Raw genomic sequence first — 57,132 nt, 5'->3', positions numbered from 1 at the left:
CCTGATGAAGGACATCAACGAGCACGGCATCGAGCAGGGCCTGGCAGAAGCCGCCAAGCTGCTGGTCAGCCGCGTTGAAAAAGGTCGCATGACCGCGGCGAAGATGGCTGAAGTGCTCAACGGCATTCGTCCGACGCTGTCCTACGGTGACTTCGGTCACGTGGACCTGGTGGTTGAAGCCGTCGTCGAGAATCCGAAGGTCAAGCAAGCCGTACTGGCTGAAGTCGAAGACAAGGTCAAAGAGGACACCATCCTCGCTTCCAACACCTCGACCATTTCCATCAGCTTGCTGGCCAAGGCTCTTAAGCGTCCGGAAAACTTCGTCGGCATGCACTTCTTCAACCCGGTGCACATGATGCCGCTGGTGGAAGTGATCCGTGGCGAGAAGTCCAGCGAGCAGGCCGTCGCCACCACCGTTGCTTACGCCAAGAAAATGGGCAAGAACCCGATCGTCGTCAATGACTGCCCGGGCTTCCTGGTCAACCGTGTGCTGTTCCCGTACTTCGGTGGTTTCGCCAAGCTGGTCAGCGCCGGTGTGGACTTCGTCCGTATCGACAAGATCATGGAAAAGTTCGGCTGGCCGATGGGCCCTGCCTACCTGATGGACGTCGTCGGCATCGACACGGGCCACCACGGCCGTGACGTGATGGCTGAAGGCTTCCCGGATCGGATGAAGGACGATCGCCGTTCGGCAATCGACGTTCTCTATGAAGCCAAGCGCCTGGGCCAGAAGAACGGCAAGGGTTTCTACGCCTACGAGGCTGACAAGAAGGGCAAGCAGAAGAAAGTCGCCGATCCGTCGGTGCTGGAAGTGCTCAAGCCGATCGTCTACGAGCAGCGCGAAGTCACTGACGAAGACATCATCAACTGGATGATGATCCCGCTCTGCCTGGAAACCGTGCGTTGCCTGGAAGACGGCATCGTCGAAACCGCCGCCGAAGCCGACATGGGTCTGGTCTACGGTATTGGTTTCCCTCCATTCCGTGGCGGTGCGCTGCGCTACATCGACTCGATCGGTGTTGCACAGTTCGTTGCCCTGGCTGACCAGTACGCTGATTTGGGCGCGCTGTACCACCCGACCGCGAAGCTGCGTGAAATGGCCAAGAACGGCCAGAGCTTCTTCGGTTAAGCGCCCCCAACTAGAGTGAGAGTGAACTTATGAGCTTGAATCCTAGAGACGTCGTGATTGTCGACTTCGGTCGTACTCCGATGGGCCGCTCCAAGGGCGGCATGCACCGCAACACCCGTGCCGAAGACATGTCGGCACACCTGATCAGCAAACTGCTGGAACGCAACGTCAAGGTCGACCCGAACGAAGTCGAAGACGTGATCTGGGGCTGCGTGAACCAGACCCTGGAGCAGGGCTGGAACATCGCCCGCATGGCATCGCTGATGACCCAGATCCCGCACACGTCGGCCGGCCAGACCGTCAGCCGCCTGTGTGGTTCGTCGATGAGCGCGCTGCACACCGCCGCACAAGCGATCATGACCGGCAACGGTGACGTATTCGTGGTCGGTGGCGTCGAGCACATGGGCCACGTGAGCATGATGCACGGTGTCGACCCGAACCCGCACATGTCGCTGTACGCGGCGAAAGCCTCGGGCATGATGGGCCTGACCGCGGAAATGCTGGGCAAAATGCACGGCATCACTCGCGAACAGCAGGACGCCTTTGGCGTGCGCTCCCACCAACTCGCTCACAAGGCGACGGTGGAAGGCAAGTTCAAGGACGAGATCATCCCGATGCAGGGCTATGACGAGAACGGTTTCCTGAAACTGTTCGACTACGACGAAACCATTCGTCCGGAAACTACCCTGGAAAGCCTGGCGGCTCTGAAGCCAGCATTCAACCCCAAGGGCGGCACCGTGACAGCCGGTACTTCCTCGCAGATCACTGACGGTGCTTCGTGCATGATCGTGATGTCGGCGCAGCGTGCACAGGACCTGGGCATCCAGCCGTTGGCGGTGATTCGCTCGATGGCGGTAGCAGGTGTGGACCCGGCGATCATGGGCTATGGTCCGGTACCGGCCACGCAAAAAGCCTTGAAACGCGCAGGCCTTGGCATCAACGATATCGACTTCTTCGAGCTCAACGAAGCTTTCGCTGCACAGGCCCTGCCAGTGCTGAAAGATTTGAAAGTGCTCGACAAGATGAACGAGAAGGTTAACCTGCACGGCGGCGCGATCGCCCTGGGTCACCCATTCGGTTGCTCCGGTGCGCGTATCTCCGGCACCCTGCTGAACGTGATGAAGCAAAATGGCGGCACCTTCGGGGTGGCTACCATGTGCATTGGTCTCGGCCAAGGCATCTCCACCGTCTTCGAACGCGTTTAAGCGTTCCGTTGACGGAAGCCGGGGCCAAGTGCCCCGGTTTTTGTTTTTCTGACATTATTTTTATTTTTATTTTGAAAAGATTTGAGTGAGGGCCATTACATGCCGATACAACCTGGGCTCTACCAGCATTACAAGGGTCCGCAATACCGAGTATTCAGTATTGCGCGCCATTCGGAAACGGAAGAAGAAGTGGTCTTTTACCAAGCCCTGTATGGCGATTACGGCTTTTGGGTGCGTCCCTTGAGCATGTTCCTGGAGTCGGTCGAGGTTGACGGCGAGCAGGTGCCACGCTTTGCTTTGGTGCAGGCTGAACCGAGCGTTTTTTCGAAGCCATAAGCTGAGTGCGCGCGAAACCCTGCGCTTGACCTCATCTTGCAGCCACTATATATAGCGGTGCCGCGTCAGGCGCCAACCGCCTTTCACTTCTAGAATTCAGGAATTTTCTGATCCATGGGCAAATCGCTGGTCATTGTGGAATCCCCGGCTAAGGCCAAGACCATCAACAAGTATCTGGGCAACCAATACGTGGTGAAGTCGAGTATCGGCCATATCCGAGACCTGCCCACCAGCGGTTCGGCGAGCGCCAGCAAAGAGCCAGCCGCCAAGCGCGGCAAGGCTGCGGGCGAAGGTCCGGTGCTCACACCGAAGGAAAAGGCGCGCAATCAACTGGTTTCGCGCATGGGGGTCGATCCCGATCATGGCTGGAAAGCCAAGTACGAGATCCTTCCGGGCAAGGAAAAAGTCATTGAAGAGCTGCGTCGGCTCGCCAAGGATGCTGACACCATCTATCTCGCAACCGACTTGGATCGCGAGGGGGAAGCCATTGCGTGGCACCTGCGCGAAGCCATCGGTGGGGACGACAGCCGCTATAAGCGTGTGGTGTTCAACGAAATCACCAAGAAGGCGATCCAGGAAGCCTTCTCCGAGCCGGGCGAACTGGATATCGACCGCGTCAACGCGCAGCAGGCGCGTCGTTTCCTCGATCGCGTGGTGGGTTACATGGTTTCGCCGCTGCTGTGGGCCAAGATCGCCCGTGGCCTGTCCGCCGGTCGTGTGCAATCGGTTGCCGTGAAGCTGGTGGTCGAGCGCGAACGTGAAATCCGCGCGTTCATCCCGGAAGAGTACTGGGAAGTCCACGCCGACCTGGGCACCGCCAAGGGCGCGACTGTGCGCTTCGACGTGGCTCGCGAGAAGGGCGAGGCCTTCAAGCCGTTGAACGAAGCCCAGGCCATGGCCGCGCTGGAAAAGCTCAAGGCTTCCAGCTACAGCATCGTCAAGCGCGAAGACAAGCCGACCAGCAGCAAACCGTCGGCACCGTTCATCACCTCCACCCTGCAACAGGCCGCGAGTAACCGCCTGGGCTTTGGTGTGAAGAAAACCATGATGATGGCCCAGCGTCTGTACGAAGCCGGCTACATCACCTACATGCGTACGGACTCGACCAACCTTTCGGCCGATGCCGTGGCGATGGCGCGTACCTATATTGAAAGCGAGTTCGGCAAGAAGTACCTGCCGGAATCGCCTAACGTCTACAGCAGTAAGGAAGGCGCACAAGAGGCTCACGAAGCGATTCGTCCGTCCGACGCCAACACCACGCCGGCGAAGCTGTCGGGCATGGAGCGTGACGCTGAGCGCCTCTACGAGCTGATCTGGCGTCAGTTCCTCGCCTGCCAGATGCTGCCGGCCCAATATCTGTCGACTACCGTGACCGTCGGTGCTGGCGAGTTCGAGCTGCGTGCCAAAGGACGCATCCTGAAGTTCGACGGCTACACCCGCGTCATGCCGCAAATCGCCAAGCCAGGTGATGATGACGTGTTGCCTGACATGGCTCAGGGCGATGCGATGAAGCTGATCAAGCTTGATCCGACCCAGCACTTCACCAAGCCGCCGGCGCGTTACTCGGAAGCGAGCCTGGTCAAGGAAATGGAAAAACGTGGCATCGGTCGTCCTTCGACCTATGCGGCGATCATTTCGACCATCCAGGATCGCGGCTACGTAGCGTTGCACAATCGCCGTTTCTATTCGGAAAAGATGGGCGATATCGTCACCGAGCGCCTGTCCGAGAGCTTCTCCAACCTCATGGACTACGGCTTCACCGCCGGCATGGAGGAGAATCTCGATGATGTGGCCCAGGGCGAACGCGACTGGAAAAACGTGCTGGACGAATTTTACGGGGACTTCAAGAAGAAGCTCGAAGTCGCCGAAAGTGCAGAAAACGGCATGCGTGCCAACCAGCCGGTGATGACCGATATCCCGTGCACCACCTGTGGCCGTCCGATGCAGATCCGTACTGCCTCGACCGGGGTGTTCCTTGGCTGCTCGGGCTACAGCCTGCCGCCGAAGGAGCGCTGCAAAGCCACCGTCAACCTGGTCCCCGGCGACGAAATCGCCGCGGACGACGAGGGTGAGTCGGAGTCGCTGGTGTTGCGCGGCAAGCATCGCTGCCCGATCTGCAGCACGGCGATGGATGCGTACCTGCTCGATGAGAAGCGCAAGTTGCACATCTGCGGTAACAACCCGGATTGCGCGGGCTATGAAATCGAAGAGGGCAGCTACCGTATCAAGGGCTATGAAGGTCCGAGCCTGGAATGCGACAAGTGCGGTAGCGAGATGCAGCTCAAGACCGGCCGTTTCGGCAAGTTCTTCGGTTGCACCAATCCGACGTGCAAGAACACCCGCAAGCTGCTGAAGAGCGGTGATGCGGCGCCGCCGAAGATGGACCCGGTGAAGATGCCTGAGCTCAAATGCGAAAAGGTCAACGACACCTACATCTTGCGCGACGGTGCTTCCGGCCTGTTCCTCGCGGCGAGCCAATTCCCGAAAAACCGCGAAACCCGTGCTCCGCTGGTCATTGAGATCATTCCGCACAAGGATGAGATCGATCCGAAGTACCACTTCCTCTGCGAAGCGCCGAAGAAGGACCCGGACGGCCTGCCGGCCGTGATCCGCTACAGCCGCAAGACCAAGGAGCAATACGTGCAGACCGAAGTCGACGGCAAACCGACCGGCTGGAAAGCGTTCTACGACGGTGGCAAGTGGACCGTTGAAGACAAGCGACCTGCCGCGAAGTCTTAAGCGAAAGTGAATGAAAAGGCCGCATCCAGCATGCGGCCTTTTTTTGCGCTTGCGGTGGTATCGCCTGATCCCCGACACTGTCTGACCTGCGTTACGCAATTATTTCGTTGTGGAGGCTGCCGTCATGGCCCACGAACTCTATACCCGTACCAACCAGAAGATCTATTTCGCCGGCCTATCGCTGGAGGCCCTTGCCAAGGCGGAAGAGGGGCGGGCGATGAACTCCCTGGCGCTGATCCAGGCCGGGCGTGAGTCGGCACTGTTTCACCTGTATGGAGCGTTGCTGGGGCTTTGTCATGAGATCGCTGGCTTTTATCGCTTGCCGCAGGCAAATGCGCCACGGGCCGAGATGCTGCTGACCCGGGAAGTGCTGGAGACTATTGCCATTCCGGAAATGGCAGAGATGGTCGAGCTGGCGCAAAATCCTGAAACCTGGCTGGCCAGGTTACTGTCGGCGCATGCGGCGCTGTTTCAGCCGCCACGGGCGCCTCACAAACCCAAGGGGGACGTGACCCAACCGTTGATCGTGGCCGTTAACCTGGATGAAGATGACGAGCCTCAGGAACTCAGTCGCGAAGAACTGGAAGCATGGCGGCAAAACCTCAAGGCGTTGGCGCTGCGCTTTCGTGAAGGGTTGAACGAATGCTGACGACTTGAGCTCCGGGGTCAGTTGCAATGAGCTGATCCAGAAGTTGCTGTCAGAAATTTCTCTTCATGGTGGCATTTGGTCAAGATCCTCAGCGAAGCCTGACCGATGCCTATATAATGCCGGCCTTTCGTGGAGTACAGACCTTTATGCCAACGTCCTTTCTAGAAATTGTCGAGTTACCAGACGGCCGAATCGAGCTGCGAAGGGCTGAGGACGAGGGTTCTCTGGTTACTTTGAATTTCTCCGAGGATGCCAAGGCGTTCCTGCAAGGCCAGCACGTGGAGGTCGCCAAGGCGATGTTGAGCGTCGGCGTTCAGATGGCCGGTCGCCTGGTGGAGGGCGAATTCAACACGGATGAGGGTAATCGGGTCCTTCACTGATCCCGTTTGTCGCTTTTTTCGATACACCTACAGATCGGCTTCTCTGTCCTTGGAGAAGCCCTGCGTCAGACGGCGCACCCCTTGTTTAGCCCAGTCGAATATTCAAGCTTTGTGCATCCCCTGTGCGGGCCGCGCTAATCAACTGTTGCCGTGCGGTGGTTCCCAAAGGATTGAGCCAGCTGACGACCGTATGACTGCGCCCCAGGCGCAAGGCCTCACAGGTCAACTGCTGAGCGCTCTGGCTACCGCGCGGTTGCAACAGCAGAATGCGTTCACGATTCAGGCCAGCATCCCGTAGCCAGGTTTGTGTCACGCTGGCGGGTGGGGCGATCAATGTCAGCCACCGTGCATCCTGGTCTTCGCTCAGGTCACGGAGAATCGGTGCCAAAAGGCTCAGGCAGCTCCCGGCCGCGCCACGCAATGATAGCTCGCTGAAGACTTCAGGTTCGGCGCTCCAGGGCGACTCGACCACGTCTTTCAGGATGGGCGCCATCGGCTGCATCATGAATGCCTCGAACAGCGGCAGTTGGGCTTGCTGTGGTGCGTGTGGGAACTGCATAAAGCCTCCTTTAGCGGCGAATGACGCCGACACTCAAGCCTTCGATCACCAGTTCCTGATCTTTCAGGTTGACTTCGATAGGGGCGAATTCAGGGTTCTCGGCAATCAGCCAGACTTTGCTGCCATCGCGCTTGAACCGCTTGACGGTCACTTCGTCTCCGATCCGTGCCACCACGATCTGGCCATTGCGAGCCTCGCGAGTGGTGTGAACAGCCAGCAGGTCGCCATCAAAAATGCCGATGTCCTTCATGCTCATGCCGTGAACCCGCAACAGGTAGTCGGCACGGGGCTGGAAGAAGGCAGGATTGATGTTGCAGGACTCTTCGACGTGCTGTTCGGCGAGGATTGGGGCACCGGCTGCGACTCGGCCAATGATCGGCAAGGTGGATTCGTCGGCCTTGGCTTCGAAGCCGGGGATGCGGATACCACGGGAGGCGCCCGGCGTCATCTCGATGGCGCCTTTGCGGGCCAGCGCCTTGAGGTGCTCTTCCGCTGCGTTGGGCGACTTGAAACCCAACTCTTGGGCGATTTCCGCGCGAGTAGGTGGATAGCCATTGTCTTCAAGGCAGCGTTTGATGAAATTCAGAATCTCTGCTTGGCGTGGCGTCAGCTTTAGCATTTTGATCGCTCTGTCTTTTTATACAGTGACTGGGATTATATACAGTGAAAGCATCTTGGCAATGCCCCTTTTTTGCCGACCGCCAGACGGTCGATCCCAGTGCTGATTAACAGGGCATTAATGTATGGTTAAATAGCTGACCGAGCATTCCCAAAACGAACTGGCAGGCTTGACAACGCAAGGGCTGAAACGTATGTTTCAAACAAGTGTTTGTCAGGCGGAGTAGCCATGGCCCAGTCGGAAACCGTTGAACGCATTCTCGATGCTGCCGAGCAGTTGTTCGCGGAAAAAGGGTTTGCTGAAACCTCGTTGCGTTTGATCACCAGCAAGGCTGGGGTCAACCTCGCGGCTGTGAACTATCACTTCGGTTCGAAAAAGGCGCTGATCCAGGCTGTCTTCTCGCGCTTTCTCGGACCGTTCTGCCTGAGTCTCGATAAAGAGCTGGAGCGCCGCCAGGCCAAGCCGGAAAACAAGCCTTCCCTGGAAGAGCTGCTGGAAATCCTCGTTGAACAAGCACTGGTGGTGCAGCCACGCAGCGGCAACGATCTTTCCATCTTCATGCGTTTGCTCGGCCTGGCGTTCAGTCAGAGCCAGGGTCACCTGCGTCGCTACCTGGAAGACATGTACGGCAAGGTATTCCGCCGCTACATGTTGCTGGTGAACGAGGCCGCACCGCGAATTCCTCCGATTGAACTGTTCTGGCGCGTGCATTTCATGCTCGGGGCCGCAGCTTTCAGCATGTCGGGTATCAAGGCTCTGCGGGCGATTGCCGAAACCGATTTCGGTGTCAATACGTCCATTGAGCAGGTCATGCGCCTCATGGTGCCTTTCCTGGCCGCTGGCATGCGTGCCGAAACCGGCGTGACCGATACGGCCATGGCCACTGCGCAGTTGCGTCCTCGTAGCAAATCGACGCCGGTCGCCGCCAAGGTTTGACCGTACATGGGTGGGCGCGGCAGCTGACATCCGCTAAGCTAGCCGCCCATGCCCACTCCCGTTTTGAATCCACTCCCCATTGATATCGCCGACCTGCCGGGTACCGTCCCCGACAGCGATTGCGTGCGAGCCGGGTTCATCGTTATCAAGGAATCTCTATGACTGCTGGCCTGCAAGGCTCGTTGATGGTGGACGTCGCCGGTACATGGCTGACGGCTGAAGATCGCCAATTATTGCGCCAACCTGAAGTGGGCGGCCTGATCATTTTTGCCCGCAATATCGAGCATCCCCGGCAAGTTCGCGAGCTGAGCGCGGCAATCCGCGCGGTTCGCCCTGATCTGCTGCTGGCCGTGGACCAGGAAGGCGGCCGGGTCCAGCGCTTGCGCCAGGGCTTCGTTCGCCTGCCGGCGATGCGCGCCATCGCCGATAACCCGAATGCCGAATACCTGGCCGAACAGTGCGGCTGGATCATGGCTACCGAAGTGCTGGCCGTCGGCCTGGACCTGAGCTTCGCTCCGGTGCTGGACCTGGATTACCAACGCAGTGCCGTGGTCGGCACCCGGTCGTTCGAAGGCGACCCGCAGCGTGCGGCCTTGCTGGCCGGTGCATTTATTCGCGGAATGAACAGCGCGGGCATGGCCGCCACCGGCAAGCATTTCCCCGGACATGGTTGGGCTGAAGCGGACTCCCACGTCGCCATTCCGAATGACGAGCGCAGCCTCGATGAGATCCGCGCCAACGACCTGGTGCCATTCGCACGGTTGAGTCAGCAACTGGCGGCGGTCATGCCGGCCCATGTGATCTATCCACAGGTCGACTCCCAGCCGGCCGGATTTTCCCGCCGCTGGTTGCAGGACATCCTGCGTGGCGAGCTGCAGTTCGATGGCGTGATCTTCAGCGACGATTTATCGATGGCCGGTGCCCACGTGGTCGGCGATGCCGCGAGCCGCATCGAGGCGGCGCTGACCGCCGGTTGCGACATGGGCCTGGTGTGCAATGATCGCGCAGCCGCAGAACTTGCCCTGAGCGCCGCCCAGCGCCTGAAGGTCAAGCCGTCTGCTCGCATTGCCCGGATGCGTGGCCAGGCCTGCGCCAGCACCGAATATCGTCAGGACCCACGATGGCTGACCGCCATTGGCGCCCTCAAAGACGCTCAACTGATTGAATAAGGATTTTACGTTATGACGGTTTACGCGATCATCGGTGGCACCGGCCTGACCCAATTGGAAGGGCTGAGTATTCGTCAGTCACTGGCCGTCGATACGCCCTATGGTGCGCCATCGGCCGAGGTGCAGATCGGCGAGTATGCCGGTAAGGAAGTGTTGTTCCTCGCCCGTCACGGCCATCCACACCGTTTTCCACCGCATCAGGTGAACTACCGTGCCAATCTCTGGGCGTTGAAACAGGCGGGTGCCGAGGCGATTCTTGCGGTCAACGCCGTCGGTGGCATTCATGCGGCCATGGGCACCGGGCATTTCTGTGTGCCGCATCAACTGATCGACTACACCAGCGGTCGCCAGCACACCTATTTTGCCGATGACCTGGAGCAGGTCACGCACATTGACTTCAGCTATCCGTACAGCGAGCCGCTGCGCCAGCAACTGATCGCGGCGCTGGCGGCCGAGGGTGTCGCGTACAGCAGCCATGGCGTTTATGCCTGCACCCAGGGGCCACGCCTGGAAACGGTTGCCGAAATCGCGAAGCTGGAACGTGACGGTTGCGACATCGTCGGCATGACCGGCATGCCGGAAGCGGCACTGGCTCGTGAGCTGGAACTGGATTATGCCTGCCTGGCATTGGTAGTGAATCCGGCGGCAGGCAAGTCGACGGCAGTGATCACCATGGCCGAGATCGAACAGGCGCTGCATGACGGGATGGGTAAGGTGAAGTCGACGTTGGCGCGGGTGCTCAGGGGTTGATTAGGGCTTGATACCGGGTTGACCCTATCGCGACGGTTCGACGCCTCGACAAGCTCGCTCCTACAGGTGCAATGTCGGCCTCTGTAGGAGCGGGCTTGCACGCGATAGCGATGTAACAGGCACCACAAACCTCAGCGTTTATCCAACTTGTCCGGTAACGGCGCAAACAACGCTTCGATATCATCGCTCTGCAACTTCCAGTCCCCGGCTTTGCGCCCATCCAGCACGCCCGCAGCGAGGTCGGATTTTTCCTTTTGCAGGTGCTGGATTTTTTCCTCGACCGTGCCGCGTGCAATCATCTTGTAGACGAACACCGGTTTTTCCTGGCCAATCCGGTAGGCACGGTCGGTCGCCTGGTTCTCTGTCGCCGGGTTCCACCATGGGTCGTAGTGAATCACGGTGTCCGCTTCCGTCAGGTTCAAGCCAACGCCGCCTGCCTTCAGGCTGATCAGGAATATCTGACGCTTGCCGCTCTGGAAGTCCTTCACGGGGGCGCGGCGGTCGCGGGTCTGGCCAGTCAGCAGCGCATAGTCGATACCGCGTTTCTCCAGCTCGGCCTCGATCAATGTCAGCATCGAGGTGAACTGCGAAAACAACAGGATTCGCCGACCTTCCTCGAACAATTCCTCGAGCATTTCCATCAGGCTGTCGAGCTTGCCTGAGGTGCTGCCGCGAGCGGGCAGGGTGGCGTCGTTGACCAGGCGCAGGTCGCAGCACACTTGGCGCAACTTCAGCAGTGCCTCGAGGATGATGATCTGGCTGCGTGCCACGCCTTTACGGGTGATTTCGTCGCGCACCTTCTTGTCCATGGCCAGGCGCATGGTTTCATACACATCGCGTTGGGCTTCGTTGAGCTCGACCCAGTGGATGATTTCCGTCTTCGGCGGCAACTCGGTCGCCACTTGCTCCTTGGTCCTGCGCAGCAGGAACGGCTTGATCCGACCGTTCAGGTGCTGGAGTCTGACTTCGCTGGCGCGTTTTTCAATCGGTACGCGGTAATCGCGGTTGAAGCTTTTCACATCACCCAGCCAGCCCGGCAACAGGAAGTGGAACAATGACCACAGTTCGCCCAAGTGATTTTCCAGTGGCGTACCGCTCAGGCACAGGCGTTGGCGTGCATTGAGTTCACGCGCGGCATGCGCGGCCTTGCTGTTCGGGTTCTTGATGTACTGCGCTTCGTCCAGCACCAGTACATGCAGTGGTTGTGCGGCCAAGCGTTCGACGTCCTTGGGCAGCAGGGCATAGGTGGTGAGGATCAGGTCGTAATCGGCCAGATGGTCAAAATGTTTTTTGCGACTGGCGCCGTACAGCGCCAGTACTTTGAGCTGCGGCGTGAAGTGCGCCGCTTCGTCGAGCCAGTTCGGAATCAGGCTGGTGGGCATGACCACCATGCACGGCCGGTCGAGCCGTCCGGCGTTTTTCTCGCTGAGCACATGGGCCAGGGTTTGCAGGGTCTTGCCCAGGCCCATGTCATCCGCGAGGATGCCGCCGACTTCCAATTGCCGCAGCGACTGCATCCAGCTCAAGCCTTCGAGCTGATAAGGGCGCAAGGTCGCGTTCAAGCCTTGGGGTGCAGTCGCGCTGTAGTCGCGGATGTCGCGCAGGCGCTGGGCAAAGGTGCGGATCTGCTCGCCACCTTCCCACTGCAGGGGCATGTCCTCCAGCGGATTGAGACGCGTGGCGTCAGCCTTGCTCAACCGCAGAGTGGTTTCGCCGGGTTCTTGCAGGTAGAACTCGCCGAGGGTCGCCAGCACCGGTTTCAAGCGTCCGAAAGGCAGGGCGACTTGCAGTGGGCCGTATTCCGAGTTCGGGCGATTGGGGATATTCACCAGGATCAATTCGTCATCGCGGCGGCGGGCGAGGCGTTCCGGGTTGAGGATCTCGGTATGGGAGCGCATCAGGTTCAGCAGGATCGGCAGCAGGCTCAGCCGCTCGCCATTGACGATGATGCCCAATTCAAGATCAAACCAGTCGCGTTCCGGTGCCTGTTCGACGGTCGCGTACCAATCGTCCACGGCGGTCAGGTCGAAGCCGAAATCTTCGTCGATCTCCAGCTCCCAGCCTTGGGCGCGAAGCTTGGGTAGCTCATTGAGCGTGAACGTCAGCCAGGCGCTGTCGTTGACCATTTCATACAGCTCACCCGCGCTTTCCGGCAGGGCCTTGCTCTGGCGGGTGGCGATCTTGAAGCCAAGGATTCGCAGTTGTTCCCTGTAGGCTTGTTCCACTTCCGGATGGCGTTTTATCCGTAGCGTCTGTGTTTCCTGGCGAATCAGCACGTCGGCATTTTTCTGCCCGCTGGTGTATTCATCCAGATAGCTGAAGGAAAGCGCGGCACGGTGTTGGATATAGCGTTGCATCCGCCCGTTACGCGGCTCGAAGGCACTGAACTCGATGCTCGCCAGCCACAAGCGCGGAACCGGTTGCACGTTGTCCACCAGCACCTGGGGTGGTGCCTTCGGGCTGCGGTTTTCCAGAACTGCCTGGAGTTTTTCCAGCAGTTCGGCATCTTGTGCGGCGGCGGGGTAGGCCAGGGTTTCCTGGACTTTGAGCAGCACGGCTGCGCAATGCTTGCAGTTGTTGCGTACCGGGCAGGTGCACGTGGCATCGACCATCAGCAGGGTAGCCTTGGCTGACTCGCGCAAGTGAATGGTCTGACGGTAGACGTTACCGCCAGACCCTTCGCAAACTGCCGTAATCGTCGAGTCGCCGGCCTCGACGATTCTCACGCGGTTTTCCAGCGCGTACCGCCGGCCGCGCTCCAGGCTCTGTTCCTTGAATCGGCTGACCCAGGAAGGTGCCAGGGGTTTGCTCAGGGGCGCGGACATAGGAGGTATCAGTCCGGAATTTCTTCAGGAACCGGGCGCGGCGCAGGAGCGGTCAGCGAGGTAATCTTGATCAGCAGGCCAAGGTGGCCAGCGTCGAGGAAATTCAGTTGGCCGTTCTTGGTATGGCTGTCGGTCTTCAGGCGCTCGCTGGCGGTAACCAGGCCGTCCGCGTTGATCTGGTTGACCCAGAAGTCGGCGTCGACGTCGGTAAAACGCCCCTGCTTGATGCTCAATGTGCCCTCGATCGGGAACTGGCCGAATTGTTCCTTACCGTCGCTGATCGCCACCCTGGACACTTCCTCGCCCAGGGTTTGTTGCCAGGCTTTATGGAGCAACACTGTGTAGTCATTGCTGGCGGTGAGCTTTTCCACCTCGCCATTCAGGCTTGGCGTGCGCAGGCTGTCGGGACTGATGCGTTGTGCGCCGGCGTCCCAGTCTTCCGGCGCTGCGCGGCTGACGATGGCCGGCACGGCGTTTTGCCGGACCAGAATCATTTCGACCTGATACAGATCATCGGCATGCGCCATCGGGGCGGCCAGGGTCATCAGCAAGGTCGTGAAGCGAAACAGGCGCATGCGGCGTCCTTCAAGCAGTTTTCGGAATGAGGCACTCAAGCAGTGCCTCTACAGTATTAAAGCGCTCTTCCGGGCGCTCCATCGGCACCATGAACTTGAATATCGTGGCGCCTTCGAATTTGTAGCGTTTGGGTTGGCCCTGAATCAACTTGATCAGTGTCAGCGGATCCACTGGTGTCTGCGCCGCGAACTCGATACGGCCACCTTGCGGTCCGCCGTCGACTTTCTTGATGCCCAGCCCTTCGGCCTGCAACTTCAGCGCCGTGATGCGCATCAGGTTCTTCGTCGGCTCCGGCAGCAGGCCGAAACGATCGATCATTTCGACTTGCAGGTCCTTGAGGCCATCCTCATCGGTGGCAGAGGCAATGCGCTTGTACAGGATCAGCCGCGCATGCACGTCCGGCAAGTAGTCTTCCGGAATCAGGGCCGGAACGCGAAGATTGACCTCGGGGCCACCGCCCAGCGGCTGGTCGAGGTTGGGTTGTTCGCCCTTGCGGATCGACTTCACCGCGCGTTCGAGCATCTCCATGTACAAGGTGAAGCCGACCGCTTGAATCTGTCCGCTTTGACCGTCCCCCAGCAGTTCACCGGCACCGCGGATTTCCAGGTCGTTGGTGGCGAGCACGAAGCCGGCGCCCAGGTCCTGGGTGTTGGCGATCGCCTCCAGGCGCTTTTCCGCATCCGGGGTGATTTGCTGGCGCGGCGGTGTCAGCAGATAGGCGTAGGCCTGGTGGTGACTGCGGCCAACGCGACCACGCAACTGGTGCAACTGCGCCAGGCCGAACTTGTCGGCACGCTCGATGATGATGGTGTTGGCGCTCGGCACGTCGATGCCGGTCTCGATGATGGTCGAGGCGATCAGCACGTTGAAGCGTTTGTGGTAGAAATCGCTCATCACCTGTTCGAGTTCGCGTTCGCGCATCTGCCCGTGGCCGATGCCGATCCGTGCTTCCGGCACCAGTTCGGCGAGGTCGGCGGCGCATTTCTCGATGGTCTTCACATCGTTGTGCAGGTAGTAGACCTGGCCGCCACGCAGCAGCTCACGGAGCAGGGCTTCCTTGACCGTGCTCTTGTTCTGTTCCATCACGAAGGTGCGCACCGACAGGCGCCGCGCCGGCGGGGTAGCGATGATCGACAGGTCGCGCATGCCCGACACCGCCATGTTCAGCGTGCGCGGGATCGGGGTCGCAGTGAGGGTCAGGATGTCGACCTCGCTGCGCAGGGCCTTGAGCTGTTCTTTTTGGCGTACTCCGAAGCGGTGCTCTTCGTCGATGATCACCAGGCCGAGGTTTTTGATCTTCACATCGTCCTGCAGCAGCTTGTGGGTGCCGATGACGATGTCGATCTTGCCCTCGGCCAGGTCCGCGACCGCTGCGCTGACGTCCTTGGCCGACTTGAAACGGCTCATCACTTCAACGGTCACCGGCCAATCGGCGAAACGGTCGCGGAAGCTGTTGTAGTGTTGCTGGGCGAGCAGGGTGGTGGGCACCAGGATCGCCACCTGCTTGCCACTGTGCACGGCAATGAACGCCGCGCGCATCGCCACTTCGGTCTTGCCGAAACCGACGTCGCCGCAGACCAGGCGATCCATCGGTTTGGGCGCGAGCATGTCTTCGCGCACGGCTTCGATGGTGGTTTGCTGGTCGGGCGTTTCCTCGAACGGGAAGCCGGCACTGAACGTGGCGTAGTCGGCTTTCGGGTCGGCGAAAGCGTAGCCTTCTCGGGCGGCGCGGCGTGCATAGATGTCGAGCAGTTCCGCTGCCACGTCGCGCACCTGTTCGGCGGCTTTGCGCTTGGCTTTCTGCCAGGTCTCGGAGCCCAGGCGGTGCAGCGGGGCCAGGGCATCGTCACTGCCGGTGTAGCGCGCGATCAAGTGCAGGTTGGCCACCGGTACGTAGAGCTTGGCGCCCTCGGCGTATTCCAGGGCGAGGAATTCGGCGGCCTGGTTGTCGATCTCCAGCGTGGCCAGGCCCAGGTAGCGGCCGACGCCGTGGTCGATGTGCACCACCGGCGCACCTTCGCGCAGCTCGGTGAGGTTCTTGATCACTGCATCGTTATTGGCGTCGGCGCGTTTCTCCCGGCGCCGGCGCTGCATCACGCGCTGGCCGAACAGCGGACTTTCGGCAATCAGTGCAAGGGCCGGGTCCTCAAGTACCAGGCCTTCGTCGAGTGGCGCAATGGTGATCGCCAGGCGGTCCTTGCCGGCGACGAAGTCCGGCCAGCTGTCGACGGTTTTTGGTCGCAGCTTCAGGCGCTCCAGTAACTCCAGCAGCACTTCGCGACGGCCCGCTGACTCGGCGGTAAACAACACGCGGCCAGGGAACTCGTCGAGAAAACCGGCCAGCGCGGCCAGAGGTTGGGTCGCCTTGGCTTCGATGGCCAGGTCCGGCAGTTGACTCGCCGGGAAGCGTTCGCGGCCGGCGCCGGCTTCCACATCCTGCTGGCTGGCGACTACCCGGGGCCAGTTCTTCAGCCGCGCGAAACAGTCTTCCACCGGCAGGAATAATTCCGCGGGTGGCAATAAAGGACGGGAAGGGTCGACGCGGCGTTCTTCATAGCGATTGCGTACGTCATTCCAGAAATTCTCTGCGGCCTGCTCGATCCCCGGCAGGGAAAACACTTGTGTGTCCTGGGGCAGGTAATCGAACAGGGACGAGGTTTCTTCAAAGAACAACGGCAGGTAGTACTCGATGCCTGCTGGGGTAATCCCGCTGCTCAAGTCCTGGAAAATCGGAGTCCGCCGGAAGTCCACGTCGAAGCGTTCGCGAAAGCGCGCCTTGAACCGGGTCACTGCCTCTTTTTGCAGCGGGAATTCCTTCGCCGGCAGCAGCTTGACCGAATCGACCTTGTCGATGGATCGCTGGTTTTCCGGGTCGAAGGTGCGCAGGGTCTCGATTTCGTCGTCGAACAGGTCGATGCGATACGGTAATTTGCTCCCCATCGGGAACAGGTCGATCAACGAGCCGCGCACCGTGAATTCGCCATGTTCGTACACCGTATCGACGTAGCGGTAGCCGGTGGCTTCGAGCCGGGTGCGCATCTGCTCGACATCGAGCTTCTGGCCGACGTCCAGCACCAGGCTGCTGCCCAGCAGGAATTTGGTCGGTGCCAGGCGATGCAGGGCGGTGGTGATCGGTACGACCAGCACGCCGTGACTCAGCTCCGGCAGCCGGTAGAGCGCGGCGATGCGCTGGGAAATGATGTCCTGATGCGGCGAAAACAGATCGTAGGGCAGGGTTTCCCAGTCCGGAAAATGCAACACGGGCAAATCCGGGGCGAAGAAACCCAGCTCTTGCTCAAGCCGTTCGGCGCTCTGGCTATCGGCGGTCAGCAGCAGGGTAAAGCGCCTGGCAGCGCTGGCAGCCTCGGCGATAGCCAGGCTCAGGGCGGCACCGGGCAAGTTGCCCCAGTGCTGTTTACCTGCCGCGGCAGGGAGATGCGGTAGACGCAGGACGGGCACGGAAGTTTGAGCTCCAGCGTTGCGACAAAGTCGGTAATTGTAGCGGGCAGGGATGCCGCCTGTCAGTTGCAGACTTCGTCTATTACGTACGTTTGGCGAAATGTAGTGGTAAAGACAAAATACAGCGGTTTTTTGTTCAAATTCACTGATTATGTAGTGGCAAAACAAGCGGGTGTTACGGAGGGTTACGGACAAGACGACGGTGTCTACGAAAATGAGGGGCCGCTGAAACCCGCGAGTTTACTGGGCTCCAGCGCTGTCATTTTTTTCGTTCGAGTCATTTGTTACGGATCGCACGACAGGCGCGCATTGCTACGCGGGTTTCTCGGCGGCATAATGTAGCCCCTTTTTTCTGCCCCTACATGTGGAAGGTTCCCGTGACTCAGAAGCCCGACCAGTGTCTTGGTGAATGGATCGACCGTGAAGCACTCGCAGAAGCGATGATTCCGCTTATCGGTCAGCTCTACCGCAATAACAACGTGGTGAGCTCGATCTATGGCCGCAGCCTGATCAACCGTTCAGTCATCGCGATTCTCAAAGCTCACCGCTTTGCTCGTCACCGCCAGTCCGACGACACCGAACTGTCCGTCCACGAAACATTCCCGTTGATCAAGGCGATGAGCGAGCTCAAGCTCGGCGCCGCTTCGGTTGACCTGGGCAAGTTGGCCGCCAAATTCAAAGCCGAAGGCAATGGCCGTACTGCCGAGCAGTTCGTCCGCGAAGAGCTGGCCGATGTAGTAGGCCAGCAGAACGCCTCGGCTCGCAAAGGCACCGACGTTGTCCTCTACGGCTTCGGTCGTATCGGCCGTCTGCTGGCGCGGATCCTGATCGAGAAAACCGGTGGTGGCGACGGCCTGCGCCTGCGCGCCATCGTCGTGCGCAAGGGGGCCGAGAATGACCTGGTCAAGCGTGCCAGCCTCTTGCGCCGCGATTCGGTCCATGGTCCGTTCGATGGCACCATCACCATTGATGAAGCCAACAACACCATCACCGCCAATGGCAACCTGATTCAGGTGATCTACGCCAAGAGCCCGGCCGAAGTCGACTACACCCAGTACGGCATCGAAAACGCCCTGATCGTCGACAACACCGGTGTATGGCGTGACGCCGACGGCCTGGGCCAGCACCTGGCCTGCCCGGGTGCTGCCCGTGTGATCCTCACCGCACCTGGCAAGGGCGCGTTGAAGAACATCGTGCACGGCATCAACCATGGCGAAATCAGCCCAGACGACAAGATCATCTCGGCGGCTTCCTGCACCACCAACGCCATCGTGCCGGTGCTCAAGGCAGTCAACGACAAGTTCGGCATCGTCAACGGCCACGTCGAAACCGTTCACTCGTTCACCAACGACCAGAACCTGATCGACAACTTCCACAAGGGCAGCCGTCGTGGCCGCGCCGCGCCACTGAACATGGTGATCACCGAGACCGGTGCCGCCACCGCAGCCGCCAAGGCGCTGCCAGTGCTCAAGGGCAAGCTGACCGGTAACGCGATCCGTGTTCCTACGCCGAACGTGTCGATGGCCATCCTGAACCTGAACCTGGAAAAGGCCACCACCCGCGACGAAATCAACGAGTACCTGCGCCAGATGGCCATGCACTCGGACCTGCACAAGCAGATCGACTACGTCAGCTCCCAGGAAGTGGTCTCCACCGACTTCGTTGGCTCGCGCCACGCAGGTGTAGTGGACGCTGAAGCGACCATCACCCAGGATAACCGCGTTGTGCTGTACGTCTGGTACGACAACGAATTCGGTTACAGCTGCCAGGTGGTGCGCGTGATGGAAGACATGGCCGGTGTGAACCCGCCTGCATTCCCACGCTAAGCACTCGCTGCACATGAAAACGCCCCGGCCTTGGCCGGGGCGTTTTTGTTTGTGGGAGGGGTGCCTGTACCCTGTAGGAGCGAGCATGTCGAGGCGTCGAACCGTCGCGATGGTGTCATGAGCGCCGCTGGGCATCAGGTAGCCAGCGTTATCGTTGACGACCATCGCGAGCGAGCTCGCTCCTACAGGAGTGGGGGGGTCAGGCTGTGCCGACGGTCGCCATGCGCAACGCATGACGGTTCCCACGGAACAGCACCAATGTGGCAATCAAGCCCAGTACCGCGGCGCCAGTTAGCCAGATCCCCGGCGCCGCTTTGTTATCCAGTACATGAATCAGGTAAGTACAGGCCGCCGGCGTAAAACCGCCGAACGTCGCGGTCGCCAGACTGTAAGCCAGGGAGAAGCCCGTGGTCCGCACGTGCACCGGCATGATTTCCGTCAGTGCCACGACCATCGCGCCGTTGTATGAGCCATACAGGAACGACAACCACAACTCGACAATCAACAAGTGGCTGAAGCTGGGATTCGCCACCAGCCACGACAGCGCCGGGTAGGCGGTGAGAATCGCCAGGATGGTTGCCGCCAGCAGCAGGGGCTTGCGCCCGACCTTGTCGGACACGGCGCCCATCACCGGCAGCCAGAAAAAGTTCGACAGGCCGATGCACACGGTCACCAGCAAGGCGTCCATGTCCGACAGGTGCAGTTCGGCCTTGCCGAAGGTCGGTGTGTAGGCAGTGATCAGGTAGAACGACACCGTGGTCATCACCACCAGGGCCATGCCGGCGATGACAATGCTGAAGTTCTGACCGATCGAGCGGATGACTTCCGCCAGGCTGGGGCGGTGTTTTCGTGCCTGGAATTCCGGTGTTTCCTCCAGTGAGCGACGAATCACGAAAATCACCGGCACGATCATGCAGCCGATCAGAAACGGCACACGCCAACCCCATTCACCCATCTGTTCCGGGCTCAGCCAATGGTTCAGGCCAACGCCGAGCAGACCGGCGAACACCACGGCGGCCTGCTGGCTGGCAGACTGCCAACTCACAAAAAAGCCTTTGCGACCTGGTGTGGAAATCTCGGCAAGGTATACCGACACGCCGCCAAGCTCTACGCCGGCGGAGAAGCCTTGCAGCAGGCGGCCAAACAGAACGATCAGAGGCGCGGCGACGCCCAGGGTGGCATAGCCCGGCACGCAAGCGATCAGCACGGTGCCGGCCGCCATCATGGCCAGGGTGATGATCAGGCCCTGGCGCCGGCCGTGGCGGTCGATGTAGGCACCGAGGAAAATCGCCCCCAAGGGACGCATGAGGAAGCCGGCGCCAAAGGTGGCCAGCGATAGCATCAGGGATGCAAAAGCACTGTCGGCAGGGAAGAAGGTTTTGGCGATGGCCGTGGCGTAGAAGCCGTAGACCATAAAGTCGAACATCTCGAGAAAATTACCGCTGACAACGCGAAAAATCGCTTTGCCTTTGCCCGTATTCGAGGACATGGGAATGCACTCACTCTTGTCTGTCTGATCGGAAATCCCTGATGTAGACGTGTTCCCCCCATCACCTGTGCGGTGAATTCCCTTGGTGGGCGAGTTGTAACAATATGTGTATAAAGATCGTTAGGCAACAACTGGTTAGCTTGCTGCTTAAGCGTTTCAGTCGTCGTCGGATCAAGGTGAGGAGGGCTGGCTTGTCGCATAATGCCGGGCATGGGTGGTGTGTCCGGAATCAAAGCGGGGAGCGCAGCAAGTGTTGAATGGGTGGCAGGGTCTCGGTTTTTTATTGCTTGGCGCGTTGTCGGGCTGCGGCAGCGGCGACTCCATGGAAGGTTTTGGCGGCCCGACCATGGGCAGCACCTATTCAATCAAGTACCTGCGTCATGCCGATCTGCCCAAGCCGGCAGAGGTCCAGGCCGAGGTGGAAAAAATCCTCGCCGAGGTGGACCGGCAAATGTCGACTTATCGCAGCGATTCCGACATCGAGCGTTTCAACGATCGACCGGCCAACACCTGTCAGGCCATGCCCGCGCCCGTGCTGGAGCTGGTTCGGGTGGGTGAGCAGTTGTCTGCGCAAAGCGACGGCTCATTCGATCTGACGGTGGAACCTCTGCTCGATCTTTGGGGCTTCGGCCCCCAGGCTCGCGGTGAAAAGGTCCCGAGCGCCGAGGCGCTGGCTGACGCACGACAGCGTGTGGGTCATCAGCACCTGCGCATCGATGGCGATCAGTTGTGCAAGGATGCGGCCGTCGAAGTCGACTTCAACAGTATCGCAGCGGGATACGCGGTTGACCGTATCGCTGCGAGGCTCGAAGCCATGGGCATCCGCAACTATCTCGCTGAAGCCACGGGCGAACTCAAGGCTTCGGGCAGGAAACTCGACGGCTCGGCGTGGCATGTCGCCCTGGAGGAACCTCGGGACGATCAGCAGGTGGCGCAACGGATCATCGCCGTCGACGGGTTGGGTGTGTCGACGTCTGGCGACTACCGCAACTATTTCGAGCAAGATGGCCGGCGCTATTCCCACACCTTCGATGCTCGCACCGGTGCGCCGGTCTCACACACGCTGGCGTCGGTCACGGTGATTAATCCTTCGGCGTTGTTGGCCGATGGACTGTCGACGCTGCTGCTGATTCTCGGCCCGGAGCGTGGTTGGGACTACGCGGAAAAACATGATATCGGCGCATTTTTTGTGATTCGTGCCGATACAGGTTTCGTCACACGCACCAGTCAGGCTTTTGAACGCCTCATTGGCGCAAAAACCGAGTGATCAACGTACTGAAGACTGGCGTTGTAGTGCAGGCAAAACTAGCCTACGACGCGACCAAGGGTTAATGTGCCCGGCGTTGACGCTTCTATAGACTGTGTCCGGGTTCTGCACTGGCCCCAAATTGTTCCTTCACGCCGCCGACCGGCGTGATTTAGCCGCAGGCGCACAGCGCCGCGGCCTGTTCTGAGGAGTACGCATGGCTGTCTACAACTACGACGTGGTGGTACTGGGTTCCGGCCCGGCGGGAGAAGGCGCGGCAATGAACGCCGCCAAGGCAGGGCGCAAGGTGGCCATGGTCGACAGCCGTCGCCAGGTCGGCGGTAACTGCACCCACTTGGGCACCATCCCGTCCAAGGCCCTGCGTCATTCGGTCCGGCAGATCATGCAGTTCAACACCAACCCGATGTTCCGGGCCATCGGCGAACCGCGCTGGTTCTCCTTCCCGGACGTGTTGAAAAGCGCCGAGAAAGTCATTTCCAAGCAAGTTGCCTCCCGCACCGGCTACTACGCCCGTAACCGTGTCGACGTGTTCTTCGGAACCGGTAGCTTCGCCGACGAGCAAACCATAGAAGTGGTCTGCGCCAACGGCGTAGTGGAAAAACTGGTGGCCAAGCACATCATCATTGCCACTGGCTCGCGCCCGTATCGCCCGGCGGACATCGACTTCCACCACCCGCGTATCTACGATAGCGACACCATCCTCAGCCTCGGTCACACCCCGCGTAAACTCATCGTCTACGGCGCTGGCGTGATCGGTTGCGAATACGCCTCCATCTTCAGCGGTCTGGGCGTGCTGGTTGAACTGGTAGACAACCGTGGCCAGTTGCTGAGCTTCCTCGACTCGGAAATTTCCCAGGCACTGAGCTACCACTTCAGCAACAACAACATCACCGTTCGCCACAACGAAGACTACGACCGTGTCGAAGGCGTGGACAACGGCGTGATCCTGCACCTCAAGTCCGGCAAGAAGATCAAGGCCGACGCCTTGCTCTGGTGCAACGGCCGTACTGGCAACACCGACCAGTTGGGCCTGGAAAACATCGGCGTGAAGGTCAACAGCCGTGGCCAGATCGAAGTTGACGAGGCTTACCGCACCTGTGTGCCGAACATCTACGGCGCAGGCGATGTGATCGGCTGGCCAAGCTTGGCCAGTGCCGCCCACGACCAGGGTCGTTCGGCCGCTGGCAGCATCGTCGAGAACGGCAGCTGGCGTTTCGTCAACGATGTTCCGACCGGCATCTACACCATTCCCGAGATCAGTTCGATCGGCAAGAACGAGCAGGAACTGACCCAGGCCAAGGTACCTTACGAAGTGGGCAAGGCGTTCTTCAAGGGCATGGCACGTGCGCAGATCGCCGGCGAGCCGCAAGGCATGCTCAAGATCCTGTTCCATCGTGAAACCCTGGAAGTGCTGGGTGTTCACTGCTTCGGTTACCAGGCCTCGGAAATCGTCCACATCGGCCAGGCCATCATGAACCAGCCGGGGGAACTGAACACGTTGAAGTACTTCGTCAACACGACGTTCAACTACCCGACCATGGCCGAAGCCTATCGGGTCGCGGCGTACGACGGCCTCAACCGGCTTTTTTGAGCGGCTCCGGCCGGTGGCCTGAGCCGGCCGGGGAGACCGATTTCAGCAATTCTCGAGGGTGGCAGTGGCCAAACCGGGAAAGTCTGTAATCAGGCTGTCAACGCCGAAGTCAGCGAGCCTGCGCATCAGCGCGGGCTCGTTGACGGTCCACACCGACACATGCAGCCCCTGACGCTGCGCCTTCTGCAGGCGTTCCGGCGTACACAGGGTCCAGTTCAGCGCCAGATACTCACAGCCATAGCTCGCCGCGACCTTCAACGGGTCGAGCCAGGCGTATTCGGCCACCAGCCCACGCGACACATCCGGCACCAGGTCCAGCGCGGCTTTGAGCACTTCCCGTGAGCTCGAGGTGATCGTCACCTTGTCGAGCAGGCCGAAACGCTGGGCCATCTCGCGAATCGCCAGCACCGTGGTCGCGGCGCGGGTGCGTGAAGCGCTTTTGACTTCCAGTTGCCAGTGCTCGAAGGCGCATTTTTCGAACAGCTCCTCCAGTGTTGGAATCGGGCAGGGTTTGATCCAGCCCGGGCCGCCCTTGCGTGCGTCGTATGTCACCAGTTCCGCAGCGGTGTGCTCGACCACCTTGCCGCGCCGGTCGGTGGTGCGCTTGAGCGTCGGGTCGTGGATGACCATCAGCTCGTTGTCCATGGACAGGTGCAGGTCGAGTTCGCAGCGGCGCACGCCGTGCTTGAGGCATTCCTGAAAGCTGGTCAGGGTGTTTTCCGGTGCTTCGCCCTTGGCGCCGCGATGGCCGTAGATGAGGGTCACGGTTCTTCCTTAAGTTAAATGCCTGATTCTTGTTCGCGGGCCAGGCGTCGTTCCTGGGCCTGCTTTTGCAAAATGTAGCGGGCGAGCAGTTGGCGCTGGGCATCGGTAGGGCGTTCGAACTCGGTGCCGACATCGAAACCGTCGCCTTTGGGGTCGCAATGTGTGACACGGGCGCGCAGCAACAAGCCAAGGGCCTGCGGCATCAACACCAGTTTGATCGACAGGTGGGCGCCAGTGGCAATGGGGGTCGGATGCTGGAAGTCGATGCCACCCTCGGAGATGATCACCGGTTGTGGCTCGCCGATCTGGCCGAGCACGGTGAGGGCGACCACCTGGCTGAGCAGGTCGATGCGTTTGTTCTGAACCTTGAGGAATGCCGCGAGGTTGCGGTCGCGCTCGCTGATCTGGCGCAACAGGTGCTGCGACTCGAATTCGCTCAGGTGCAGTTCGCTGAGCAGGTTGAAGAGTGGGGAAGCATCCTGCAACACTTCCTGGCCTGCGGCTTCGGGAGCGGACAGGGGCCGAATTTCCAGTGCGATCGTGTCCTCGATACGGTAGTATTCGCGGCGATCTTCTTCATCTAATGTCGACATGGCGAACCCATGGTAGCGGCGGTGGTCTGAGTGTAAAGCTGGTTATCGACCCCCGCCACAAGGACGTTCCTTTTCCCTCCGAACAAGCCCCGACATGTTCAGACCTCTCTTCGTATTCATTGGCACGCGTTACACCCGTGCAAAGCGTCGCAATCACTTTGTGTCGTTCATTTCCCTGACTTCGATGATCGGTCTCGCCCTGGGCGTGATCGTGATGATCGTTGTGCTGTCGGTGATGAACGGCTTCGATCACGAGATGCGTACCCGCGTGCTGGGCATGGTGCCCCACGCGACCATCGAGTCCAGCGAGCCGATCAGCAACTGGCAGGGCCTGGCCGACAAGGTCAGGCAGAACCCGCAGGTGACGGCCGTTGCGCCATTCACCCAGATGCAGGGCCTGCTGACCAACAACGGCAAGGTCTCCAAGGTACTGCTCAATGCCATCGACCCGGCGCTGGAGCGGCAGGTGTCGATCATCGACAAGTTCATGTTGCAGGGCAAACTCGATGACCTCGAGCCCGGCAGTTTCGGCATCGTCATCGGCGACAAGGCGGCCGCCAAGCTTGGCGCGGCCATTGGCGACAAGCTGACCTTCGTCGCGCCAGAAGTCACCGTGACACCGGCGGGGATGTTCCCGCGCATGAAACGCTTTACCGTGGTCGGCATTTTCCATGTGGGCGCCGGCGAGATCGACGGCTATCTGGGCGTCACCAACCTGCAGGACCTGGCGCGGCTGCACCGCTGGAAGCCGGATCAGGTGCAGGGCATCCGCCTCAAGTTCGAAGACCTTTTCCAGGCGCCGCGCACGGCCTGGAGCATTGCCCAGCAGTTGGGTGAGGATCGTTACTACGCCCGCGATTGGACCCGCACCCACGGTAACCTGTACCAGGCGATCCGCATGGAAAAGGCCATGATCGGCCTGTTGCTTCTGCTGATCGTCGCGGTGGCGGCGTTCAACATCATTTCCACGCTGGTGATGGTGGTGAACGACAAGAAGAGCGACATCGCGATTCTGCGCACCCTGGGCGCCACGCCGCGCACGATCATGGGTATCTTCATGGTGCAGGGCACGGTCATCGGCGTAGTCGGCACACTGATTGGCGCCGTGGTCGGGATCTTCGCCGCGTTGAACGTCAGCGCCGCGATCTCGGCACTCGAAGGCCTGATCGGGCACAAATTCCTCAACGCCGACGTGTATTTCATCGATTACCTGCCCTCGCAAGTGCAAAGCCAGGACGTTGTCATGGTCTGCGCCGCCGCGTTGGTCCTGAGTTTCCTCGCCACCCTGTATCCTGCCTGGCGTGCCGCGCGCACCCAGCCTGCGGAGGCGCTACGTTATGAGTGAGTCGGGCATGAGTGAAAAAGCAATCTTGAGCTGCCGCAACCTGGGCAAGTCCTACGAGGAAGGCCCGGAGTCGGTGCAAGTCCTGGCCAACCTGCAACTGGAGCTGCATCCAGGGGAGCGCGTGGCGATCATCGGCAAATCGGGCTCGGGCAAGAGCACCTTGCTCAATCTGCTCGGTGGCCTCGATACGCCAACCCAGGGCAGCGTCTGGCTCGCTGGCGAAGAGCTTTCGGCGCTGAGCGAGAAGAAGCGTGGCCTGCTGCGTAACCGCGCATTGGGCTTCGTGTATCAGTTTCACCATTTGCTGGCCGAATTCACCGCGTTGGAAAACGTCTGCATGCCGCTGCTGATCGGCAAGACCGCGATCCCCGAAGCGCGCCAGCGTGCCAGCGCGCTGCTGGAAAGGGTGGGGCTCGGTCATCGCCTGGAGCACAAGCCGGCCGAACTGTCCGGTGGCGAGCGCCAGCGCGTGGCCATCGCCCGCGCCCTGGTGAACCGGCCTGGTCTGGTGATGCTCGATGAACCCACCGGTAACCTCGACTTGCACACGGCCGAGGGCATCCAGGATCTGATGCTGGAGTTGAGCACGTCGATGCGCACCGCGTTTCTGGTGGTGACCCACGACATGAACCTGGCTCGCCAGATGGATCGTGTCCTGCACTTGCAGGAAGGTCGCCTGACGCCCATCTGATTGACTGAAACCCGAGGCGCCGAGTGTGCCTCGGGTCTTTTATTTTTATACGGTGCTTCCGCGAATGTTCAGACCGTTATCGATCTATATCGGCACACGCTATACCCGCGCCAAGCGCCGCAATCGCTTTGTGTCCTTCATCTCGATGACCTCGATGATCGGCCTCGCCCTCGGCGTGCTGGCGATGATCGTGGTGTTGTCGGTGATGAACGGCTTCCAGCGCGAAATGAGCTCGCGCATCCTCGGCATGGTGCCCCACGCGACCATCGTCGGCGTGAACCCGATCGACGATTGGCAGCCAGTGGCCGCAGCAGCGATGAAGAACCCGCAAGTGACAGCTGCCGTGCCGTTCACCGAACTGGAAGGCATGCTGTCCTACAAAGGCTCGATGCAGCCGATCCAGGTCAGCGGCGTGGATCCGGCGCTGGAAGGCAAGGTGTCGATCGTCGCCCAGCACATTGTGCAGGGGCGTCTCGATGCGCTGAAGCCGGGTGAATTCGGTGTGGTGATTGGTGAAATCACGGCGCGCCGCTTTCGCTTGAATGTCGGCGACAAGATCACCCTGATCGTGCCGGAAGTCAGCACCGCGCCGGGCGGAATCACCCCCCGCATGCAGCGCCTGAACGTGGTCGGCGTCTTCAAGGTCGGTGCCGAGCTCGATGGCTCCATGGCGCTGATCCACGTCGCCGATGCCGCGCAGATGCAGCATTGGCAACCGAACCAGGTGCAGAGTGTGCGCCTGGCGGTGAAGGATCTGTACGCTGCGCCGAAGGTCTCCAGCGATATTGCCGGTGGCCTGGGCACAGCCTACAAGGCTGACGACTGGACCCACACTCAGGGCAGTCTCTTCAGCGCGATGAAGATGGAAAAAACCATGATTGGCCTGCTGTTGCTGATGATTGTCGCTGTAGCGGCCTTCAACATCATCGCCACGCTGATCATGGTGGTGAACGACAAGGGCGCTGACATCGCGATCCTGCGTACCATCGGCGCCACGCCCCGGCAGATCATGGGGATCTTCATGGTCCAGGGCACGGTGATCGGTGTGGTCGGCACCTTGATCGGCGGTGTTCTCGGAGTGATCGCGGCGCTGAACGTCAGTGAGCTGGTGGGCTGGTTCGAGCGGGTCAGCGGGCAGCACATCTTCAGTTCCGACGTGTACTTCGTCAGCAACCTGCCTTCGGAGCTACAGGGCGGGGATGTGGCATTGATCTGCACGGCGGGGCTAGTGCTGAGCTTCCTGGCGACGGTTTATCCGGCGTGGCGTGCGTCGAAGGTTGAGCCGGCGCATGCGCTCCGATATTCGTAAGCGGTTGAGTTATGTGTTGGCCGGGCCAGCCTCATCGCGGGCAAGCCCGCTCCCACAGTGATCGAGTTGAAGCACGCCTCTGTGGGAGCGGGCTTGCTCGCGATGGGGCCAGACATGCTGGCCTCAATCCCCTTTTGGTAATTCAATCAAGAACCGCGTCCACCCATCCGCTGATTCGCAACGAATCTGTCCACCATGAGCCCGAACGATTGACTCGGTAATCGCCAGCCCCAACCCCGCATGTTCGCTGCTCCCTTCCTGGCGTGCCGGGTCTGCCCTGTAGAACCGGTCGAATAAACGGGGCAGTAAAGCCGCTTCAATACCGGCGCCGCTGTTTTCGACGGTCAGGGTTACGCGCTTGATCTGGTCGACGATCCGCACTCGAACCTCACCGTCTGCCGGCGTAAAACGCAGCGCGTTATCCAGCAAATTCGACAGCGCCCGCCGCAACATGCCGCGATCACCCTTGATGCGTGCGTTGCCTTCGCGACTCACCATCACCCCGGCGTCCTCGGCCAGCGGTGCAAAAAACTCCAGTAACACATCGGTTTCTTCAGCCAGCTCCAGCGGTTCACGCCTGGGCATCAGCAAGCCGTGGTCAGCCTTCGCCAGGTACAGCATGTCGTTGACCAGTTGCGCCATCCATTGCAGTTCCTCGAGGTTGCTGTGCAGTGCTTCGCGGTAATCCTCGAGGGCGCGCGGGCGGGTGAGGGTGACCTGAGTGTGGGTCAGTAGGTTCGACAGCGGTGTGCGCAGTTCATGGGCGATGTCGGCGGAGAACGCTGAAAGCCGCTGAAAAGAATCGTCGAGGCGTGCGAGCATGGCGTTGAAGTGGTGGGCCAGTTGCGCGAGTTCCGGCGGCATGTCTTCTGCGGGCAAACGCGCGTTGAGCGATTGCGCGCTAACGCCGCGAGCCACTGCACTCATGCGGCGCAAGGGGCGCAACCCGCTGCGCGCCGCCCAGGCACCGAGCAACGCCGTCGCCAGGGCGGACAGGCCGACGGTGAGCCAGATAAGGCGCTGCATGCGTTGCAGAAAGTGCTGGTGATGGGTGATATCCAGCAGCAGCGTCAGATTGGGAGAATCCTTCTTGTCCACGAACAGGGGCGCATTCAGCACACGATAGTCGCTGCCGTTGTCGTTGAGGGTCGATAACCCTGGCGCCTGCGGGAGCCGTTCGGGTACGTCCGCCGAGCTGTCGTACCAGCGCTGGCCATCCGGACCGGTAATGCGCAGGGATAAATCGGCCTGACGGCTCAACTCTTCCGCCAGCCGGGCTTTGCTTTCACTCGATTGCGGGTCATGCAGCGCCCGTCGAAGGCCGATCAGCTTGGCGTCCAGCAGTTGCTGATCCAGTTCAACGAAATGCGCCTCGCTGGCGCGACTGAACAATACGCCGGCCACCAGCGATACCACGGCGGTGCAGGCTGCGAACAGCAACGCCAGGCGGCTGCTCAAGGACAGGCGGCGCATCAGGCAGGCCGCTCTTCAAGGACGTAACCCATGCCACGCACGGTGTGGATCAGCTTGTTCGGGAACTCGTCATCGATCTTCAGGCGCAAGCGACGGATCGCCACTTCGATGACGTTGGTGTCGCTGTCGAAGTTCATGTCCCAGACCTGGGAGGCGATCAACGACTTGGGCAACACTTCGCCCTGGCGGCGCAGGAGCATTTCCAGCAGGGCGAACTCCTTGGCGGTCAGGTCGATGCGCTGGCCATTGCGTTCGACCCGCCGGCGGATCAGGTCCAGGCGCAGGTCCGCCAGTTGCAGGCTGGTTTCCTGAGGTTGAGCACTGCCTCGGCGCAACAGGCTACGCACTCGTGCCAATAGCTCGGAGAAGGCGAAGGGCTTGACCAGGTAGTCGTCGGCACCGAGTTCGAGGCCGTGGACCCTGTCCTCCACGGCATCTCGCGCTGTCAGAAAAAGTACGGGTGTATCGAGACCTGCGCTGCGCACCGCCTGCAGGATTTGCCAACCATCGCGGCCGGGCAGCATCACATCGAGGATCAGCAATGCGTAGTCACCGCTTAATGCCATCTGCTGACCCGTGTTGCCGTCGGCGACCAGCTCGGTGTTGAACCCGGCCTCGGCCAGGCCCTGGCGCAAATAGAGACCGGTTTTTGCCTGGTCTTCGACGATCAGCAGTTTCATGGACGACTCTGGGTAAAGGATACGAACGCTTTATACCGTGGGCGGTGTCAGCACGGGCCAACCTTACAAAGTTGTAATCTGTCTGTCAGGTTGCGGGCAGCAACGGCAGTTTAGAGTTTTCCTCAGGCTGAACCCTATCTTGTTGGAGTACGACGATGTTTTTACGCAATGTGTTGGCCGCGTGCCTGTTGGCGCTGAGTTCGCCTGTGTGGGCCGCGCCGGGTCACAGCTACGACTTCGGGCAACCGGCACCGGCTGCCAAGGCGACGCGCAGCGTTGAAGTGGTGATGGGCGACATGTCGTTCACGCCCAAGGCCATCGATATCAAAGCGGGTGAGACCGTGCGCTTTGTGTTGGTGAACGAGGGGCAGTTGTTGCACGAATTCAACCTGGGCGATGCGGCGATGCATGCAAAGCACCAGCAGGAAATGCTGAAAATGCAGGAAAACGGCATGTTGACGCCTACGGGTGTGAAGGCAATGGATCACGGCGCCATGACTGCAATGGATCATGGCATGAAGCACGATGACCCCAACAGCGTGCTGGTCGAGCCGGGCAAGACCGCCGAATTGACCTGGACCTTTACCAAGGCAACCAGCCTGGAGTTCGCCTGCAATATTCCAGGCCACTACCAGGCAGGCATGGTCGGCAAATTGACTGTCAGTCAGTAAGCACTCTAAGGCGGGGGCAAAGGCTGATAGAATCCGCTGATTCTTCAGTCAGGTTTCCGCCATGCATCCCGCAGCCGAACACTCGCCGCTGGGCAAATCCAGCGAATACATTGCCACGTACACGCCGTCCCTGCTGTTTCCGATCCCGCGCACCGCGAAATGGGCCGAGCTGGGGCTGACAGCCGAGACTTTGCCGTACAAGGGCGTGGACTTCTGGAACTGCTTTGAGTTGTCGTGGCTGCTGCCGTCGGGCAAGCCGGTGGTGGCCATCGGTGAGTTCAGTATTCCTGCGGACTCCCCGAACATCATCGAATCCAAGTCGTTCAAGTTGTACCTCAATTCCCTGAATCAGACGCCATTCGCCGATACCGCCAGCCTCGAATCGACGCTGGTCAAGGACCTGTCGGCAGCGGCGGGCAAGCCGGTGGGCGTGCGGGTCCGCAGCTTGCGTGAAGTCGAGGCCGAAGGTGTCGTGGCGCTGCCGGGCGTGTGCATTGACGACCTGGATATCAGCGTCAGTAACTACGAGCATCCGCGCCCAGAGCTGCTGCGTTGCGATGAATCGCGGGTTGTCGAGGAAAGCATTCACAGTCACCTGCTCAAATCCAATTGCCCGGTAACCAGCCAGCCCGACTGGGGCAGCGTGGTGGTTGAATACCGTGGTGCGGCGCTGGATCATGCCAGCCTGCTGGAATACATCGTCAGCTTCCGCCAGCATTCGGACTTCCACGAGCAGTGCGTGGAGCGGATCTTCCTCGACCTGCAACGCTTGTTGAAACCTGCGAAATTGACGGTGTATGCGCGTTATGTGCGCCGTGGCGGGTTGGATATCAATCCGTATCGCAGCACTGAAAGCGTTCAATTGCCGAACCATCGATTGGTCCGTCAGTGACCCGTTGATGGTGGGAGCTAGCCTGCTCCCACCATCACGTTCAGTGGATTGGGATTAATCAGATCCCCATATTGCCCAGCGCCTGTGCGATGTTGCGCAGGGTGCCAGCCAGGGTCGGGTGTTCGAGCTCGAAGCGTTCCACCGCCAGATTGACGCCGTCGGCGAGGCTGGTGTCGGGGGTTTTGGTTTCCAGTTCGAGCTTCAGCTCGATTTGTTGCATCAGTTCGTGCAGGTTCTCGCGCTCGGACTCGGACAGTGGAGGATTCTGTTCCAATTGCTCGCGCAGGGCATTGAGCTGTTCTTGCAGTTCGCGGGCAGGCATGGCGTTCTTCCTTATGTCGATAGGCACTTGCATAGACCGCAGCGGCTCGCCAAAGGTCTATGGCTGACCTTTAGATTAATCCACTCGTGCGCAACCTGCATGATCTCGATCAGGGCTTTTCGCCTTTGCAGCGACGCAGGCTGATGTCTGCCAGGCAGGTGTCGAGTTCGCCAAGGTGATCGATTACCGAGTGCACCCCCAGACCGAACAGTTGCACCGTAGCCTTGCCGCGCAGGCGTTCACGTTCCTTCTGGCTCAAGGCATGCCAATCCTTGGGTGCCATCCCGCACAACGAGCCGCAGGACGCCAGGCCAATCGTCCACAACCCGGCGTTCAGGCCGGCCTGCAAGAGTCGTGGTTCGCCGCTGACCAGTACGCAGCCATCCAGTCGCTCGACATTCAATGCCATCAATGCTTGCCAGCAGGCATCCGGCGCCGGCCACGGCCTTATTGTTGCGAGGTGTTGCGATGGTCTGATCCATTCCGGCAGCGCAGTCGCCAGGGATTGGCTGAGGGCAGGGGAGAGTTCGTCGAGCCAGGCGCAGGGTATCTGCTGGCGCTGCAAGCTGAGCAGGCTGTCAAGTGCGCCTGGAGTCATCTCGGCTTGGTCGGCACAATGCACGCCTTGCTGGCGCGTGCGAGCGCCGAAATCCACCAGGCAACCGCTGAGGCCGAACAGGATGGCAGTCAGGTTCGGTGCAGCAAGGGGCAAGGCTTCGGCGTGCGGCATGTCAACGTCCCTGAAATAACGAAAAGACTATGGGACATCGATGACAGTTGAGTGACATTGCTGTGAATGGCTCGCAGTCGTGCGCGAATCACTGTAAGTCATCGCCTACGAGGCTGCATAAATAACTGTTTCCGTCTTATACTTGCCAGCTTGATGCCCGGGCCAAGAGGCCTGCGCCCCGTACAAACCCAAGGAGTTTTTTATGCGCTGGAGCAATCATCTAGCTCAGCTTTGTGTGTGCGCCAGCGCGTTGCTGGTTCCGTTCGTTGCCCAGGCAGCCACGGAAGACGATCCTTGGGAAAGCGTCAATCGTCCGATTTTCGAATTCAACGACTTCATCGATACCTACGGGCTCAAGCCTCTGGCTCAAGGCTACCAGGCCGTGACCCCGCAGTTCCTCGAAGACGGCATCCACAACATGTATCGCAACGTCGGTGATGTCACCAACCTTGCCAACAACATCCTGCAAGCCAAGCCGGCCGCTGCTGGCGTCGACACGGCGCGCCTGATCTTCAACACCACCTTTGGCCTGCTGGGTTTCTTCGATGTGGGCACCAAGATGGGCCTGAATCGCAGCGACGAAGACTTTGGCCAGACGCTGGGTTACTGGGGGGTCGGAAGCGGCCCATACGTCATGCTGCCGCTGCTGGGTCCAAGCACCGTGCGCGACGCGCCTTCCAAACTCGTCGACAGCTATACCGGCCCTTACCGCTACATCAACGACGTACCGGTGCGAAACTCGATCTTCGCCCTGAATATCGTGGATACACGCGCCAGCCTGCTGTCGAGCGAGAAGCTGATCAGTGGCGACAAGTACACCTTCATTCGTAATGCCTACCTGCAAAACCGCGAGTTCAAAGTGAAGGACGGCCAGGTCGAAGACGATTTCTGATACCGGCCGTAAAAACGACAAAGGCGGCCGACTGGCCGCCTTTGTCCGTTCTGGAATCCGTTATTTCATCTTCAGTATTGTAAGCCCGAGTTTCTGGCCGCCGCCGTCCTGTTCTTTCACCCACACCACTTCGGTATCGGCTTCAAGGCCCCTGAGCGCGGCGTGATCGGATTCGATTCGCACGCTGAGGCGGTCGCCAACCGCAAATGAACGAGGCGCCTCGACTTGCATGCCACTGCTGGAAAGGTCGATGCAGACGGCTGCAACCTCATCTCCCTGATGGATCAACGCGACATCGGCATCGACCCGCATACGGATGAAATCCCGCTTTTCGCTGTAGTCCCGATCGGTTCGACTCATGGGCTTGGTCCTTCCATTGGGTTACGGTTTTGCCTGTTCTTATAACTCCCGGTGATTTGACAAGTAAAGACGTCAAGCGACCATCGGCGCAAGCTTGAAACGCCCCGCGGATGGGAGTACCGTCTGCGCCTTAGAAGGGCACCTCTGGTGTGCCAGCGAGTAGGGTCCATGCCCGAAAGCGGTGCGGCAGAGAGGCTAGAAAGCGAATCCAGTAGTGTGAGCCGGGACATTTCCCTGCCTGCTACGCCAACCTAATTCTGGCGCCGTTTGCCCACATGCCAAAAACCAGTGCCACGCTGCTGATAATCGATGATGACGAAGTAGTGCGCGCGAGCCTCGCCGCCTATTTGGAAGACAGTGGTTTCAGCGTCTTGCAGGCCAGCAACGGCCAGCAGGGTCTACAGGTATTCGAGCAAGACAAGCCCGACTTGGTCATCTGCGATCTGCGCATGCCGCAGATGGGCGGTCTCGAACTCATCCGCCAGGTCACCGAGCGCTCGCCACAAACCCCGGTCATCGTGGTGTCCGGCGCTGGCGTGATGAACGATGCGGTCGAGGCGCTGCGCCTGGGCGCGGCGGATTACCTGATCAAGCCTCTCGAAGATCTGGCCGTGCTCGAGCATTCCGTGCGTCGGGCCCTGGATCGCGCACGGCTGCTGCTGGAAAACCAGCGCTATCGCGAGAAGCTGGAAAAGGCCAACCGCGAACTCGAAGCCAGCCTGAACCTGCTCCAGGAAGACCAGAATGCCGGTCGCCAGGTGCAGATGAACATGCTGCCGGTCAGTCCCTGGACCACCGACGAGTTTAAGTTCGCCCACCAGATCATCCCGTCGCTGTACCTGTCGGGTGATTTCGTCGACTACTTCCGGGTCGATGAGCGTCGGGTCGCGTTCTACCTGGCGGACGTTTCCGGGCATGGCGCTTCTTCAGCCTTCGTCACCGTGCTGCTGAAGTTCATGACTACGCGCTTGCTGTTCGAGTCCAAGCGCAACGGCACATTGCCGGAGTTCAAGCCTTCCGAGGTCCTTGGCCATATCAACCGGGGCCTGATCAGTTGTAAGCTGGGTAAACACGTCACGATGGTCGGTGGTGTCATCGACGAGGAGACAGGTTTGTTGACCTATAGCATCGGCGGTCATTTGCCGTTGCCTGTGTTGTACACGCCAGAGAGTGTCCGTTATCTGGAAGGGCGTGGGCTGCCGGTGGGGCTCTTCAACGAGGCCACCTACGAAGACCACGTGCTGGAGCTGCCGTCGACGTTCAGCCTGACGCTGATGTCTGATGGCATTCTGGACCTTTTGCCAGAACCTACACTCAAAGAGAAAGAAGCGGCCTTGCCCCAACGGGTCAAGACAGCGGGCGGCACCCTGGATGGGCTGCGGCAGGTTTTTGGATTGGCCACGCTAGGGGAGATGCCGGATGATATCGCCCTGTTGGTGTTGAGCAGGAATCTTCAATGAGTACCGGTAGAATCCAGTTCGCCGAGCAGGACGGCACCTTCGTCCTGAAGTTCGTCGGTGAAGTTCGCCTGACCCTGTGTTCGGCGTTGGATGCGACTATTGAGCGGATCTTCACGGCGTTGAACTTCAACGCGATCGTGATCGACCTGACCGAAACCCGCAGCATCGACAGCACCACCCTTGGCCTGCTGGCCAAGCTGTCGATCCTGTCGCGGCAGAAGGTCGGCCTGCTGCCGACCGTTGTCACCACCCACGAAGACATCACCCGGCTGTTGCAGTCCATGGGCTTCGAGCAGGTGTTCAACATCGTCGACAAACCCGTGCCATGCCCGGAGTGCCTGGACGATCTGCCCGATCAGGATCAATCCGAAGAAGTGGTGCGGATCAAGGTGCTCGAAGCGCACAAGATCCTCATGGGGCTCAACGATTCCAATCGCGAAGCGTTCCATGACCTGGTGAACGCGCTGGAGCGGCGCTGATCCAGGACCTCTGTTGGAGCGATGGTGGCCCCGACACAGCGGGGTTTCAGACATCCCGCGTAATCGTTGGCCTCCATCGCGAGCAAGCTCGCTCCTACAGGGATGGCGCCAGCCGATCCACCTCATGACCCAACGGCCGCAAAAAGGGCGAACCCACCAGGGTTCGCCCTTTTTGCATGGCTACAGATCAGCTCACAGCTTGGCCTGCAACAGCGCCTCGAGCTTCTCCTGATCCCGGGCGAACTGACGAATACCTTCGGCCAGTTTCTCGGTTGCCATTGCGTCCTCGTTGGACAACCAGCGGAATTGCGCTTCGTTGAGGCTCAGGCGCGCTTCGCCGGCATTGCCCGGCACCAGTTTGCGTTCCAGCTTGCCGGTGTCCGCCGCCAGCTTGTCGATCAGGTCGGGGCTGATGGTCAGGCGGTCACAGCCGGCCAATTGCTCGATCTGGTTCAGGTTACGGAAGCTGGCACCCATGACCACGGTCTTGTAGTCATTGGCCTTGTAGTAGTTGTAGATGCGCGTCACCGACTGTACGCCCGGATCATCGGTGCCTGTGTAGTCGTTTCCGTTGGCTTTCTTGTACCAGTCGTAGATTCGGCCCACGAATGGCGAAATCAGGAACACACCCGCATCGGCACACGCCGCCGCCTGGGCGAACGAGAACAGCAGGGTCAGGTTGGTCTGAATGCCTTCTTTTTCCAGAATCTCGGCAGCGCGAATGCCTTCCCAGGTGGACGCGATCTTGATCAGTACGCGATCACGGCCAATGCCGGCCTTGTCGTACAGCTCGATCAGGCGGTGCGCACGCTTGAGCATGGCGTCCGTGTCGAACGACAGGCGCGCATCCACTTCGGTGGAGATGCGTCCAGGGATGACTTTCAGAATTTGCTGACCCACCGCAACGCCAAAGCGGTCGCTGGCCAGGCCTACATCACCTTTGCAGTCGCTGACACATTCATTCAGCAGATCGGCATAGCCGGCAATGGCTGCGGCCTTGAGCAGCAGCGAGGGGTTGGTAGTTGCGTCCACCGGCTTGACGCGGGTGATTGCATCCAGGTCGCCGGTATCGGCAACCACGGTGGTCATCTGTTTGAGTTGTTCCAGCTTGGAAGTCATGAGCGTGCTCTGTCCTATGGGTCCAATGACATTACCCGAGCGCTGACAGCCACTCAAGGGTGTATGTACGTATCGAAGGCCCCGGCGGCAACAACCTGAAAAACGGCTGTTTGAATGGCGGGGCGCGGTGTCGATAAATACGATGACAAAACCGCGTACAGGTTCAATGCGAGCGACGGCGAGCGTGATCGTGCCTACCGTCCTTCCAGCAACTGCGCCGCCTGATCGAGCAACGCCAGGGGCTCTTTCGTCTTGTGGATATCCACCGACAGCAACTGGCGGAACTTGCGTGCACCCGGAAAACCGGTGCCCAACCCCAGCACATGGCGGGTGATGTGGTGCATTGACCCGCCCGCATCAAGGTGCGCCGCAATATAAGGTCGCAACTGCGCCAGCGCCTCGGCCCGGCTGATGATCGGTGCCGTGCTGCCGAACAGTTGCTGATCCACTTCGGCCAACAGATAAGGATTGTGATACGCCTCGCGGCCCAGCATCACACCGTCGAACGTCTGCAAATGCTCGCGACAGTCTTCCAGCGTCTTTATCCCGCCGTTGAGAATGATCTCCAGCTCCGGAAAATCCGCTTTAAGGCGCGCCGCCACGTCATAACGCAACGGTGGAATGTCCCGGTTCTCCTTGGGCGACAACCCTTCCAGAATCGCAATCCGCGCATGCACGGTAAAACTCGTGCACCCGGCCTCGCGAACCGTGCCGACAAAATCACACAACTGCTCGTAACTGTCGCGCCCATTGATGCCGATGCGATGCTTGACCGTCACCGGAATCGACACCGCATCACGCATGGCCTTCACGCAATCGGCCACCAATTGCGGATGCCCCATCAACACCGCGCCAATCATATTGTTCTGCACCCGATCACTGGGGCAACCGACATTCAGGTTCACTTCGTCGTAACCATGCTCCTGCGCCATGCGCGCACAGGCCGCCAGGTCCAACGGCACACTACCGCCCAGTTGCAGGGCAAGCGGATGCTCGGCTTCGTCATGGCGCAGGAAGCGCTCGTGATCACCGTTGAGCAGGGCACCGGTGGTGACCATTTCGGTGTAGAGCAGGGCGTTTTTGGAGAGCAGGCGCAGGAAGTAGCGGCAGTGTCTGTCTGTCCAGTCCATCATCGGGGCAACGGAGAACTTTCGAGACAGCGCAGAGCTTGGGTTTACTGCCCTGGGATCAATATTTTTTACCATTTTGCCCAACGTGTTTTTAGCGAAATCTTGAGTGTTTGGGGCGTTTTCTGAGTTTCAGTGGCGCGATGTACCACTTCGAGACTCACGCGTACCATTGCCGATATGGCGACTATCAAGGTGAGAACACTGGCTGATGGGACCGTGAGGTATGCCGCTTAGATCCGCATCAAGCGCGACGGAGTGCAAGTTTACCAAGAGAGTCGGACCTTCGCCCGAAAACAGCTCGCCAAGGCTTGAGAGGACGCGCCCATGCGCATGCACATTTGAAATGCCGGCGCGCATCGAAATTCTCCAATGGCGCGATGGCTCGCTGGCGGAGAAACGATCTCCAAATGGCAGGCGACTTTTCTAGCCGAGGCTGGTCAGGAGTCTACACCAGCCCGTGTCAGATAAGGCTCAAGGTTGCGGTAAAAGGGTGATCCTGAGGGTGACCAGCTACTCTGAGTGGGCGGTATTGACCACTACGGCGGGAAGCTTCGGCGGCCGCTTTATCGGAGTTTTACCGGTGCTCAGAACATGTAGGAATGCGCCCTGAATAGCTCGATGGAGTTGGACGCAGAAAACCGGCATGCTCGTCGAGCTGCCAGCTTAAGACGTAACTAGATGTATTAATCACGCCCGTGCCATAGAAATCTGATTACATTACCGATATTGCCTGCCTAATGGTTTGCCCATGCTTCAACAGGTAATGCTCCGGAAATACCTCCAAACAGGACGATATGAGTATATTCAACAAAAAAACGAAGAAAGTAGCGCTGATATGTGTGGGACCGTTGGGATGTTATGTCGCCTATCAGATCTTGTTTATCGGGCGATATCTGGACATTGAAAAATACCCGTTGCTCACATCTGCTTACTTTAATGGGGCGGCGATCGTAGACATGATTTGTGCATCGCTCGTGGCTGTGCTAGGGGTGGTTGTGGGGCGACGGTTTGGCGCCTGTGATGAGTTTTCCCCAACCCGCAAACCTCTATCGACGCTGACTCTTATGCTGATTTTGATTGGCATAATCAGTCTAATGGCTCTCAATATTTATAGCGTTCTAGGTACGCTCTCTCCGGCTAATATTCTTCTGGAGTACCATACCTACAATTTCAAGGCTACCGATGGCGGAGCGTGGATGATTCTTGCGATGTATGCCGCTTTGTTCCTTCAGTTAATGGACATGTATTTCGGCGGTGTCACGAAGAGGAACGGTGTGTTCCTCATGTTGAGTATCCTCATAGTGTCCTTTAGCGGTGGGCGTGGGATCTTGATCCTTTTCGTACTCATGTTCATCGTAATGCTGATGTACCAACGCATTGGCCTCGTGAAGTTCTTGATGGCGTCGGGTCTCGCAATTGCATCAGTAGGTACGTCGTTCTTCCTCATTACCGATATGCGCGCGCCGACTGATTATGCCGAGGTCGCCTCACATGAAGCGCCGGTCCCTGGAGGCGCAGCGAATGCTGGGGCTGAGGCTGAGGCTGAGGCTGAAAATATGAATGAGGCTCGGGTTGCCCCCACAGACAGCTACGAGGATCTGAATTACAACGCTGCATTCATTTCAGAAGACGTTTTGCTCGCGATTAAAAATCACGATATCGAGCCCCGTGCATATGCAGCCGAAGACGCACTGGTGGCTTTCGTCCCACGCAGGCTAATGCCAAACAAGCCTATATCTACAGCTGAAACGAGGGCAATCTATCCCGATGTAGCAAAACGCGGTACGAACATCACATTCCCGCTCAAGGCCAATTTGCTCATGCATCTTGGTCACTGGGCGTTCTACGCGGATTGGATCGTCGTTGCGATCTGTCAGACTCTTATGTTCATTGGCATCTCGCGGCGCACCAGAACCCCAAGCATCTCCTCGTTCACTTTACTGTTCAGCGGGATCGCCTTCACGCTCATCGCCAGAGGTGGAATATTTAATGCCCGCCTGCTCGTGATCGTGCTCTGCATTTTCGCAGGGTATGTCGGCTATTGCCGCCTGTTAAGTATTCAAAATGGCTGGTTTTTTCGTGGGGGCAGATCAATGTCGCGGCCGATCTAGTATTTCCCGTCAGACCAGTCAGGCGACTCCGCCAGGGGGTTGACAAGTGCTGAGGTTGAGTGAGCGCCGAGCGTTATGCAATGCTCAATGCTGGCTTGTCCCGCAAGCTCTAAACGTGGAAGCCGACTCGTCCGTTGTCTGAAGGGTTGGGAGTAAAAGGAAAAATCAGTAGAATTGGTGTTTAGACTGTGGAGCGGAAATGAAAATACTTGCAATCATTCCCGCGAGGGGCGGCTCCAAGCGTCTAGTTGGAAAGAATATTAAGATTTTGGGTGGGCGTCCGTTGATCGCCTGGACAATTGAAGCAGCGCTGCAAAGTGGCGTTGTGACCGATGTGATAATCTCGACAGATGATATGGCGACTGCGGCCATCGCCAGAGAGTTTGGCGGCAATGTACTTAATATCAGGCCAGCCCATTTGGCGACTGACACTGCTAGCAGCTTCGATGTAGTAACGCACGTGCTCAATGAGTACGAATTCGCTAACGGATCTGTAGATGGTGTGATGCTATTGCAACCCACCTCGCCATTTCGTACGGCAGAATCCATCCAGCGCGCTGTGCTGCAGTTCCGCAAGGATACATCTAGGTCAATAGTCAGTGTCGCGTCGGCGAGTTCTCATCCTGCTTGGTGTTTCAAGCTGGAAGGCGACACGATGACGCCTTTTCTCGGATGGGATAACTTATCCAAGCGCTCTCAGGATCTAGAGCCTGCATACACTTTGACTGGTTCAATTTACCTGCTCTCGCCGAAACTTCTTAGAGAACAGAAAGGATTTTTAGGTCTCAACACTATTCCACTAGTGATAACTAGTAACACAGAGTCGCTGGATATTGATACTCCTGAGGATTGGAGTGTTGCTGAACGTGTTCTGGAGCAGATAGCGATAGACAAAGCTAAATGAAGTGTTGAGTTAAGAAAGATTTTTACTTGATATGCGCTAAGGGTTCTTGATAGGCAGGCAGGAGCCGGGATTACCCGAGTCTCATTGAAAGTGGCCATTGATGTCCAAGGCATCAATGGCCGTCTGGGACTATTTTGCCTCTTGCACCGCAATCCACTGCCCCAACACCTTCTGATACTTCCCCGTCACCTTCGCCAGGTGCAGCCACTGATCGACGTACAGTTTCCACGTCATGTCATCGCGTGGCAGCAAGTACGCTTTCTCGCCGTACTGCATGAACTGCGTCGGGTTCACCGCGCACAAACCGGGCTTGAGTTTCTGCTGGTACAGCGCTTCCGAGGCATCGGTGATCATCACGTCGGCCTTTTTATCCAGCAACTGCTGGAAGATGGTGACGTTGTCGTGCAGGGCCAGTTGGGCTTTGGGCAGGAACGCGTGGACGAAGGCTTCGTTGGTGCCGCCGGCGGGTTCCACCAGGCGCACCGCTGGCTGGTTGATTTGCTCGACGGTCTGGTAGAGCGCCTGGTCTTCGCAGCGCACCAAGGGGATTTTGCCGTCGATGTCCAGGGTGGTGCTGAAGAACGCCTTTTTCTGGCGCTCCAGCGTCACCGAGATGCCGCCCATGGCGATGTCGCATTTACCCGCCAGCAGGTCGGGCATCAGGGTTTTCCAGGTGGTCTGTACCCATTGCGGCTTGACGCCCAGGCTGTCGGCCAGTGATTGGGCCATGGCAATGTCGATGCCTTCGAATTCGCCGCTTTCGGTCTTGAAGGTGTAGGGCTTGTAGTCGCCCGTGGTGCAGACCCGCAGTTGCCCTTGCTCAATGACGTTGTCCAGGTGCGAAGGCTCTGCTTGGGCACCCAACGACAGGGCGAGCAGGCTGCCGATGACTGACACACGTGTTGTTGTTCTCATTGTTATCCGGCTTCCGTGAGGGAGGTGGGGGCCTGATTGTGCCGCAAATAGAGCGGCGAGCCGCAAACCATCGCGAAAGATACCGTGTCTGATTCGATACAAACTCGTTCTTGAATAATAATGAGAAGCCTTATCAATAGCTCTTGTCTAAAGATTACTTTCGATTAGACTCCCGCAGGCCGTAGGCATACGGCGCTCTTGATGTAAGAAAAAACACAAAAATCTTTCGCGGGGAGCGGGGCGTGAAAAAAATACAATTGCGTTGGCTGTAGGGTCGGCTGTTTGCCTGTCTGGCAGTGTGTGGGCGGCCGACCCATCGAGCACATTGGAGATCGCTCCGATCACGGTGACGGGTGAAAAGATCAACCGTACCCTGGAGCAGACCCAGTCAAGCGTCGTGGTCGTGACGGACAAACAGTTGCGCGAGAAGGAAGATCACAACCTGATCGACGTGTTTGCCCGCACCCCTGGTGTCTACAACCAGTCCGGCAACGAGAACTGGGGTATTCGCGGCGTGCCGGTGTCGGGTTTCGATGACCAGGGCCCGGCCACCCTCAACGGCGCGGTCTCGGTATTTGTCGACGGCGCGGTGCAACCCAACCGTGCACTGACCCTCAGCCCCATGCCGCTGTGGGACGTCGAGCAGGTTGAAGTATTTCTCGGCCCGCAGTCCACCACTCAGGGTCGTAACTCCCTGGCCGGTGCCGTTGTCATCCAGACCAAAAATCCAACCTTCGAACCGAGCTTTTCCGCGCAAACCAACGTAGGCAACTACAACGAGCGCGGTGGCGCGGTGGCGGGCGGTGGTTCGATCGTCGATGACAAGATCGCCGGCCGTATTGCCGTGGACTATCAGGAAGGTGACGGCTACATCGACAACGTCTTCACGGGCGATGACGCCAATCCGACTCGCGCTGCCAATGCCCGTGGCAAATTGCTGATCCTGCCCAACGACGATCTCGATGTGCTGCTCACCTATGCCCACGGTGAAAGCCGCAAGGGTGACAACTCGGTCATGCGCGAGAACGACAGGATTCGTTATTACAAGATGACGTCCAACACCAAGGCGTACGACAAACTCAAGCAGGACACTGTCAGCGCCAAGGTCGATTATCGTCTGGATGACAACTGGTCCATCACCAGTCTTACGGCCAACACCGACTCGGACTACGACGCACGTCTCGACTTTGATCAATCCGCCACGGCCAATCGGGTCGTGCAGCGTAAGCAATACGGTGACTTGTTCAGCCAGGAGCTGCGACTGAACTACAACTCGGACACCGTGAAGAGCTTCGTAGGTGCGTATTACGGTCACAACACCAACAATTTCCACGACCGGTTGTTGAACAACAATGCGCTGTCCGGCACTGTCAAAGGCGATACGACAATTGAAAACAACGCTGTGTTCGGTGAAGTCGACTGGACCTTTGCTCCACGTTGGACGTTGATTACCGGCCTGCGTTACGACCACGAGACCAACGACACCGATATCGAGGTGGATGATTTCTCCAGCCCCGGCAAGGTCAAGAAGTCGTTTGACGCGGTGCTGCCGAAACTGGGTGTGGACTATGAGTTGGCCACCGACCAGTACGTCGGCTTCATGGTGCAGAAGGGCTATCGCGGCGGGGGCGTCAACGTGCGCGCTGGAGGCGGGCACGAAGATTACGATCCGGAATACACCACCAACTACGAGCTGTCCTACCGCGGCTCGTTCTTCGACAAGAGCCTGCGCACCCGCGCCAACCTCTACTACACCGACTGGAAAGACCAGCAGGTCAGTGCGTTGGACCCGAACACCGAGTTTCTCCACGTGTTCAACGCCGGCAGCAGTGACATCAAGGGCCTGGAAGTCTTTGTCGAGAAGGATTTCAGCGAACAGTTGACCCTGACTGCTGGTGCATCGGTGACCGTTGGCAAGTACAAGGATTTCGTCACGGGTGACGGTCGGGACATGAGCGGCGAGGACTTCCTCTATTCGCCCAAGTACAAAATGTCGCTGGGCGGGACCTATCGCTGGAATGATCGCCTGACCCTGAACACCGACGTGGTCTACCAGAGCACGGCACCGTCGGAATACGAGTTCGACGATGCCGGCCAGGTCACGGGCGAGCGCCGCAGTGACAACTACTGGCTGGCGAACTTCAACGCCGAATACAAGATCACCAAAAATGTGGCGGTATCCGGTTACGTGAAGAATGCCTTCGACAAGGAATACGTGACCAACAACCGCAGCGGCGACATCATCGATGTCGGCGCACCACGCACGGTGGGCCTGGTGCTGCGTTACGACATGTAAGGCGAGTCAATCGTGGGACGGGGGAGGGTTCAACGTTTGCTCGTTGATTTCTCCGCTGTCGCCACCGTCCCGCTTCCGCAATTGATGTAGGACGAAGTCTTCAGCCAGCGCTTGTCCGGGTAGTACGAAAACAGCAACTGCCCGCCTTTCATTGAATCAATCAGCTTATGGGCAATGGCCGGGCGCACGGCCGGGCAGCCGAGGCTGCGTCCGATCCGCCCATTCGCCCGCGCAAGCACCGGGCTGACGTAGGGGGCACCATGAATGACGATAGCCCGGTCGAAGGCGTTGTCGTTGAAGCCCGGTTCCAGACCTTCCATGCGCAACGAGTAGCCATTCTGCCCAACGTAGCTCTGCTGGGTGCGATACAGGCCGATGCTCGTGGCGAAACTCTCATTGCGGTTGGAGAAATTGACGGCCATGTTCTCGCCACTGTTGCGGCCATGGGCGACCAGTTCCTGAAACAGCAGTTTGCGCTTCTTCAAATCGAACACCCACAGGCGTTGCTGAGTCGAAGGCAGGGAATAATCGATGACGGCAAGTCTTTGGACAGGAGCAGCGCCTTGAGCGATGCTGCATTGCGAGGCACGAACGGCGAGATCGATGACCTTGGCATCAGCCTGCGGAGCCGCTTTGATAAGGGCGGAGGCCAGGGAATCGGCGTAGGCTGACGGTACGAACATTGCAGTCAGCAACAGGCCCGGCAGCAGGTGGCCAAAACGTAGTAGCGCCATATAGATGTCTCATCATGTTAAGTTCGAGTCTAGCAGTGCGTAGAAAGCCAGGCGTTGAATGCGGGAGATTAAGGATTATCCATGGTGCTTTTAACAAGGTTATTCGTCATAAGCCGCGTATTTTTTATGGTCTTTCTGATCAGCGGCACGGCGCTTGGGGAAACGTCGTCGATTGAGACGTTAACAACAGCTAACTCCGTTTTACCGGCGGCAGCCGATGACGATGTCGCTCTGGCGATCCAGGCTTCGCTGGAGCCGCTTGAAACGGCGTTTCCTCCACTGCTGACGTCGGCGCGTCATCGGCGCCTGGACGTTACTCGTCTGGTCATGGATTTTTACACCCATCGCGCCTACCGCGCAGCATGGACCCAGGACAGCGACGTCGAACAATTGATCGCCAGCCTCAACGCGACCGACGCGGATGGCCTGAACCCGGCGGATTTTCACATCGATGAGCTGATCCGATCCCGGGAAGCGCTGCAATCGTCGTCCGCCACCGCCGAACAGCGAGCGGCATTCGATCTGGCAACCACGCATACCTTCATCACCGCGTTGCTGCAATTGCGGCGCGGTAAGGTCGACCCTGCGCGACTCGACATCCACTGGAACTTCGATGCCGATGGCGTCGATCCTCGTGACGACCTCAACGCATTCTTCGCCGCACTCGACAACCATGAGGTAGCCAGGGCGTTTGCCCTGGCGCCGCCCCAGGAAGCGGTCTACGCGGGGATGCGCCAGGCATTGGCGCAGTTGCGCAGCGTACGCGAGCGTGGCGGCTGGCCAAAAGTGACGGTGGATCATTCGCTCAAGCCCGGCATGGATGAGCCGGCGGTCGCGCAGTTGCGCGCGCGGATGGTCGCGGCCGGTTTTCTCGATCCGCGGCTGATTCACGGCAACAAGTACGACGGCGCCGTCACTGCGGCGGTGAAGAAGTATCAGGACGAGCAATACCTGGGCGCGGACGGCATGGCCGGGGCCAACACCCTGGCGGCGTTGAACGTGCCTGTCGAGGCGCGGATCGATCAGGTACGGGTGAACATGGAGCGCGCTCGCTGGTTGCTTTACAAGCTACAGGGCACGTTCGTGATCGTCGATATCGCCGGCTATAAGGTCGCGATGTACCGCGATGGCCAGCCGATCTGGCGTTCCCGAGTGCAGGTCGGCAAGGCGGCGCGCAATACACCGATTTTCCAGGCGCAGATTTCCTACATCACCTTCAATCCAACCTGGACCGTGCCGCCCACGATCCTCAAGGAAGATGTACTGCCGAAAATCCAAGTCAATCCCGGCTACCTGGCGGCCAACCGCATGCGGGTGATCGATCGCGAGGGTCGCGAGGTGGACCCTTCCACTGTCGACTGGACCAATCCACGTGGGCTCAGTCTGCGCCAGGATGCGGGTAAGGACAGCTCGCTGGGGCAGGTTGTAATCCGCTTTCCCAATGATTACGCCATTTACCTTCACGACACGCCGCATCGCGAGCTGTTTGCCAAGACCGTCCGGGCGACCAGTTCCGGCTGCATCCGCGTGGAGAACCCGCTGCAACTGGTCGAGTTGCTGTTCAACGACCCGATCAAATGGGACAGCGCCGGCATTCAGAAACAACTGGCCAATGGCAAGACGGAGAACATTCGGCTGCCGGTGAAGGTGCCGGTATTGCTGGCGTACTGGACGGTCGATCTGGGCAGCGACGGACGTGTGTCGTTTAAACCGGATGTGTATGGCTACGATGCACCTGTATTACGGGCGTTGAATCGTCCTTCGCCTGTGCCTGTGTTGAGTTTGCACGCGGTGGTGGCGGGCCAATAGTCGACGGGCGAACGTAGGCGAGCGGGGGATGCGCGAAGTCATTGGGCGCATTTGCAAATGCTCGATGTAATACCTGTCGAAAGGACAATTGCCCCTTGTCGACACGTAGACTAAGCTCGCCATGTTTAAGGGTTTTGGGCCGCTTGCCCATGCCTTGCCCTTGCAGGATGAGCTTTTGCCTATCTCCGACGACGACCCCCGCCACACCAGTGGTACTGCCTTGAAACGGCTGCCCCTGCGCAAGGCTGCGGTGCTGTTTATCACCTTGGTGTGTTTGTGCCTGTTTGGCTTGCTGTACCTGCAACTCGAACAATCACGGCGGCACGATCTGGAGGTTGCCGAGGCGGCGTCCTCAAACCTGACCCGGGCCGTGGCGCAGCAGGCTGAAGATACTTTCACGAAAGCTGACCTGGTGCTGACCAGTCTGGCGGACTGGTTGCAGGCCGACGGTTTCGGCCCGGCACAGATATCCGTACTGCAGAAAATGTTCGCCCGACGTGTGCTGGCGCTGAGTCAGTTGCACGGGATCTTCCTCTTCGACCAGAAAGGCCAGTGGATCGTCACCTCGTTCGAGGGGCTGCCCCGTGGTCCCGGTGTGGCGGACCGGGAGTATTTCCTGTTTCACCAGCAGAACATATCGTCCGTGGCGCACATTGGTCCGGCGATTCGCAGTCGTACCAACGGCGAGTGGATCATTCCCGTTTCCAAGCGGGTGAATGACAGAAACGGCAACTTCAAGGGCGTTTTGCTGGCCGGCATCAAGCTCAGCTACTTCGATCAATTCTTCAAGAGTTTCAGCCTCGATGAAAACGGTTCGATCGCGCTGGCGCTGAGCGACGGAACGTTGCTGGCGCGGCGGCCGTTCGTGGAGGCGCAGATCGGCCAGTCGTTGGCCAAGGGCGAGATATTCAGCAAGTACCTGGCCGGTGCCATGTCCGGCAACGCGATGATCGCTTCGGTGCTCGACGGCTCCATGCGGTTGCATGGTTACCGGCAACTCGATGCCTACCCGCTGGTGGTCACGGCGGCGACCTCCAGGGAATCGATTCTCAAGGGTTGGTACGATACCGCGTTGCAGTCCAGTCTCATCGTGGCCCTGGTGGTACTGGGCGTGGGCCTTTTCGGCTGGGTGTTCGTGCGCCAGGTGCGCCTTGGCGAGCGGGTCGAGCAGGATCTGCGCAAGGCGCAGGAAGCTCTGAAGCTGATCGCGACCCATGACAGCCTCACGGGGCTGGCCAACCGTCGACTGTTCGAGCAGGCACTGGAGATCGAATTCAGCCGTGATATCCGGCAGTCGACTTCGTTGGGCCTGATCATGCTCGATATTGATTACTTCAAACGCTACAACGATGCCTACGGCCACGTGGCCGGTGATCATTGCCTGGCGGAAGTGGCACGTGCGGTGAAAAGTTGCTGTCAGCGCCCGGTCGACCTGGCCGTGCGTTACGGCGGAGAAGAATTCGCGGTCCTCCTCCCTGAAACCGACATTCATGGCACGCTCGTCGTGGCCGAACAGATCCGCCGCAGTGTCATGGCGCGCAACATTATCCACAGCGGCGCGCCCAGCGGCCATGTGACCGTGAGCTTGGGCTGTCATGCCTTTGTGCCGACGCGCCTGGACAGCATTGAGGTGTTCATCGAACGCGCCGACGCGGCCCTGTACCAAGCCAAGCATTCGGGGCGGAACCGGTCGGCGGTGTTGTCGATTGAAGGCGCTTTCGGGGAACTGATGCGTTCTGATCGCTGAGTGCAGCGAGCGCCCTCAACAGGGTCGACTTTATGCGGTCAACCGCCGGTGCCGCCTCCCGCGCCGCCGGTGCCTCCACCTGACGACCCGGTCCCGCCACCCGCGCCGGAGCCACCGGAGCCGCCGGTTCCGCCGGAACTGCCACTGGAGGTGCCCGAGCCGCTGCCGCCCCCGTTGCCGCCGTTCCCGCCATTATTGCCGCCCGAAGGTTCGCCGGGGTTGTTGTTGGGGGACATGGTCGAGCCGCCCGTGGATCCAGATTTGGTGCCGCTGGCGTCAGCGCCATCGCCGCTGGCCGCATAGGCAGTTGCGCCAGTGGCCAGCAGACTCGCCAGGAGCACTGAGGTGAGTTTGATGTTCATCAGGATACCTCTTCAAATGTGAGTCGATACCTGATGTTGGTGTAGCGCGCCGAGGACTTGGTGCTGACCGGGTGACGAGCGGTTAACTAGCGAGAAGCGTCGCCTGCGAGTTTGTGCTCGAGATTTTCGCGTACCTGCGGCCATTCATCATCAATGATGCTGAACCGCACGGAATTGCGCTTGCGGCCGTCCGGCATGATGCGCTCATGACGCACGATGCCTTCCTGCTGCGCCCCGAGCCTGAGAATGGCATTGCGCGATTTCTGGTTGTTTTCATCGGTGGTGAATTGCACGCGCACGCAGCCCAGGACCTCGAAAGCGTGGCGCAACATCAGGTATTTGGCTTCGGTGTTGACGAAGGTTTTCTGCCAGCGACTCGAGATCCAACTGCTACCGATTTCGAGCTTGCGGTTGAGCGGGTCAACCTTCCAGAACCGTGTCGAACCGATCACCTCGCCCGTTTCGTTCAGCACGATCGCGAAGGGCAGCACTGTGCCGGAATCCCGGCCGTCCAACGCTTTTTTCAGGTAGGCGTCCACGGTTGTCGTGGAGGGTACGATGGTGACGGTCAGGTTCCACAGTTCGCCGTCGGCAGCGGCCTGGACCAGAGCATTGGCATCGCTGTATTGCAGTGGGCGCAGGCTGATTCTTTCGCCGTGCAGGGTGGTATCCATGGGCTGATTTTTCTCGGCGGATCAGAAGGGTTCAGGACGCCTATTACGCCGTATCTGCAAACCTCGACGCAACCAGCGCAAGGAGCGGATGTCACACGCACAACACCTTTGTCCGGAGGGCTGGCCCATGAAGAAATTGCGAATCGCAACGTTCAACGTCAACGGCCTGCGCGCCCGACTGCCCAACCTGCTGGCGTGGCTGGAACGAGAGAAACCGGACATCGCCTGTCTGCAGGAACTCAAGTCGGTGGACAGTGCGTTTCCCGCCGCCGAACTTGAGTCGGCGGGTTATGGTGCCATCTGGCAAGGTCAATCGTCGTGGAACGGCGTGGCGATCCTGGCGCGCGATGCCCAGCCCCTGGAAAGCCGACGCGGTCTGCCCGGTGATGACAGCGATACCCACAGTCGCTATCTGGAGGCGGCGGTGCATGGTGTGCTGGTGGGGTGTTTGTATCTGCCCAATGGCAATCCGCAGCCAGGTCCGAAATTTGATTACAAACTGGCATGGTTCGAAAGGCTAATCACGTACGCCAAGGGTCTGCAAGGCACCGAACATCCCGTGGTGCTGGCCGGTGACTACAACGTGGTGCCGACCGACCTGGACATCTACAACCCACGTTCCTGGCTCAAGGATGCGTTGCTCCAACCGCAAAGTCGTGAGTGTTATCAGCGATTGCTGGATCAGGGTTGGACCGACTCACTGCGCCATTTGTATCCCGAGGATCGGCTCTACACCTTCTGGGACTATTTCCGACAACATTGGCAGAAGAATTCCGGTTTGCGTATCGACCATCTGCTACTCAATCCGGCGCTGAGTCCTTATCTGCAAGAGGCGGGTGTCGATGCCTGGGTGCGCAATGAGCCGCATGCCAGCGACCATGCTCCGACGTGGATACAACTGAGTTCACGCAAGCAACGCTGACTTGTTCGAGTGGCAATTGGTGAAATCAATTGTCGGTCGCGACGCTTTTTCCCTTATACAGGGTGCCACAAGCGGCACCTCGTATAAGGAATGACCAATGAGTGAGATACGCCTGAGCAATCGCGCGTTGTACCTGCAACGGCTGGGTTACGACATGACTCCGCCGCCGACCCTGGAAACCCTGCGCCAACTGCAGCTGCGTCACACCGGTGTCTTCCCGTTCGAAAACCTCACCACGTTGTCCGGCCAGCCGGTGCTGATCGACCTGGCCTCTATCGAACACAAGGTCCTGCACCAAGGGCGCGGTGGTTACTGTTACGAACTCAACCATTTGTTCCTGGTGCTGCTGCAGGAGCTGGGCTTCGACGCTCAGGGTATCTCCGGCCGCGTGGTCATGGGCCAGCCTGAAGGCGCCTGGACCGCGAGAACACACCGCTTGAGCCTGGTTACCCTGGATGGCGTGCGCTACATTACCGACGTGGGGTTCGGCGGTATGGTACCCACCGCGCCACTGAAGCTCGACACGGATGCTGAACAATCCACACCCCATGAACCCTATCGCATTGATCGGCATGTGGATGGCTACACATTGCGCGCCAAGGTTGAGGATGAGTGGCGGCCGATGTACATCTTTGACCTGCAGCGCCAGGAAGACATCGATTACGCGGTCGGCAACTGGTACGTCTCGACTTCTCCAGATTCACCGTTCATCCAGCGCCTCATGGTTGCGCGAACGGGTGACGGCTCGCGGCACACGTTGAACAATGGCAGCTTCGCGATCCATCGGATCGGCCATGAGAGCGAGCGACGCCAGGTCGCGGATGTGGAAGAACTGGTTGCGTTGTTGAAGGGAGAGTTCGGCATCCAAGTGCCTGCCAATGAGCCGTTGAAGCAAGTACTTGGGCGGTTGATCGAACCCGTGTAGGGCGGGCCTATGGGCGGGCATCAGGCTCCATCATTTGCTGAATTTCGCTGACGGCGTCGAGCAGCTTTCTCTCCAGTGTTTTCAGGTCAGAGGCGGTAATGCCTTTTTTCAGATGCGCAGCGTCTGGGGCCGCATCTTTTTTTGATTGAGCAGGGCATGGCGCAGTGTGTTGTTGATCACTGTCTGGTAGCCATACCCTTCGCTTTCCGCCAGTGCCCGAGCCGCTTCTATAACGGACTCGTCCAGCATGATGGTAATGCGGGTTTTGCCCTTGGCCGGAGCAACCGACCCGCGCCTGGCATTTTTGAAATCGTATTCATCTTTCATGGCTTAAGCCTCCAGGTATTGGCGACGCTCGTTTCTCGTGGCGGCGCGCGCTGAAATGATTCGAACGAAATTCGGGTCACGATAGGTGTATGCGACCACCAGCAAACGACCTTTTGCATCCAGCCCCATGGTGACCCAGCGTTGCTCATCATGATCTTCATCCTGAAGCGTCAACGCTCTTTCGTCATTAAACACAGCCTCGGAATCAGCAAGGCTCACACCACGATGCTTCAGTTTATTTGCCGCGTTCTTGCTTTTGTCGAACTGAATTTCGAATGACTTCATTATGCATACTTTATATGTATGTAAAAGGAGGCAACTCTACCGGTCGTCGCCAGGCTCATTAAGAGCCTAGCGGGGGAAAGCGGCGGCTTTGAGGTCATGTATTTCAAGGTTTATTGAGCCATTACGGGGTATGGCGGCACTGGGGTGTGACCAAGTGTTCATAAAATGTCCATAGAGTTGTATACAACTCTATGGACATTTGTCTTTGGTCTTGCATACAGTGTGCGCATAACAAAAACCAGGGAACCCCCCCAATCATGAAAACGCCCCATGTTTCACCCCAACGGCCCGAGGACGAAAACCTTGGGATCGGCGCGAATATGGCTTACGGCCTGCAACATGTTCTGACCATGTATGGCGGTATCGTCGCGGTGCCCTTGATCATCGGCCAGGCGGCCGGGCTCTCACCGGCGGACATAGGTTTGTTGATTGCTGCTTCATTGTTTGCGGGGGGGCTGGCGACGTTGCTCCAGACCCTCGGCCTGCCGTTTTTCGGTTGTCAGTTGCCGCTGGTGCAGGGCGTGTCGTTCTCAGGCGTCGCCACCATGGTGGCAATTGTCAGTACGGGCGGGGAGGGTGGGTTTCAGGCGATCCTGGGCGCGGTGATCGCCGCCTCACTGATCGGTTTGCTGATCACACCGGTGTTTTCGCGAATTACCAAGTTCTTCCCGCCGCTGGTCACCGGAATCGTCATCACCACCATTGGCCTGACGCTGATGCCGGTGGCTGCTCGCTGGGCCATGGGCGGCAACAGCCATGGGGCGGATTTCGGCAGCATGGCCAACATCGGCCTGGCAGCAGTGACGTTGATGCTGGTGTTGCTGCTGAGCAAGATCGGCAGTGCGACCATCTCCCGTTTGTCGATCCTGCTGGCGATGGTCGTGGGTACGATCATCGCGGTGTTCCTTGGCATGGCGGACTTCTCGTCAGTCACCCAAGGCCCGATGTTCGGTTTCCCCACACCGTTCCACTTCGGCATGCCGACATTCCATTTTGCCGCGATCCTGTCGATGTGCATCGTGGTCATGGTGACGCTGGTAGAGACCTCGGCGGACATCCTGGCCGTCGGGGAAATCATTGACACCAAGGTAGACTCCAAGCGGCTGGGCAACGGGCTGCGGGCCGACATGCTGTCGAGCATGATCGCGCCTATCTTCGGATCGTTCACACAGAGCGCCTTCGCCCAGAACGTCGGGCTGGTGGCGGTGACCGGAATCAAGAGCCGCTATGTGGTCGCCACGGGCGGTCTGTTTCTGGTGATCCTTGGCCTGCTGCCTTTCATGGGGCGAGTCATTGCAGCCGTGCCGACCTCGGTTCTGGGGGGCGCGGGCATTGTGCTGTTCGGCACCGTGGCCGCCAGCGGCATTCGTACGCTGTCCAAGGTCGACTATCGCAACAACGTCAACCTGATCATCGTTGCGACCTCCATCGGTTTCGGCATGATCCCGATTGCCGCGCCGAATTTCTACGACCACTTCCCGAGCTGGTTTGCCACGATCTTCCATTCGGGTATCAGCTCCTCGGCGATCATGGCCATTGTGCTGAATCTGACCTTCAACCACCTGACTGCCGGTAACTCGGACCAACAGTCGGTATTCGCCGCAGGCACTGAGCGTGTGCTGCGTTATCAGGACCTGGCCGCGTTACGCGAAGGTGATTACTTCAGCGAAGGCAAGCTGCGTGACTGCGACGGCAAGGAAGTACCCGTGATCGAAGTGGACGACCACGGGCATGGCGAACCGCGAACGATGCACGCCAACAGCAGCGAGCACGCCTGACCCTTGTAGGAGCGAGCTTGCTCGCGATGGCGGTGTGTCAGCCAGCGAAGATGTTGGATGTGCCGGCCTCATCGCGAGCATGCTCACTCCTACAGAGAAAACCTGAAGGTCATTCCACCGAAGTCTGCAACACCTCGATCCACAACGCCCCCTTGCCCGAAGCCGCTTCGCCCACACGTTTGAGCGCGCCCTTGTCGCCGACGGCATAGGTGCCAACCTTTTCGCTTTTCTCACCCGTTACCAACAACCATTTGCCGTTCGGCGAAAATGCGATGTTGCGTGGCTGCTTTTCTTGCACCGGGTAGTTGTCGAGAAAGCGCAAGCCGCCCGAGGCCGTATCGACCGCAAACGCCGACACTGAACTGCTGGTGCGTTCGGTCATGTAGAGGAGTTTGCCGTCAGGCGAGAGCCGCAGGTCTGCTGCCCAGATACGCGGCGTCGGGTCGTCCTTCAAGTCGTTGTTGCGCGCATCGCGCACTTCACCGTGAGCCAATTTCAGCCGCTCGGGAATCCCGTTGGCCACGCCAATCTCCTTCAGGGCTCCGGTGCTGTCGTTGATGGAAAACGCAGTGACCGTGCCGCTCATCTCGCCGACCACGTAAAGGAATTTGCCGTCCCTGGAAAACGCCAGGTGTCGAGGTCCGGTATTGGCCGGAACGCTCACGTAGCCGCTGTCGATGGGGGAGAGCGCGCCGGTCTTTGCATCCAGGCGATATTGCAGGACGCGGTCGGCCCCCAGGTTGCCGGTGTAGGCAAAACGATTGCTGGGGTCGGTGCGGACCGAGTGGGCGTGGGGGCCGGTGGGGTAGCTCTGAATGTTGTCCGAAGGCTGATAGCCCTTGTCAATGGCTTGCACGGTCACGACGTCGCCGCCATATGAGGCGCCGAGCAGGTAGTGCCCCGATCTGTCGGTAGACAGGTAAGCCATGCTTTGCGCCAGCGGTGCCTTGGTCGATGGCGTCAGTTGCCCAGTCTTTGCGTCGATGCTGTAGCCCAACACCTGGAACGGTTTGACCCGCAACGCCGCGAACAACACTTTGCCGTCAGGTGTGATGGCCATTGGGTTGACCTGATCGCCGGCGTTGACCTGATTGACCAGGCTCAGCGTGCCATTGCTCTGATCGAGGCGGTACTGGGAAATCAAGCCGTCTCCCGGGCTGGATATGTAGGCGTAGGTGGCGGCATTGGCTTGCAGGCTGAGGCCACCGATGACGGCGGCGGCCAGGAGGAGGTTTTTACTCACAGTGGATCCTTTTATTGTTATTGATGTGGTCAGTCATCCTATGACTGAAACATCTGGACATCAATGCCTCGGCTGCATGAAAACTGAAATTTCCGGAGCTATGGCGATTTGCTATGCCCGCACAACATTTATGGGTTTGAAATATTTTTAAATAATCTCGTTTTACCAAGTGTTGTACGACATCGTACTTACTGTGTTCGACTTCGCGGGTTCTCACAAAAAAAACAATGGAGATACCCTCTATGACCAGCATTCCTTCCGTGGAAGGCCAGGCTGCGGCGCCCGCGCAAAGTCGATTTCTACGAATATTCAAACTCCTGGGCCCAGGCATCATTGCCGTGCTGTCCTGGCTGGGGGCGGGTGACCTGATCACCTCGTCCGTGGCCGGTGCCAACTACGGTTACGCGATGATGTGGGTGCTTGCGGTCTCCCTGTTGCTGAGATACCTGATCGTCAACATCATCGCGCGCTTCCAGCTGTGCAATAACCAGGGCATGACCATCCTGCAGGGCTACGCTCAGCTCAATCCGTTTTTTGCCTGGTTCTTGCTCGTCTACGCCCTATTGATGGGCCACTTGATGAACGCCTACATGATAAAGGGGGCAGGGGAGTCGCTGGCGATGCTGTTCAAGATCGAGCAGCCGTTGCTCTGTTCGGTGGCGGTGGTACTGGCAGTGTGGATGCTGGTCGGTCGCAACATCTACTCGATGATCGAAGGCATGATGAAGTTGCTGCTGGCGATCATGACCCTGGCGTTCATTGCGCTGGCTGTGATGTCTGGCCCGGATGTAGGCGGCATCATCAAGGGCACCATCGGTTTTAGCATTCCCAAGGACGAGGGTGTGCATGGCGCGTTGCTGGTGGCGGTATCGGTCATCGGCGCTGTTGCCGGTTCGATCGCCAACTTCGTGCATCCTTACGTCATGCGCCAAAAGGGTTGGGTTGGCCCGCAACACAAGCGCATTCAACGCAACGATCTGCTGTTTGCCGTGTTTATCGGGATCATCATCAACCTGGCCATCTGGATCGTTGGCGCGGAAATCCTGCGTCCCAACGGCATCGAGGTCAAAACCCTGGGCGATCTGGGCAAGGCGCTGGAAATCTATTTCGGCTCCATCGGTTGGTATGTGTTCTTCATCGGCGTATTTGCCACGTTGTTCGCCAGTATTTCGGGCAAGACCACCGCATTCCCGATGCTGATCACCGATGCCTTCCAACACGTTTTTCCCAAGCGTCGCGATAAGTACGGCAAGGAGTTTCACCATGACCCGATGCATAAATGGTTCATGCTGTTCATCCTCGTCACGCCATTGGTCTGGTCGTTGCCGGGCATGCCGGACTTCGTGACGCTGACCATCGGTGTCAGCGCGCTGAACATCATTGGCCTGCCGATCATTTCCCTCGGCTTGCTGATCATGTCCAACCAGAAAAAATTGCTGGACAAGCAGTACCGCAACAACCTGTTCGAGAACATCGCACTCGCATTCGCGACGGGCCTTGCACTGTGGGTTGCCTTCCAGTTGGGCGTTGATTTGTTCGCCTGACATCGCGGCATGTCGAGGGGACGCAATGCCCCTCGACATCGATGCCTCAATCGGTCACAGACCCTTTCGGAATTTTTCCGGCAAAACTGTCCACCAGGCTCGCCACCACCATTTCACCCATGCGCGTGCGGGTCTGCACAG

51 protein-coding genes and 2 pseudogenes (2 of these 53 cut by a window edge) are annotated in these 57,132 nt (G+C 59.1%); 30 read left to right on the top strand and 23 right to left on the bottom strand.

The genetic code is table 11. The annotated features are described in order from the left end of the window. The 6 genes from fadB to AB4N33_RS12605 all read left to right on the top strand — a co-directional run. Nucleotides 1-1,129, top strand: partial view of a fatty acid oxidation complex subunit alpha FadB gene (gene fadB / locus AB4N33_RS12630; protein WP_460116879.1) — the 3' portion only. It extends 1,019 nt beyond the left edge of the window; 1,129 of the gene's 2,148 nt are visible here — the last part of the coding sequence; its start codon lies off the left edge, out of view; it ends in the stop codon at nt 1,127-1,129. A 29-nt stretch (nt 1,130-1,158) separates the two neighbouring features. Continuing rightward, complete coding sequence (gene fadA / locus AB4N33_RS12625) at nt 1,159-2,334, top strand: acetyl-CoA C-acyltransferase FadA (protein WP_096512656.1); 1,176 nt, start codon at nt 1,159-1,161, stop codon at nt 2,332-2,334. Nucleotides 2,335-2,433: 99 nt separating this feature from the next. Next, nucleotides 2,434-2,670, top strand: coding sequence for a DUF1653 domain-containing protein (locus AB4N33_RS12620; protein WP_123365569.1), 237 nt, complete (start codon nt 2,434-2,436; stop codon nt 2,668-2,670). Between the two features lie 114 nt (nt 2,671-2,784). Next, nucleotides 2,785-5,409 (top strand): type I DNA topoisomerase, encoded by a 2,625-nt coding sequence (gene topA, locus AB4N33_RS12615; RefSeq protein ID WP_460116877.1) that lies wholly within the window; start codon nt 2,785-2,787, stop codon nt 5,407-5,409. A gap of 124 nt (nt 5,410-5,533) precedes the next feature. Further along, entirely contained in the window at nt 5,534-6,058 is a 525-nt protein-coding gene (locus AB4N33_RS12610; protein WP_460116875.1) for a DUF6586 family protein, read from the top strand. A 146-nt stretch (nt 6,059-6,204) separates the two neighbouring features. Beyond that, complete coding sequence (locus AB4N33_RS12605; protein ID WP_460116874.1) at nt 6,205-6,438, top strand: hypothetical protein; 234 nt, start codon at nt 6,205-6,207, stop codon at nt 6,436-6,438. A gap of 85 nt (nt 6,439-6,523) precedes the next feature. On the opposite strand, the gene sulA is transcribed toward AB4N33_RS12605, so the two are convergent. Together sulA and lexA are read right to left on the bottom strand one after the other, a co-directional pair. After that, complete coding sequence (gene sulA / locus AB4N33_RS12600) at nt 6,524-6,997, bottom strand: SOS-induced cell division inhibitor SulA (protein WP_460116872.1); 474 nt, start codon at nt 6,995-6,997, stop codon at nt 6,524-6,526. Between the two features lie 10 nt (nt 6,998-7,007). Continuing rightward, nucleotides 7,008-7,616: a transcriptional repressor LexA gene (gene lexA, locus AB4N33_RS12595; RefSeq protein ID WP_460116871.1), complete on the bottom strand. Its 609-nt coding sequence runs from the start codon at nt 7,614-7,616 to the stop codon at nt 7,008-7,010. A gap of 228 nt (nt 7,617-7,844) precedes the next feature. Here lexA and AB4N33_RS12590 point away from each other — a divergent pair, with 228 nt between their 5' ends. The 3 genes from AB4N33_RS12590 (at nt 7,845) to AB4N33_RS12580 (ending at nt 10,471) form a co-directional block, all read left to right on the top strand. Then, nucleotides 7,845-8,552, top strand: coding sequence for a TetR/AcrR family transcriptional regulator (locus tag AB4N33_RS12590; protein ID WP_460116870.1), 708 nt, complete (start codon nt 7,845-7,847; stop codon nt 8,550-8,552). Between the two features lie 158 nt (nt 8,553-8,710). Continuing rightward, nucleotides 8,711-9,721, top strand: a complete 1,011-nt coding sequence (gene nagZ, locus AB4N33_RS12585; protein ID WP_460116868.1) for a beta-N-acetylhexosaminidase — start codon at nt 8,711-8,713, stop codon at nt 9,719-9,721. Nucleotides 9,722-9,733: 12 nt separating this feature from the next. Next, entirely contained in the window at nt 9,734-10,471 is a 738-nt protein-coding gene (locus AB4N33_RS12580; protein WP_476457454.1) for an S-methyl-5'-thioinosine phosphorylase, read from the top strand. 131 nt (nt 10,472-10,602) lie between these two features. On the opposite strand, the gene AB4N33_RS12575 is transcribed toward AB4N33_RS12580, so the two are convergent. The 3 genes from AB4N33_RS12575 to mfd are packed head-to-tail and all read right to left on the bottom strand — an operon-like array spanning nt 10,603 to nt 17,331. Beyond that, on the bottom strand, nt 10,603-13,296 hold the full coding sequence (locus AB4N33_RS12575; RefSeq protein ID WP_476457453.1) for an SNF2-related protein: 2,694 nt from the start codon (nt 13,294-13,296) through the stop codon (nt 10,603-10,605). 8 nt (nt 13,297-13,304) lie between these two features. Further along, entirely contained in the window at nt 13,305-13,871 is a 567-nt protein-coding gene (locus AB4N33_RS12570; RefSeq protein WP_460116863.1) for a CsiV family protein, read from the bottom strand. 10 nt (nt 13,872-13,881) lie between these two features. Then, nucleotides 13,882-17,331: a transcription-repair coupling factor gene (gene mfd, locus AB4N33_RS12565; protein WP_460116862.1), complete on the bottom strand. Its 3,450-nt coding sequence runs from the start codon at nt 17,329-17,331 to the stop codon at nt 13,882-13,884. Nucleotides 17,332-17,693: 362 nt separating this feature from the next. On the opposite strand from mfd, the gene AB4N33_RS12560 reads away from it, so the two are divergent. Beyond that, nucleotides 17,694-19,157 carry a glyceraldehyde-3-phosphate dehydrogenase gene (locus tag AB4N33_RS12560; RefSeq protein WP_460116860.1) on the top strand — a complete coding sequence of 488 codons (1,464 nt, stop codon included), beginning with the start codon at nt 17,694-17,696 and terminating at the stop codon, nt 19,155-19,157. A gap of 199 nt (nt 19,158-19,356) precedes the next feature. Here the strand turns inward: AB4N33_RS12560 and tcuC are convergent, their stop codons facing one another. Further along, nucleotides 19,357-20,646, bottom strand: coding sequence for a tricarballylate/proton symporter TcuC (gene tcuC, locus AB4N33_RS12555; RefSeq protein ID WP_476457452.1), 1,290 nt, complete (start codon nt 20,644-20,646; stop codon nt 19,357-19,359). Nucleotides 20,647-20,896: 250 nt separating this feature from the next. Here tcuC and AB4N33_RS12550 point away from each other — a divergent pair, with 250 nt between their 5' ends. Together AB4N33_RS12550 and sthA are read left to right on the top strand one after the other, a co-directional pair. Continuing rightward, nucleotides 20,897-21,913 (top strand): FAD:protein FMN transferase, encoded by a 1,017-nt coding sequence (locus tag AB4N33_RS12550; RefSeq protein ID WP_476457451.1) that lies wholly within the window; start codon nt 20,897-20,899, stop codon nt 21,911-21,913. Nucleotides 21,914-22,109: 196 nt separating this feature from the next. Then, entirely contained in the window at nt 22,110-23,504 is a 1,395-nt protein-coding gene (gene sthA, locus AB4N33_RS12545; protein ID WP_085723066.1) for a Si-specific NAD(P)(+) transhydrogenase, read from the top strand. 42 nt (nt 23,505-23,546) lie between these two features. Here the strand turns inward: sthA and AB4N33_RS12540 are convergent, their stop codons facing one another. Further along, nucleotides 23,547-24,269: a glycerophosphodiester phosphodiesterase gene (locus AB4N33_RS12540; RefSeq protein WP_368553611.1), complete on the bottom strand. Its 723-nt coding sequence runs from the start codon at nt 24,267-24,269 to the stop codon at nt 23,547-23,549. A 14-nt stretch (nt 24,270-24,283) separates the two neighbouring features. Beyond that, a complete protein-coding gene (locus AB4N33_RS12535; protein ID WP_460139814.1) occupies nt 24,284-24,862 on the bottom strand; it encodes a PilZ domain-containing protein in 579 nt (192 codons plus the stop codon). A 94-nt stretch (nt 24,863-24,956) separates the two neighbouring features. On the opposite strand from AB4N33_RS12535, the gene AB4N33_RS12530 reads away from it, so the two are divergent. The 3 genes from AB4N33_RS12530 (at nt 24,957) to AB4N33_RS12520 (ending at nt 28,207) form a co-directional block, all read left to right on the top strand. Then, the gene (locus tag AB4N33_RS12530) at nt 24,957-26,207 is read left to right on the top strand and encodes a lipoprotein-releasing ABC transporter permease subunit (protein WP_476457450.1); all 1,251 of its coding nucleotides are present in this window, start codon (nt 24,957-24,959) and stop codon (nt 26,205-26,207) included. Between the two features lie 7 nt (nt 26,208-26,214). Further along, nucleotides 26,215-26,898, top strand: a complete 684-nt coding sequence (lolD, locus tag AB4N33_RS12525) for a lipoprotein-releasing ABC transporter ATP-binding protein LolD (protein ID WP_460116848.1) — start codon at nt 26,215-26,217, stop codon at nt 26,896-26,898. Between the two features lie 64 nt (nt 26,899-26,962). Further along, entirely contained in the window at nt 26,963-28,207 is a 1,245-nt protein-coding gene (locus tag AB4N33_RS12520; protein WP_460139811.1) for a lipoprotein-releasing ABC transporter permease subunit, read from the top strand. A gap of 123 nt (nt 28,208-28,330) precedes the next feature. On the opposite strand, the gene AB4N33_RS12515 is transcribed toward AB4N33_RS12520, so the two are convergent. Next, on the bottom strand, nt 28,331-29,680 hold the full coding sequence (locus AB4N33_RS12515) for a heavy metal sensor histidine kinase (RefSeq protein ID WP_460116845.1): 1,350 nt from the start codon (nt 29,678-29,680) through the stop codon (nt 28,331-28,333). After that, entirely contained in the window at nt 29,680-30,360 is a 681-nt protein-coding gene (locus tag AB4N33_RS12510) for a heavy metal response regulator transcription factor (RefSeq protein ID WP_476457449.1), read from the bottom strand. Before AB4N33_RS12510 ends, AB4N33_RS12515 begins: the two co-directional genes overlap by 1 nt. Before the next feature lie 155 nt (nt 30,361-30,515). Here AB4N33_RS12510 and copI point away from each other — a divergent pair, with 155 nt between their 5' ends. Together copI and queF are read left to right on the top strand one after the other, a co-directional pair. Then, nucleotides 30,516-31,031 (top strand): copper-resistant cuproprotein CopI, encoded by a 516-nt coding sequence (copI, locus tag AB4N33_RS12505; RefSeq protein ID WP_476457448.1) that lies wholly within the window; start codon nt 30,516-30,518, stop codon nt 31,029-31,031. Between the two features lie 61 nt (nt 31,032-31,092). Beyond that, the gene (gene queF, locus AB4N33_RS12500; RefSeq protein ID WP_476457447.1) at nt 31,093-31,923 is read left to right on the top strand and encodes an NADPH-dependent 7-cyano-7-deazaguanine reductase QueF; all 831 of its coding nucleotides are present in this window, start codon (nt 31,093-31,095) and stop codon (nt 31,921-31,923) included. A 58-nt stretch (nt 31,924-31,981) separates the two neighbouring features. Here the strand turns inward: queF and AB4N33_RS12495 are convergent, their stop codons facing one another. Both AB4N33_RS12495 and AB4N33_RS12490 read right to left on the bottom strand, forming a co-directional pair. Continuing rightward, complete coding sequence (locus tag AB4N33_RS12495) at nt 31,982-32,245, bottom strand: DUF4404 family protein (protein WP_460116838.1); 264 nt, start codon at nt 32,243-32,245, stop codon at nt 31,982-31,984. A gap of 109 nt (nt 32,246-32,354) precedes the next feature. Then, nucleotides 32,355-32,975: an HAD family phosphatase gene (locus AB4N33_RS12490; protein WP_460116836.1), complete on the bottom strand. Its 621-nt coding sequence runs from the start codon at nt 32,973-32,975 to the stop codon at nt 32,355-32,357. A gap of 202 nt (nt 32,976-33,177) precedes the next feature. On the opposite strand from AB4N33_RS12490, the gene AB4N33_RS12485 reads away from it, so the two are divergent. Further along, nucleotides 33,178-33,867, top strand: coding sequence for an MlaA family lipoprotein (locus AB4N33_RS12485; protein ID WP_476457446.1), 690 nt, complete (start codon nt 33,178-33,180; stop codon nt 33,865-33,867). A 60-nt stretch (nt 33,868-33,927) separates the two neighbouring features. Here the strand turns inward: AB4N33_RS12485 and AB4N33_RS12480 are convergent, their stop codons facing one another. Continuing rightward, on the bottom strand, nt 33,928-34,227 hold the full coding sequence (locus AB4N33_RS12480; RefSeq protein ID WP_476457445.1) for a PilZ domain-containing protein: 300 nt from the start codon (nt 34,225-34,227) through the stop codon (nt 33,928-33,930). 275 nt (nt 34,228-34,502) lie between these two features. Here AB4N33_RS12480 and rssB point away from each other — a divergent pair, with 275 nt between their 5' ends. Continuing rightward, nucleotides 34,503-35,687, top strand: coding sequence for a two-component system response regulator RssB (gene rssB / locus AB4N33_RS12475; RefSeq protein WP_460116831.1), 1,185 nt, complete (start codon nt 34,503-34,505; stop codon nt 35,685-35,687). Further along, nucleotides 35,684-36,166 (top strand): anti-sigma factor antagonist RssC, encoded by a 483-nt coding sequence (gene rssC / locus AB4N33_RS12470; protein ID WP_460116829.1) that lies wholly within the window; start codon nt 35,684-35,686, stop codon nt 36,164-36,166. Before rssB ends, rssC begins: the two co-directional genes overlap by 4 nt. Nucleotides 36,167-36,358: 192 nt before the next feature. Here rssC and tal read toward each other — a convergent pair whose 3' ends face one another. Together tal and dusA are read right to left on the bottom strand one after the other, a co-directional pair. Beyond that, complete coding sequence (gene tal / locus AB4N33_RS12465; RefSeq protein WP_476457444.1) at nt 36,359-37,285, bottom strand: transaldolase; 927 nt, start codon at nt 37,283-37,285, stop codon at nt 36,359-36,361. A 194-nt stretch (nt 37,286-37,479) separates the two neighbouring features. Beyond that, a complete protein-coding gene (dusA, locus tag AB4N33_RS12460) occupies nt 37,480-38,490 on the bottom strand; it encodes a tRNA dihydrouridine(20/20a) synthase DusA (protein ID WP_476457443.1) in 1,011 nt (336 codons plus the stop codon). 102 nt (nt 38,491-38,592) lie between these two features. Between dusA and AB4N33_RS12455 the strand changes: the two are divergent. From AB4N33_RS12455 to AB4N33_RS12445, 3 genes and pseudogenes are all read left to right on the top strand, one after another. Next, nucleotides 38,593-38,724: pseudogene (locus AB4N33_RS12455) on the top strand (site-specific integrase); the annotation flags it as partial. Between the two features lie 485 nt (nt 38,725-39,209). Beyond that, nucleotides 39,210-40,526, top strand: coding sequence for a hypothetical protein (locus AB4N33_RS12450; protein ID WP_460116804.1), 1,317 nt, complete (start codon nt 39,210-39,212; stop codon nt 40,524-40,526). A gap of 199 nt (nt 40,527-40,725) precedes the next feature. Then, the gene (locus AB4N33_RS12445; protein ID WP_460116802.1) at nt 40,726-41,430 is read left to right on the top strand and encodes an acylneuraminate cytidylyltransferase family protein; all 705 of its coding nucleotides are present in this window, start codon (nt 40,726-40,728) and stop codon (nt 41,428-41,430) included. Between the two features lie 129 nt (nt 41,431-41,559). Here AB4N33_RS12445 and AB4N33_RS12440 read toward each other — a convergent pair whose 3' ends face one another. Then, entirely contained in the window at nt 41,560-42,345 is a 786-nt protein-coding gene (locus AB4N33_RS12440; protein WP_460116801.1) for a transporter substrate-binding domain-containing protein, read from the bottom strand. A 256-nt stretch (nt 42,346-42,601) separates the two neighbouring features. On the opposite strand from AB4N33_RS12440, the gene AB4N33_RS12435 reads away from it, so the two are divergent. Continuing rightward, nucleotides 42,602-44,641 carry a TonB-dependent receptor gene (locus tag AB4N33_RS12435; RefSeq protein ID WP_476458815.1) on the top strand — a complete coding sequence of 680 codons (2,040 nt, stop codon included), beginning with the start codon at nt 42,602-42,604 and terminating at the stop codon, nt 44,639-44,641. A gap of 29 nt (nt 44,642-44,670) precedes the next feature. Here the strand turns inward: AB4N33_RS12435 and AB4N33_RS12430 are convergent, their stop codons facing one another. Next, on the bottom strand, nt 44,671-45,375 hold the full coding sequence (locus tag AB4N33_RS12430) for a murein L,D-transpeptidase catalytic domain family protein (protein WP_460116798.1): 705 nt from the start codon (nt 45,373-45,375) through the stop codon (nt 44,671-44,673). 81 nt (nt 45,376-45,456) lie between these two features. Here AB4N33_RS12430 and AB4N33_RS12425 point away from each other — a divergent pair, with 81 nt between their 5' ends. After that, on the top strand, nt 45,457-47,184 hold the full coding sequence (locus AB4N33_RS12425; RefSeq protein ID WP_460116796.1) for a L,D-transpeptidase family protein: 1,728 nt from the start codon (nt 45,457-45,459) through the stop codon (nt 47,182-47,184). A gap of 175 nt (nt 47,185-47,359) precedes the next feature. Beyond that, nucleotides 47,360-48,931: a sensor domain-containing diguanylate cyclase gene (locus AB4N33_RS12420; RefSeq protein ID WP_460139755.1), complete on the top strand. Its 1,572-nt coding sequence runs from the start codon at nt 47,360-47,362 to the stop codon at nt 48,929-48,931. A gap of 38 nt (nt 48,932-48,969) precedes the next feature. On the opposite strand, the gene AB4N33_RS12415 is transcribed toward AB4N33_RS12420, so the two are convergent. Both AB4N33_RS12415 and AB4N33_RS12410 read right to left on the bottom strand, forming a co-directional pair. Further along, a complete protein-coding gene (locus tag AB4N33_RS12415; RefSeq protein ID WP_460126767.1) occupies nt 48,970-49,296 on the bottom strand; it encodes a hypothetical protein in 327 nt (108 codons plus the stop codon). Between the two features lie 83 nt (nt 49,297-49,379). Further along, on the bottom strand, nt 49,380-49,967 hold the full coding sequence (locus AB4N33_RS12410) for a GNAT family N-acetyltransferase (RefSeq protein ID WP_460116794.1): 588 nt from the start codon (nt 49,965-49,967) through the stop codon (nt 49,380-49,382). Nucleotides 49,968-50,094: 127 nt separating this feature from the next. Here AB4N33_RS12410 and AB4N33_RS12405 point away from each other — a divergent pair, with 127 nt between their 5' ends. Next, complete coding sequence (locus AB4N33_RS12405) at nt 50,095-50,889, top strand: exodeoxyribonuclease III (protein WP_460116792.1); 795 nt, start codon at nt 50,095-50,097, stop codon at nt 50,887-50,889. A 97-nt stretch (nt 50,890-50,986) separates the two neighbouring features. Beyond that, complete coding sequence (locus AB4N33_RS12400; RefSeq protein ID WP_460116791.1) at nt 50,987-51,814, top strand: arylamine N-acetyltransferase family protein; 828 nt, start codon at nt 50,987-50,989, stop codon at nt 51,812-51,814. A gap of 7 nt (nt 51,815-51,821) precedes the next feature. On the opposite strand, the pseudogene AB4N33_RS12395 reads toward AB4N33_RS12400, so the two are convergent. Then, nucleotides 51,822-52,141: pseudogene (locus AB4N33_RS12395) on the bottom strand (BrnA antitoxin family protein). A 3-nt stretch (nt 52,142-52,144) separates the two neighbouring features. After that, a complete protein-coding gene (locus AB4N33_RS12390; protein WP_460116789.1) occupies nt 52,145-52,426 on the bottom strand; it encodes a BrnT family toxin in 282 nt (93 codons plus the stop codon). 257 nt (nt 52,427-52,683) lie between these two features. Between AB4N33_RS12390 and AB4N33_RS12385 the strand changes: the two genes are divergently transcribed. Then, a complete protein-coding gene (locus tag AB4N33_RS12385) occupies nt 52,684-54,204 on the top strand; it encodes a nucleobase:cation symporter-2 family protein (protein ID WP_476457442.1) in 1,521 nt (506 codons plus the stop codon). Between the two features lie 109 nt (nt 54,205-54,313). Here AB4N33_RS12385 and AB4N33_RS12380 read toward each other — a convergent pair whose 3' ends face one another. Beyond that, nucleotides 54,314-55,447 (bottom strand): lactonase family protein, encoded by a 1,134-nt coding sequence (locus AB4N33_RS12380; RefSeq protein ID WP_476457441.1) that lies wholly within the window; start codon nt 55,445-55,447, stop codon nt 54,314-54,316. A 242-nt stretch (nt 55,448-55,689) separates the two neighbouring features. On the opposite strand from AB4N33_RS12380, the gene AB4N33_RS12375 reads away from it, so the two are divergent. After that, nucleotides 55,690-56,991, top strand: coding sequence for an Nramp family divalent metal transporter (locus AB4N33_RS12375; protein ID WP_476457440.1), 1,302 nt, complete (start codon nt 55,690-55,692; stop codon nt 56,989-56,991). Between the two features lie 46 nt (nt 56,992-57,037). On the opposite strand, the gene AB4N33_RS12370 is transcribed toward AB4N33_RS12375, so the two are convergent. Then, nucleotides 57,038-57,132: the 3' end of a 2-hydroxyacid dehydrogenase gene (locus AB4N33_RS12370; protein ID WP_476457439.1), read on the bottom strand. The gene runs 862 nt beyond the window's last position; 95 of the gene's 957 nt are visible here — the last part of the coding sequence; its start codon lies off the right edge, out of view — the gene reads right to left on this strand; its stop codon occupies nt 57,038-57,040.

The organism is Pseudomonas sp. S1_E05, assembly GCF_056337105.1.
This window is presented reverse-complemented; position numbering and strand designations above follow the sequence as displayed.

Bases quoted from the DNA above. Each gene is read 5' to 3' on its own strand.
- AB4N33_RS12430 (WP_460116798.1), bottom strand. From the start codon at position 45,375: ATGGCGCTACTACGTTTTGGCCACCTGCTGCCGGGCCTGTTGCTGACT.
- AB4N33_RS12450 (WP_460116804.1), top strand. From the start codon at position 39,210: ATGAGTATATTCAACAAAAAAACGAAGAAAGTAGCGCTGATATGTGTG.
- AB4N33_RS12515 (WP_460116845.1), bottom strand. From the start codon at position 29,680: ATGCGCCGCCTGTCCTTGAGCAGCCGCCTGGCGTTGCTGTTCGCAGCC.
- copI (WP_476457448.1), top strand. From the start codon at position 30,516: ATGTTTTTACGCAATGTGTTGGCCGCGTGCCTGTTGGCGCTGAGTTCG.
- sulA (WP_460116872.1), bottom strand. From the start codon at position 6,997: ATGCAGTTCCCACACGCACCACAGCAAGCCCAACTGCCGCTGTTCGAG.
- AB4N33_RS12490 (WP_460116836.1), bottom strand. From the start codon at position 32,975: ATGCCGCACGCCGAAGCCTTGCCCCTTGCTGCACCGAACCTGACTGCC.
- fadA (WP_096512656.1), top strand. From the start codon at position 1,159: ATGAGCTTGAATCCTAGAGACGTCGTGATTGTCGACTTCGGTCGTACT.
- AB4N33_RS12385 (WP_476457442.1), top strand. From the start codon at position 52,684: ATGAAAACGCCCCATGTTTCACCCCAACGGCCCGAGGACGAAAACCTT.
- AB4N33_RS12620 (WP_123365569.1), top strand. From the start codon at position 2,434: ATGCCGATACAACCTGGGCTCTACCAGCATTACAAGGGTCCGCAATAC.
- lolD (WP_460116848.1), top strand. From the start codon at position 26,215: ATGAGTGAAAAAGCAATCTTGAGCTGCCGCAACCTGGGCAAGTCCTAC.
- AB4N33_RS12440 (WP_460116801.1), bottom strand. From the start codon at position 42,345: ATGAGAACAACAACACGTGTGTCAGTCATCGGCAGCCTGCTCGCCCTG.
- AB4N33_RS12590 (WP_460116870.1), top strand. From the start codon at position 7,845: ATGGCCCAGTCGGAAACCGTTGAACGCATTCTCGATGCTGCCGAGCAG.
- dusA (WP_476457443.1), bottom strand. From the start codon at position 38,490: ATGGTAAAAAATATTGATCCCAGGGCAGTAAACCCAAGCTCTGCGCTG.
- AB4N33_RS12580 (WP_476457454.1), top strand. From the start codon at position 9,734: ATGACGGTTTACGCGATCATCGGTGGCACCGGCCTGACCCAATTGGAA.
- AB4N33_RS12575 (WP_476457453.1), bottom strand. From the start codon at position 13,296: ATGTCCGCGCCCCTGAGCAAACCCCTGGCACCTTCCTGGGTCAGCCGA.
- AB4N33_RS12495 (WP_460116838.1), bottom strand. From the start codon at position 32,245: ATGCCTGCCCGCGAACTGCAAGAACAGCTCAATGCCCTGCGCGAGCAA.
- nagZ (WP_460116868.1), top strand. From the start codon at position 8,711: ATGACTGCTGGCCTGCAAGGCTCGTTGATGGTGGACGTCGCCGGTACA.
- AB4N33_RS12520 (WP_460139811.1), top strand. From the start codon at position 26,963: ATGTTCAGACCGTTATCGATCTATATCGGCACACGCTATACCCGCGCC.
- AB4N33_RS12605 (WP_460116874.1), top strand. From the start codon at position 6,205: ATGCCAACGTCCTTTCTAGAAATTGTCGAGTTACCAGACGGCCGAATC.
- AB4N33_RS12510 (WP_476457449.1), bottom strand. From the start codon at position 30,360: ATGAAACTGCTGATCGTCGAAGACCAGGCAAAAACCGGTCTCTATTTG.
- topA (WP_460116877.1), top strand. From the start codon at position 2,785: ATGGGCAAATCGCTGGTCATTGTGGAATCCCCGGCTAAGGCCAAGACC.
- rssB (WP_460116831.1), top strand. From the start codon at position 34,503: ATGCCAAAAACCAGTGCCACGCTGCTGATAATCGATGATGACGAAGTA.
- lexA (WP_460116871.1), bottom strand. From the start codon at position 7,616: ATGCTAAAGCTGACGCCACGCCAAGCAGAGATTCTGAATTTCATCAAA.
- AB4N33_RS12530 (WP_476457450.1), top strand. From the start codon at position 24,957: ATGTTCAGACCTCTCTTCGTATTCATTGGCACGCGTTACACCCGTGCA.
- tcuC (WP_476457452.1), bottom strand. From the start codon at position 20,646: ATGTCCTCGAATACGGGCAAAGGCAAAGCGATTTTTCGCGTTGTCAGC.
- AB4N33_RS12375 (WP_476457440.1), top strand. From the start codon at position 55,690: ATGACCAGCATTCCTTCCGTGGAAGGCCAGGCTGCGGCGCCCGCGCAA.
- sthA (WP_085723066.1), top strand. From the start codon at position 22,110: ATGGCTGTCTACAACTACGACGTGGTGGTACTGGGTTCCGGCCCGGCG.
- AB4N33_RS12390 (WP_460116789.1), bottom strand. From the start codon at position 52,426: ATGAAGTCATTCGAAATTCAGTTCGACAAAAGCAAGAACGCGGCAAAT.
- AB4N33_RS12480 (WP_476457445.1), bottom strand. From the start codon at position 34,227: ATGAGTCGAACCGATCGGGACTACAGCGAAAAGCGGGATTTCATCCGT.
- AB4N33_RS12610 (WP_460116875.1), top strand. From the start codon at position 5,534: ATGGCCCACGAACTCTATACCCGTACCAACCAGAAGATCTATTTCGCC.
- AB4N33_RS12570 (WP_460116863.1), bottom strand. From the start codon at position 13,871: ATGCGCCTGTTTCGCTTCACGACCTTGCTGATGACCCTGGCCGCCCCG.
- AB4N33_RS12400 (WP_460116791.1), top strand. From the start codon at position 50,987: ATGAGTGAGATACGCCTGAGCAATCGCGCGTTGTACCTGCAACGGCTG.
- AB4N33_RS12425 (WP_460116796.1), top strand. From the start codon at position 45,457: ATGGTGCTTTTAACAAGGTTATTCGTCATAAGCCGCGTATTTTTTATG.
- tal (WP_476457444.1), bottom strand. From the start codon at position 37,285: ATGACTTCCAAGCTGGAACAACTCAAACAGATGACCACCGTGGTTGCC.
- rssC (WP_460116829.1), top strand. From the start codon at position 35,684: ATGAGTACCGGTAGAATCCAGTTCGCCGAGCAGGACGGCACCTTCGTC.
- AB4N33_RS12405 (WP_460116792.1), top strand. From the start codon at position 50,095: ATGAAGAAATTGCGAATCGCAACGTTCAACGTCAACGGCCTGCGCGCC.
- AB4N33_RS12535 (WP_460139814.1), bottom strand. From the start codon at position 24,862: ATGTCGACATTAGATGAAGAAGATCGCCGCGAATACTACCGTATCGAG.
- AB4N33_RS12485 (WP_476457446.1), top strand. From the start codon at position 33,178: ATGCGCTGGAGCAATCATCTAGCTCAGCTTTGTGTGTGCGCCAGCGCG.
- AB4N33_RS12560 (WP_460116860.1), top strand. From the start codon at position 17,694: ATGTGGAAGGTTCCCGTGACTCAGAAGCCCGACCAGTGTCTTGGTGAA.
- AB4N33_RS12410 (WP_460116794.1), bottom strand. From the start codon at position 49,967: ATGGATACCACCCTGCACGGCGAAAGAATCAGCCTGCGCCCACTGCAA.
- AB4N33_RS12445 (WP_460116802.1), top strand. From the start codon at position 40,726: ATGAAAATACTTGCAATCATTCCCGCGAGGGGCGGCTCCAAGCGTCTA.
- queF (WP_476457447.1), top strand. From the start codon at position 31,093: ATGCATCCCGCAGCCGAACACTCGCCGCTGGGCAAATCCAGCGAATAC.